The organism is Streptomyces sp. NPDC002643, from assembly GCF_053592555.1.
This window is the reverse complement of record NZ_JBSFVY010000011.1, coordinates 115,344-172,775: the sequence shown is the minus strand read 5'-3', so window position 1 is coordinate 172,775 and position 57,432 is coordinate 115,344. Positions and strand designations below refer to the sequence as shown.

Annotated in this window: 52 protein-coding genes and 2 pseudogenes (1 of these 54 cut by a window edge); 36 read left to right on the top strand and 18 right to left on the bottom strand. The window is 68.3% G+C overall.

Going from position 1 to position 57,432, the window contains the following annotated elements; all coding sequences use genetic code 11:
• The 3 genes from ACWD4G_RS18810 to ACWD4G_RS18800 form a co-directional block, all read left to right on the top strand.
• A protein-coding gene (locus tag ACWD4G_RS18810; RefSeq protein ID WP_451294691.1) for an SDR family oxidoreductase crosses the window boundary here: on the top strand, nt 1-501 show its 3' portion. Its footprint begins 264 nt before the window's first position; the window shows 501 of its 765 coding nt (coding positions 265-765); the start codon falls outside the window, past its left edge; the stop codon is at nt 499-501.
• A 489-nt stretch (nt 502-990) separates the two neighbouring features.
• Complete coding sequence (locus ACWD4G_RS18805; protein ID WP_451294689.1) at nt 991-2,493, top strand: ABC transporter permease; 1,503 nt, start codon at nt 991-993, stop codon at nt 2,491-2,493.
• Between the two features lie 36 nt (nt 2,494-2,529).
• Nucleotides 2,530-3,219 carry an ABC transporter ATP-binding protein gene (locus ACWD4G_RS18800; RefSeq protein WP_451294687.1) on the top strand — a complete coding sequence of 230 codons (690 nt, stop codon included), beginning with the start codon at nt 2,530-2,532 and terminating at the stop codon, nt 3,217-3,219.
• A 72-nt stretch (nt 3,220-3,291) separates the two neighbouring features.
• On the opposite strand, the gene ACWD4G_RS18795 is transcribed toward ACWD4G_RS18800, so the two are convergent.
• Together ACWD4G_RS18795 and ACWD4G_RS18790 are read right to left on the bottom strand one after the other, a co-directional pair.
• Nucleotides 3,292-4,287, bottom strand: a complete 996-nt coding sequence (locus tag ACWD4G_RS18795; RefSeq protein WP_451294685.1) for an aldo/keto reductase — start codon at nt 4,285-4,287, stop codon at nt 3,292-3,294.
• Between the two features lie 444 nt (nt 4,288-4,731).
• Nucleotides 4,732-5,058, bottom strand: coding sequence for a nuclear transport factor 2 family protein (locus tag ACWD4G_RS18790; RefSeq protein ID WP_451294683.1), 327 nt, complete (start codon nt 5,056-5,058; stop codon nt 4,732-4,734).
• Nucleotides 5,059-5,274: 216 nt separating this feature from the next.
• Between ACWD4G_RS18790 and ACWD4G_RS18785 the strand changes: the two genes are divergently transcribed.
• From ACWD4G_RS18785 to ACWD4G_RS18765, 5 genes are all read left to right on the top strand, one after another.
• Nucleotides 5,275-5,820, top strand: coding sequence for a DoxX family membrane protein (locus tag ACWD4G_RS18785; protein WP_451294681.1), 546 nt, complete (start codon nt 5,275-5,277; stop codon nt 5,818-5,820).
• A 263-nt stretch (nt 5,821-6,083) separates the two neighbouring features.
• On the top strand, nt 6,084-6,386 hold the full coding sequence (locus tag ACWD4G_RS18780) for a MazG-like family protein (RefSeq protein ID WP_451294872.1): 303 nt from the start codon (nt 6,084-6,086) through the stop codon (nt 6,384-6,386).
• The gene (locus ACWD4G_RS18775) at nt 6,379-6,915 is read left to right on the top strand and encodes a hypothetical protein (RefSeq protein WP_451294679.1); all 537 of its coding nucleotides are present in this window, start codon (nt 6,379-6,381) and stop codon (nt 6,913-6,915) included. The genes ACWD4G_RS18780 and ACWD4G_RS18775 overlap by 8 nt, the downstream gene beginning before the upstream one ends.
• 77 nt (nt 6,916-6,992) lie before the next feature.
• The gene (locus tag ACWD4G_RS18770; RefSeq protein WP_451294677.1) at nt 6,993-7,787 is read left to right on the top strand and encodes an MBL fold metallo-hydrolase; all 795 of its coding nucleotides are present in this window, start codon (nt 6,993-6,995) and stop codon (nt 7,785-7,787) included.
• A gap of 129 nt (nt 7,788-7,916) precedes the next feature.
• A complete protein-coding gene (locus ACWD4G_RS18765; protein WP_451294675.1) occupies nt 7,917-9,290 on the top strand; it encodes a polysaccharide deacetylase family protein in 1,374 nt (457 codons plus the stop codon).
• 99 nt (nt 9,291-9,389) lie between these two features.
• On the opposite strand, the gene ACWD4G_RS18760 is transcribed toward ACWD4G_RS18765, so the two are convergent.
• From ACWD4G_RS18760 to ACWD4G_RS18745, 4 genes are all read right to left on the bottom strand, one after another.
• Nucleotides 9,390-10,838, bottom strand: coding sequence for a family 43 glycosylhydrolase (locus tag ACWD4G_RS18760; RefSeq protein ID WP_451294673.1), 1,449 nt, complete (start codon nt 10,836-10,838; stop codon nt 9,390-9,392).
• Between the two features lie 40 nt (nt 10,839-10,878).
• Nucleotides 10,879-12,426, bottom strand: coding sequence for a family 43 glycosylhydrolase (locus ACWD4G_RS18755; RefSeq protein ID WP_451294671.1), 1,548 nt, complete (start codon nt 12,424-12,426; stop codon nt 10,879-10,881).
• Nucleotides 12,427-12,730: 304 nt separating this feature from the next.
• On the bottom strand, nt 12,731-14,530 hold the full coding sequence (locus ACWD4G_RS18750) for a serine/threonine-protein kinase (protein ID WP_451294669.1): 1,800 nt from the start codon (nt 14,528-14,530) through the stop codon (nt 12,731-12,733).
• Nucleotides 14,531-14,601: 71 nt separating this feature from the next.
• The gene (locus ACWD4G_RS18745) at nt 14,602-14,844 is read right to left on the bottom strand and encodes an aldehyde dehydrogenase family protein (RefSeq protein WP_451294667.1); all 243 of its coding nucleotides are present in this window, start codon (nt 14,842-14,844) and stop codon (nt 14,602-14,604) included.
• 364 nt (nt 14,845-15,208) lie between these two features.
• Between ACWD4G_RS18745 and ACWD4G_RS18740 the strand changes: the two genes are divergently transcribed.
• From ACWD4G_RS18740 to ACWD4G_RS18720, 5 genes are all read left to right on the top strand, one after another.
• Entirely contained in the window at nt 15,209-16,747 is a 1,539-nt protein-coding gene (locus ACWD4G_RS18740) for a helix-turn-helix domain-containing protein (protein WP_451294665.1), read from the top strand.
• Complete coding sequence (locus ACWD4G_RS18735) at nt 16,744-17,313, top strand: helix-turn-helix domain-containing protein (RefSeq protein ID WP_451294663.1); 570 nt, start codon at nt 16,744-16,746, stop codon at nt 17,311-17,313. Before ACWD4G_RS18740 ends, ACWD4G_RS18735 begins: the two co-directional genes overlap by 4 nt.
• A 179-nt stretch (nt 17,314-17,492) precedes the next feature.
• Nucleotides 17,493-18,206: a ParA family protein gene (locus ACWD4G_RS18730; protein WP_451294661.1), complete on the top strand. Its 714-nt coding sequence runs from the start codon at nt 17,493-17,495 to the stop codon at nt 18,204-18,206.
• The gene (locus tag ACWD4G_RS18725; RefSeq protein ID WP_451294659.1) at nt 18,203-18,976 is read left to right on the top strand and encodes a hypothetical protein; all 774 of its coding nucleotides are present in this window, start codon (nt 18,203-18,205) and stop codon (nt 18,974-18,976) included. The genes ACWD4G_RS18730 and ACWD4G_RS18725 overlap by 4 nt, the downstream gene beginning before the upstream one ends.
• Nucleotides 18,977-19,098: 122 nt before the next feature.
• Entirely contained in the window at nt 19,099-19,425 is a 327-nt protein-coding gene (locus ACWD4G_RS18720) for a hypothetical protein (RefSeq protein ID WP_384778495.1), read from the top strand.
• A gap of 65 nt (nt 19,426-19,490) precedes the next feature.
• Here ACWD4G_RS18720 and ACWD4G_RS18715 read toward each other — a convergent pair whose 3' ends face one another.
• Both ACWD4G_RS18715 and ACWD4G_RS18710 read right to left on the bottom strand, forming a co-directional pair.
• Nucleotides 19,491-20,684 (bottom strand): helix-turn-helix domain-containing protein, encoded by a 1,194-nt coding sequence (locus ACWD4G_RS18715; protein ID WP_451294657.1) that lies wholly within the window; start codon nt 20,682-20,684, stop codon nt 19,491-19,493.
• On the bottom strand, nt 20,681-21,514 hold the full coding sequence (locus ACWD4G_RS18710; RefSeq protein ID WP_451294655.1) for a hypothetical protein: 834 nt from the start codon (nt 21,512-21,514) through the stop codon (nt 20,681-20,683). Before ACWD4G_RS18710 ends, ACWD4G_RS18715 begins: the two co-directional genes overlap by 4 nt.
• Before the next feature lie 534 nt (nt 21,515-22,048).
• Here ACWD4G_RS18710 and ACWD4G_RS18705 point away from each other — a divergent pair.
• The 4 genes from ACWD4G_RS18705 to ACWD4G_RS18690 are packed head-to-tail and all read left to right on the top strand — an operon-like array spanning nt 22,049 to nt 25,852.
• Complete coding sequence (locus ACWD4G_RS18705) at nt 22,049-22,552, top strand: hypothetical protein (protein WP_451294654.1); 504 nt, start codon at nt 22,049-22,051, stop codon at nt 22,550-22,552.
• A gap of 50 nt (nt 22,553-22,602) precedes the next feature.
• A complete protein-coding gene (locus ACWD4G_RS18700; RefSeq protein WP_451294652.1) occupies nt 22,603-24,945 on the top strand; it encodes a hypothetical protein in 2,343 nt (780 codons plus the stop codon).
• Nucleotides 24,945-25,679 (top strand): hypothetical protein, encoded by a 735-nt coding sequence (locus tag ACWD4G_RS18695; RefSeq protein ID WP_451294650.1) that lies wholly within the window; start codon nt 24,945-24,947, stop codon nt 25,677-25,679. Before ACWD4G_RS18700 ends, ACWD4G_RS18695 begins: the two co-directional genes overlap by 1 nt.
• A complete protein-coding gene (locus tag ACWD4G_RS18690) occupies nt 25,676-25,852 on the top strand; it encodes a hypothetical protein (RefSeq protein WP_451294648.1) in 177 nt (58 codons plus the stop codon). Before ACWD4G_RS18695 ends, ACWD4G_RS18690 begins: the two co-directional genes overlap by 4 nt.
• Nucleotides 25,853-25,908: 56 nt before the next feature.
• On the opposite strand, the gene ACWD4G_RS18685 is transcribed toward ACWD4G_RS18690, so the two are convergent.
• The 3 genes from ACWD4G_RS18685 to ACWD4G_RS18675 form a co-directional block, all read right to left on the bottom strand.
• A complete protein-coding gene (locus ACWD4G_RS18685) occupies nt 25,909-27,816 on the bottom strand; it encodes a UvrD-helicase domain-containing protein (RefSeq protein ID WP_451294646.1) in 1,908 nt (635 codons plus the stop codon).
• Nucleotides 27,817-27,819: 3 nt separating this feature from the next.
• Nucleotides 27,820-29,697, bottom strand: a complete 1,878-nt coding sequence (locus ACWD4G_RS18680) for an ATP-dependent nuclease (protein ID WP_451294644.1) — start codon at nt 29,695-29,697, stop codon at nt 27,820-27,822.
• Between the two features lie 419 nt (nt 29,698-30,116).
• The gene (locus tag ACWD4G_RS18675; RefSeq protein WP_229703783.1) at nt 30,117-30,335 is read right to left on the bottom strand and encodes a helix-turn-helix domain-containing protein; all 219 of its coding nucleotides are present in this window, start codon (nt 30,333-30,335) and stop codon (nt 30,117-30,119) included.
• Nucleotides 30,336-30,584: 249 nt separating this feature from the next.
• Between ACWD4G_RS18675 and ACWD4G_RS18670 the strand changes: the two genes are divergently transcribed.
• Complete coding sequence (locus tag ACWD4G_RS18670; RefSeq protein WP_451294641.1) at nt 30,585-31,853, top strand: tyrosine-type recombinase/integrase; 1,269 nt, start codon at nt 30,585-30,587, stop codon at nt 31,851-31,853.
• 82 nt (nt 31,854-31,935) lie between these two features.
• On the opposite strand, the gene ACWD4G_RS18665 is transcribed toward ACWD4G_RS18670, so the two are convergent.
• Nucleotides 31,936-32,604: a TetR/AcrR family transcriptional regulator gene (locus ACWD4G_RS18665; protein WP_451294870.1), complete on the bottom strand. Its 669-nt coding sequence runs from the start codon at nt 32,602-32,604 to the stop codon at nt 31,936-31,938.
• Between the two features lie 782 nt (nt 32,605-33,386).
• Entirely contained in the window at nt 33,387-33,926 is a 540-nt protein-coding gene (locus ACWD4G_RS18660; RefSeq protein WP_451294639.1) for a MarR family winged helix-turn-helix transcriptional regulator, read from the bottom strand.
• A 93-nt stretch (nt 33,927-34,019) separates the two neighbouring features.
• Here ACWD4G_RS18660 and ACWD4G_RS18655 point away from each other — a divergent pair, with 93 nt between their 5' ends.
• The 4 genes and pseudogenes from ACWD4G_RS18655 to ACWD4G_RS18640 all read left to right on the top strand — a co-directional run bounded on the left by ACWD4G_RS18655 (nt 34,020) and on the right by ACWD4G_RS18640 (nt 37,328).
• Nucleotides 34,020-34,649 (top strand): GTP cyclohydrolase II, encoded by a 630-nt coding sequence (locus tag ACWD4G_RS18655; RefSeq protein ID WP_451294637.1) that lies wholly within the window; start codon nt 34,020-34,022, stop codon nt 34,647-34,649.
• 20 nt (nt 34,650-34,669) lie between these two features.
• Nucleotides 34,670-35,098, top strand: a pseudogene (locus tag ACWD4G_RS18650) (dihydrofolate reductase family protein); the annotation flags it as partial.
• A 286-nt stretch (nt 35,099-35,384) separates the two neighbouring features.
• Nucleotides 35,385-36,332, top strand: coding sequence for an NADP-dependent oxidoreductase (locus ACWD4G_RS18645; protein WP_451294635.1), 948 nt, complete (start codon nt 35,385-35,387; stop codon nt 36,330-36,332).
• Nucleotides 36,333-36,395: 63 nt separating this feature from the next.
• A complete protein-coding gene (locus ACWD4G_RS18640; protein WP_451294633.1) occupies nt 36,396-37,328 on the top strand; it encodes an NADP-dependent oxidoreductase in 933 nt (310 codons plus the stop codon).
• A 614-nt stretch (nt 37,329-37,942) separates the two neighbouring features.
• Here ACWD4G_RS18640 and ACWD4G_RS18635 read toward each other — a convergent pair.
• Complete coding sequence (locus tag ACWD4G_RS18635; RefSeq protein ID WP_451294631.1) at nt 37,943-38,440, bottom strand: MarR family winged helix-turn-helix transcriptional regulator; 498 nt, start codon at nt 38,438-38,440, stop codon at nt 37,943-37,945.
• A 99-nt stretch (nt 38,441-38,539) separates the two neighbouring features.
• Between ACWD4G_RS18635 and ACWD4G_RS18630 the strand changes: the two genes are divergently transcribed.
• From ACWD4G_RS18630 to ACWD4G_RS18565, 14 genes and pseudogenes are all read left to right on the top strand, one after another.
• A complete protein-coding gene (locus tag ACWD4G_RS18630; protein WP_451294629.1) occupies nt 38,540-39,115 on the top strand; it encodes an NADPH-dependent F420 reductase in 576 nt (191 codons plus the stop codon).
• Nucleotides 39,116-39,247: 132 nt separating this feature from the next.
• Nucleotides 39,248-39,745, top strand: a complete 498-nt coding sequence (locus ACWD4G_RS18625; protein WP_451294627.1) for a VOC family protein — start codon at nt 39,248-39,250, stop codon at nt 39,743-39,745.
• 149 nt (nt 39,746-39,894) lie between these two features.
• A complete protein-coding gene (locus ACWD4G_RS18620; protein WP_451294625.1) occupies nt 39,895-40,263 on the top strand; it encodes a nuclear transport factor 2 family protein in 369 nt (122 codons plus the stop codon).
• 283 nt (nt 40,264-40,546) lie between these two features.
• Entirely contained in the window at nt 40,547-41,494 is a 948-nt protein-coding gene (locus ACWD4G_RS18615; RefSeq protein WP_451294623.1) for a nuclear transport factor 2 family protein, read from the top strand.
• Between the two features lie 186 nt (nt 41,495-41,680).
• Entirely contained in the window at nt 41,681-44,041 is a 2,361-nt protein-coding gene (locus ACWD4G_RS18610; protein WP_451294621.1) for a SpoIIE family protein phosphatase, read from the top strand.
• A 615-nt stretch (nt 44,042-44,656) separates the two neighbouring features.
• Complete coding sequence (locus ACWD4G_RS18605; protein WP_451294619.1) at nt 44,657-44,848, top strand: ferredoxin; 192 nt, start codon at nt 44,657-44,659, stop codon at nt 44,846-44,848.
• Nucleotides 44,845-46,023 carry a cytochrome P450 gene (locus ACWD4G_RS18600; RefSeq protein WP_451294617.1) on the top strand — a complete coding sequence of 393 codons (1,179 nt, stop codon included), beginning with the start codon at nt 44,845-44,847 and terminating at the stop codon, nt 46,021-46,023. The genes ACWD4G_RS18605 and ACWD4G_RS18600 overlap by 4 nt, the downstream gene beginning before the upstream one ends.
• 11 nt (nt 46,024-46,034) lie before the next feature.
• Nucleotides 46,035-47,423 carry an MmgE/PrpD family protein gene (locus ACWD4G_RS18595; protein ID WP_451294615.1) on the top strand — a complete coding sequence of 463 codons (1,389 nt, stop codon included), beginning with the start codon at nt 46,035-46,037 and terminating at the stop codon, nt 47,421-47,423.
• Between the two features lie 4 nt (nt 47,424-47,427).
• Nucleotides 47,428-48,246 carry a mesaconyl-C4 CoA hydratase gene (locus ACWD4G_RS18590; RefSeq protein ID WP_451294613.1) on the top strand — a complete coding sequence of 273 codons (819 nt, stop codon included), beginning with the start codon at nt 47,428-47,430 and terminating at the stop codon, nt 48,244-48,246.
• A gap of 4 nt (nt 48,247-48,250) precedes the next feature.
• Nucleotides 48,251-49,450 carry an NAD(P)/FAD-dependent oxidoreductase gene (locus ACWD4G_RS18585; RefSeq protein ID WP_451294611.1) on the top strand — a complete coding sequence of 400 codons (1,200 nt, stop codon included), beginning with the start codon at nt 48,251-48,253 and terminating at the stop codon, nt 49,448-49,450.
• Nucleotides 49,451-49,517: 67 nt separating this feature from the next.
• The gene (locus ACWD4G_RS18580; RefSeq protein ID WP_451294609.1) at nt 49,518-50,312 is read left to right on the top strand and encodes an SDR family NAD(P)-dependent oxidoreductase; all 795 of its coding nucleotides are present in this window, start codon (nt 49,518-49,520) and stop codon (nt 50,310-50,312) included.
• An 83-nt stretch (nt 50,313-50,395) separates the two neighbouring features.
• Nucleotides 50,396-51,091, top strand: coding sequence for an alpha/beta fold hydrolase (locus ACWD4G_RS18575; RefSeq protein WP_451294607.1), 696 nt, complete (start codon nt 50,396-50,398; stop codon nt 51,089-51,091).
• Nucleotides 51,088-52,152 carry a maleylacetate reductase gene (locus ACWD4G_RS18570; RefSeq protein ID WP_451294605.1) on the top strand — a complete coding sequence of 355 codons (1,065 nt, stop codon included), beginning with the start codon at nt 51,088-51,090 and terminating at the stop codon, nt 52,150-52,152. Before ACWD4G_RS18575 ends, ACWD4G_RS18570 begins: the two co-directional genes overlap by 4 nt.
• Nucleotides 52,153-52,873: 721 nt before the next feature.
• Nucleotides 52,874-53,194: pseudogene (locus ACWD4G_RS18565) on the top strand (IS982 family transposase); the annotation flags it as partial.
• On the opposite strand, the gene ACWD4G_RS18560 reads toward ACWD4G_RS18565, so the two are convergent.
• The 4 genes from ACWD4G_RS18560 to ACWD4G_RS18545 form a co-directional block, all read right to left on the bottom strand.
• Nucleotides 53,191-54,057 carry a bifunctional 5,10-methylenetetrahydrofolate dehydrogenase/5,10-methenyltetrahydrofolate cyclohydrolase gene (locus ACWD4G_RS18560; protein WP_451294603.1) on the bottom strand — a complete coding sequence of 289 codons (867 nt, stop codon included), beginning with the start codon at nt 54,055-54,057 and terminating at the stop codon, nt 53,191-53,193. The pseudogene ACWD4G_RS18565 and the gene ACWD4G_RS18560 overlap by 4 nt on opposite strands.
• Nucleotides 54,058-54,104: 47 nt before the next feature.
• The gene (purU, locus tag ACWD4G_RS18555) at nt 54,105-54,977 is read right to left on the bottom strand and encodes a formyltetrahydrofolate deformylase (protein ID WP_451294601.1); all 873 of its coding nucleotides are present in this window, start codon (nt 54,975-54,977) and stop codon (nt 54,105-54,107) included.
• Nucleotides 54,978-55,004: 27 nt separating this feature from the next.
• The gene (locus ACWD4G_RS18550; protein WP_451294599.1) at nt 55,005-56,381 is read right to left on the bottom strand and encodes an aminomethyl transferase family protein; all 1,377 of its coding nucleotides are present in this window, start codon (nt 56,379-56,381) and stop codon (nt 55,005-55,007) included.
• An 84-nt stretch (nt 56,382-56,465) separates the two neighbouring features.
• The gene (locus tag ACWD4G_RS18545; RefSeq protein WP_451294598.1) at nt 56,466-57,407 is read right to left on the bottom strand and encodes an SDR family oxidoreductase; all 942 of its coding nucleotides are present in this window, start codon (nt 57,405-57,407) and stop codon (nt 56,466-56,468) included.
• Nucleotides 57,408-57,432: the final 25 nt, after the last annotated feature.

Genomic DNA, 57,432 nt, shown 5'->3' with positions numbered 1-57,432 from the left:
AACAACGCGGGGACGTTCGGGCCGGGCGGGGTGCCGGTCGAGGAGTTGCCGTACGAGGCCTGGCGTCATGTCGTGGACGTCAACCTCAACGGGGCGTTCCTGTGCGCGCAGGCGGCGTACCGGCAGATGAAGGAGCAGGACCCGAGGGGCGGCCGGATCATCAACAACGGCTCGATCTCGGCGCACACACCCCGCCCGCACTCCGTCGCCTACACCGCCACCAAGCACGCGATGACGGGCCTGACGAAGTCGCTGTCGCTGGACGGGCGGCCGTACGGGATCGCGGTCGGTCAGATCGACATCGGCAACGCGGCGACGGAGATGACCGAGCGGATGCGGAAGGGCGTTCTCCAGGCCAATGGGGAACTCATGCCCGAGCCCGTGATGGATGTGGCCGATGTGGCGCGCACGGTCCGGTACATGGCGGAGCTGCCCCTGGAGGCGAACATGCAGTTCGCGACGGTCATGGCGACGACGATGCCGTACGTGGGCCGGGGCTGAGCCACCCCGCGAGCGGCACGGGGAGCGGGGCCGACCCACCCGCCACCGGCGGCGGCGACGTTCGTCCACGACTCAACTTGCACAAACGGAGGCTGTTACTCCGGTCCATTCGGGCACGTGAACGGCATATGCTCAACACCTCCTCCACAAGAGCTTCACACTTGGGGGAGGCGGCTCCACCGACCACACCGAGGGGGGAGGTGGCGGCCGTTCCGTGTTCCGGATGGGGGCGGACCTCGCGTGGGACCGCGAGGTAAGCACCGGGACATGGAACGGCCGCCCGCCGTACCGCTCTTCTCCGGGTGGTATTCCAGCGGCTTTTCCTGGGAATGGGCCCGCAGCAGCCTAGGAATTCGCTGTCTTATCGAAATCTGATGTCGGGCCCCTCTTTCTCAGGCTTCACACATTTCTTATTCACGCCAGGCCAACAGTTCCTCCCTACTTTGTGGCCGCGCCCACAGCGGGCGCCAAGAACCTTCGAGGAACGGGATGTTTGGCATCTATCTCAAGCGTGAGCTGGGCCGGCGCAAGAAGGCGGCTCTGGTGATCGCCCTGGGTCTGGCGCTCGGAATCGCGCTCGTCATCACCGTCAACTCGGTCTCGGCGGGGATGCGGCAGGCGCAGGACAAGGTCCTCCAGTCGCTCTACGGTCTGGGCACCGACATGACGGTCACCAAGGCTAGAGAGGCCCCCTCCGAGGGCGAGGACGGTGAGCAGCAGGGCGGGCCCCGGTTCGAGTTCGACGCCACGGCCAACGGCGACGGCGAGGAGCAGAGTTCGGACCGGGTGATGACCCAGGGCGGACAGACCCTGAAGTCCTCGCTGGTCACCAAGGTCGCCAAGCAGGACGGGGTCGCCGAGGCCGTGGGCGCCCTCAGCCTCAACGTCATCAAGGTCGACGGCTCCTTCACCCAGGGTGAGGCCCGGACCGACGACACCTCCTCCACCCAGCAGCAGGGCCAGGGCGGTCCCGGTGGCGGCCAGGGCGGCACCACCGGCGGCCAGTCGCAGCCCCGTGTCGAGGGCGGCGGCGCCTCCTTCGGCGTCAACAACTACTCCGTCGCCGGTGTCGACGTCACCCACCAGGACCTCGGCCCCCTCGCCACCTCGAAGATCACCAAGGGCAGCACGTTCACCGCGTCCCAGACCAACGCCAAGGTCGCGGTGCTCAGCACGTCGTACGCCAAGGAGAACGAGTACACCGTCGGCGAGAAGATCAAGATCTCCGGCACCAAGTACACGATCATCGGGATCGCCACCCCCGACAGCGGCGAGTCGACCACCGACGTCTATCTGCCGCTGAAGCAGGCCCAGACCCTCGCCGACTCCGCGAACACCGTCACCACGATCTACGTCAAGGCCACCGACTCCCAGCAGATCGACGCCGTGAAGTCGACGATCCAGAAGAACATCTCGGGGACGACGGTCACCACGTCCGCCGATCTCGCCGAGACCGTCTCCGGCTCCCTGACCACCGCCTCGAACCTCGCCACCAGCGTCGGCAAGTGGCTGTCCATCGCCGTGCTCGCCGCCGCGTTCCTGGTGGCCGCGCTGCTCACCTCCTCCGCCGTGTCCCGCCGGGTGCGCGAGTTCGGCACGCTGAAGGCGCTGGGCTGGCCGAGCCGCCGGGTGACCCGGCAGGTCGTCGGCGAGTCCATCGTCAACGGGCTGCTCGGCGGCGTCCTCGGTATCGCCCTCGGCCTCGCCGCCGCCTACACGGTGACCGCGATCAGCCCGACCCTCCAGGCCGAGCTGGGCAGCACCGGCGGCGGCATGGGCGGCGGTCCCGGCGGGGGCGGCCCGGGCGGCGGTGGCGCCCCCGGCCAGCAGACCTCCAACGCCCTGGAGATCGCGCTCTCCGCGCCCGTCTCCCTGTCCACCATCGCGCTCGCGGCGGGCCTCGCCATCGCCGGCGGACTGATCGCCGGGGCCATGGGCGGCTGGCGGGCCTCCCGGATGCGCCCGGCGGACGCCCTGCGCAGCGTGTCGTAACCGGCCCAGCCCCTCAACTCACCCAAGGACCAACCCATGTACAAGCTCAGCGGCGTCACCAAGCGCTACTCGCGGGGCAAGGAGACGGTCGAGGCGCTGCGCGGCATCGACCTCGTCATCGAGGACGGCGACCAGCTCGTCATCCAGGGCCCCACCGGTGGCGGCAAGTCCACCCTGCTCCAGATGATCGGCGGGCTGGACCGCCCCTCCTCCGGCAGCGTCGAGCTGGACGGCGTCGACCTCGCCTCCATCAGCGAGGCCAAGCTGACCCGGCTGCGCGCCGAAAAAATCGGGATCATTTTCCAATCCTTCAACCTCATCCCGACGCTCACCGCCCAGGAGAACGTCGAGACCGCGCTCGTCCCGCTCGGCGTCAAGGCGAACGAACGGCGCGAGCGGGCCGCCGAGGCACTGCGCTCGGTGGGCCTCGGCGAACGTCTCGGGCATGCCCCGTCCGAGCTGTCCGGCGGCCAGCAGCAGCGGGTGGCGATCGCCCGCGCCCTGGTCAAGGAGCCGAAGGTACTCCTCGCCGACGAGCCCACCGGCAACCTCGACGAGGGCACCCGCGACGAGATCATGGCCCTGCTGGAGGGCCTGTGGCGGGACCAGGGCCTCACGTTCGTCCTGGTCACCCATGACTCGTCGATCGCCAGGCGCGCGCCCCGCCTCGCCACCATCAAGGCGGGGCAGCTCACACTGACGGAACAGGAGCAGTACGCCTCCTGACGCGCCGTCCGAAGAGCGCTGTTCCGGTGCTACGGGCCGCTCACCGCCTCCGGAATCAGGCGTACGGGCCGCTCACCGTCCCAGGATTCGGTCGATCTCGGCCAACTGGGGCTCGGTGAGCGGCCCCTTCGCGAGGGCGCCGGCGTTCTCCTCGGCCTGGGCGACCGTGCGGAAGCCGGGGATGGGGACCGTACGGGGGCTGCGGGCCCAGATCCAGGCGAGGGCGCCCTGGGCGAGGGTGCGGCCCTCGCTGGTGAGGATCTCGCGCAGCGCCTCGACGCGGGCCAGCCACTCGGGGTCGGGACCGCCTTGCGGGGTGAAGCCGGGCAGCCACTCGGGCGGGGTGTTGCGGACGTCCCCGGCCTCCAGGGCGCGTCCGGCGGAGTGCTTGCCGGTGAGCAGACCCATGGCGAGCGGGCTGCGGTTGATGCTGGCGAGGTCCGACTCCTCGCAGAGCGCGAGCAGTTCGGGCGCGTCCTGGAGGATGTTCAGCCGGTGCTGTACGGCCGTGCAATGCGGGCCCTTCGCGAACACGGCGGCACGCTCGGGGTCGTCGGTGCTCCACGCGTACGAGCGGATCAGGCCCTCCTGGACGAACTCCTCGCAGAGGTCCCGGAGTCGGTCCGCCTGCTCGGGGTCGCCCTCGGAGAGGTGGAACTGGTACAGGTCGATGTAGTCGGTGCCGAGGCGCTCCAGGGAGGCGGTGAGGGCGCGGCGGGCGTGGTCCACGGAGTCGTCCTGCCCCGTGGAGAGACGGGCGGTCTCGTCGAAGAGGTTGCCCCACTTGGTGGCCACGACAACGTCCGCGCGGCGCTTGCCGAGGGCGCGGCCGAGGACGCGTTCGCTGTGGCCGGTGCCGTAGGTGTCGGCGGTGTCGAAGAAGGTGACGCCGAGGTCGAGGGCCCGGTGGATCGCCCGTACCGACTCCTCGTCATCGACCTTGCCCCAGCCGAGCGGCTGCCCGTCGGGGGTCGCCCACTCACCGCCGATGGCCCAGCACCCGAAGCCGAGGGCACTGACCTGGATATCACTGCGGCCGAGCCGCCTGGTGTAGGTGTTCGTCTCCATGCCCGAGACGTTAGAAGTTGAAGCCCACTCCAAGGCAAGCCCTGCGGGGAGGGTGGGGGCGGGTGGGGGATGGGGTCCGAGTCGGGCGGAGGGCGGGGTCCGGTTCCGCCGGGTGCCGAGGTCGGGGTCGGCCGGGGGTCACAGTCCAGTACAGGCCGAGAGTCGCCGTCGCCCCCGACCGGGGGACGCGGTCCGGTTCGGCCAGGGGGCACGGTCATCCCCGACCGGGGGTCGGGGCCGTGCCCGGCCAGGGGCCGGGGGTCGGGTTCGGCCAGGGGCCGCGCTCATGCCCGGCAGGGCATCGCGATCACGCCCGGCGGGCGCCGCGATCACGCCCGCCAGGGCGCCATGGTCACGCCCGCCAGGGCGTCGTGATCCCGCCCGCCGGGGCGTCGTGGTCGCGCCCGCCGGGGCGTCGCAGTCCCGCCCGCCAACGCGCCGTAGTCACGCCTGGCCGGTCTCGAAGTGGGAGATCTTGCCGTCGTCCGTTACCTGGAAGCGCCAGGCGGTTCGCATCTCGCCCCAGGTGTCGTTGCGGTAGTCGGCGACGAGGGCGCGGCCGCCGTCGGACTCGTGCTGGACCTCGATATGGCCGTGGGAGGAGAAGATCTCCCGGTCGGCCCACTGGGCGAGGTTCCGGTCGGAGCCGTCGTCCGCCATCGTCGCGTCGTCGGTGAAGAGCGTCATGAAGGCGTCCTCGTCGTTCGCGTTCACCGCGTTGACGAAGGCCCGGACGGCCGGGTCACGGAGTTTCGCTGGTGCGATCGTCATGCCGGTCACACTCACACCGTTCGCGGGGGCCCGCCACCGGAGGCGTACCCCCGGACCGGCTCCCCGTCCGACGCCACCCGAACGGCGGCGCGGGCGGGTCGGACGGGTGTGAAGGTGCGACGGTGGATACGCGGGAGGGGAGGCGGGAGGGGAGTTCGTACGGCCTGTTCTCTCTCCGGACCTGATCCTCGTCCTCTGCCTGTACGGGAGTTCGCGATGACCGTTTTCGACCGACGTGATCTGGGGCTGCTGTTGCTCCGCCTGGGCGCGGGCGGGGTTTTGTTCGCGCACGGGACGCAGAAGCTGTTCGGCTGGTTCGGCGGGGGTGGGATCGAGGGGACCGGGAAGTTCATGGAGTCCGTCGGGTACACCCCCGGCAGGGCGAGCGCCGTCGCGTCCGGGCTGGCCGAGACCGGCGGCGGCACCCTGCTCGCCCTCGGCCTCGCGACCCCCGCGGCCGGTGCCACCGCCGCCGGTGGCATGGCGGGCGCGGCGGCGGTGCACGCGCCCAACGGCTTCTTCAACGCCGAGGGCGGCTACGAGTACGCGGCGACCCTGGGCCTCGCCGCCGCGGGCCTCGCGATCAGCGGCCCCGGCCGGCTCTCCCTCGACCACGCCCTGCGTCATGTCGTCGACCGGGGCTGGATGGTGCCGGTGGCGCTCGCCGGCACGGCCGCGGGGACGGCGCTGGTCGTGGGCGCGCGGAACCAGCGGGTGCGGCGGCAGAAGGAGGGGACGCAGGAACCGTTGTTCGAGGAGTGACCGTTCGACGTTCGGCCGTATGACCGGTACGGGCGTGACAGGCTGCGGGCATGAGTGATCAGCCCGCTGACCGCACGGCCTCCCCAGCGTCCCCAGCGTCCCCGGCCTCCCCAGTCGCATCCTCCGCTTCCCCGGCCGCCCCGGCCGCACCCTCCGCCTCCCCGGCCGCTTCGGCCGCCCCGGCCGCACCCTCCGCCTCCACGACCAGCGCCGCCCCCGAGCCCGCCGACGCCGTCGACTCCCCCGACGATCTGTGGCGTTCCATCTCCCTCCTGCACGCGTGGGTGGAGTCGAACCGCCTCCATGACGGCCGCGAACCGCTGCTCCTGGGGCTGCTGAAACTCCAGGAGGAGGTCGGCGAGGTCGCCCAGGCCGTGATCGGCGCGACCGGGTCCAACCCGCGCAAGGGCACGACCCACACCTGGGACGACGTACAGGCGGAGCTGTGCGATGTCGTGATCACCGCGCTGATCGCCCTGCGGATGCTCACCCCGGACGCCCAGGCGGTCTTCACGGCCCATCTGGCGAAGGTCGAACGCCGCTCACTGGAGTCGCGCCATGGCTGACAACGCGTTCTGGATCGCCTCCCTCACCGCCGGAACCGCCGTGCTGGCCAGCTGGGTGACAAGCCGGGGAACCGCGCGGGCGGCCCGTATCCAGTCGGGCACGACGGTGGACGCCCAGCGCGTGGAACGGCTGCGGGAGGCCCGCCGCCGTGCGTACGCGGACTTCATCGAGCAGGCGCAGCGGCTCAGCGATGTGCACTGGAAGGTGTCCGACGTGATCCGGGCCGCCGAGGGCGGCACACTCGGTCCCGAACAGATAGCGGAGCTACGGGAGTTGCGGGACCGGCAGCGCGACGAGTACGCCACGCTGCGGCACCGCACCTGGATCGTGTCGCTGGAGGGCCCGGACGAGGTCGCCGATCTCGCCAACACCGCACGGCGGTCGACGAGCCCCTTCCACAAGGCCATCGAGGCGATGATCGCCGGCGACACGGAGGCGATGGCCCGCTTCGACGCCTGCTACTCCCCGTTCTGGAAGGCCCTGAAGGACTTCATCAAGGGGGCCCGCGAGACGCTGCACGCCATGTGAGCGCGAACAAGACCGCCGCCCTCCCCGTGAGGGCCTACGCTGCGACCGACCAGTGGGGCCCCACGGAGGAGGCGGTCATGAAGGTGCATCACCTCAACTGCGGCACGATGCTCGCGCCCGGCGCCGGGCGGATCGTCTGCCATGTGCTGCTGATCGAGACCGACCGCGGGGAACTCGTCCTCGTGGACTCGGGGTTCGGGCTGGACGACATCGCGGAACCCGGACGGCGGCTCGGCCCGAGCCGGCGGCTGATCCGCCCGGTCCTCGACCGTGAGGAGACCGCCGCCCGGCAGATCGAGCGGCTGGGGTTCGCCCGCGACGACGTACGCCACATCGTGGTCACCCACTTCGACTTCGACCACATCGGCGGACTCTCCGACTTCCCCCGGGCCCAGGTGCACCTGACCTCCGCCGAGCTGCTGGGCGCGGTCACCTCCCCCTCCGCCCGGGAACGCTTCCGCTACCGCTCCGCCCAGTGGGCCCACGGCCCACAGCTTGTCGAGCACGGCCCCGGCGGGGAGTCGTGGCGCGGCTTCGCGGCGGCCAGGGAGCTGGACGCCGTCGCCCCCGGACTCGTCCTCGTACCGCTCCCCGGCCACACCCGGGGCCACGCCTGTGTCGCCGTCGACTCGGGCGACCGCTGGGTCCTCCACACCGGCGACGCCTTCTTCCACCGCAGCGCCCTGGGCGACCCCACCCCCGCCCCCACCGCCCTGCGCCTGATGGAACGGTTCGTGGCCTACGACCTGAAGCGGGTCCGGGCCAACCACGCCCGCCTCGCCGAACTCCACGACCGCGCCGACGCCGACCTGGTGATCGTCAACGCGCACGACCCGGTGCTGTACGAGCGCGTGCGGGCCGCCGCCGGGTAGGCCCCGGAACCCGCCGAGCAGGCCCCGGCACCCGGGCGGGCGGCCCGGATTACTCCGTACGAGGGTGATCGCGCGCCCGGTGCGGCGGCAGGGCACGTCGATCGCCGCCTCACTCAAGAAGATCGGGCGGTGACCCCACGCACCCTCACCTCCACCGCCTCCGCCCTCCTCCTGGCCGGAGCGCTGACGTTGACGACCGCCTGTTCCCTCGACCCCACGGTGCCGCGGTCGGCGCCGGCCCTCGGCGGTCCGCCCGCCAAGGCCGCCGCCGGTACGACCATCGACCCGGCGACGATCGAGGGCCTGGACATCGTCAACGACAGCGGCAACGGCCGCTTCTGCCCCTGGGCGACGAGCTACCCGGACGTACCCGGCGCCCCGGCCCTGACCGCGGCCATGGAGAAGGACGTCGACAAGCGCCTCGCTGACTTCCTCGGCGCGGCGACCGACGACACCACCCGCGCGACGAACTGCGACGACTCCGACCGTTCCGGCGCCCCGGCGACCCGGGAGCTGAACATCGGCTTCGCCGTCCTCGTGGCCTCCGGCGACGTGGTCGGCGTACGGCTGTCGAGCCGGGATCAGAAGGGGCCGTCGGCCAAGACGTACTGGTACGACGGCGCCGGCAAGGCGTACCGTGCGGCGCCGGAACTGATCGAGCGCCGCCACCGTGCCGCCCTCGTCTCGGCGCTGCCGAGGAGACTCCCGCTGGACGACATCGCGTTCACCCCCGACGGCGGTCTCCGGGTCGCCGGTGACGTGATCCTCGACAAGGCGAAAGTCACCCCGTGGCTGTCGGAGTTCGGCAGACGGGCCCGGTCGGAGGCCGTCGATCCGAGCCCCGCCCTCGACCTGGCCGCGACGGGCTCCCCCACCCCGACCGTGCCCGCCCTCGACGCCCCGGGCAAGGACACCACCGACTGTTCGCGGGTCAAGTGCGTGGCGCTGACCTTCGACGACGGGCCCGCCGTACCGGAGAGCACCGAGTTGCTCGACCATCTCGCCGAGTACGGGGCGCGGGCCACGTTCTTCGTCGTCGGGCAGAACGCCGCCGTGCATCGCGCGGTCGTCCGGGCGCAGTCCCGGGCCGGGCACGAGATCGGCAACCACTCCTGGAACCACCAGCGGCTGACGAGGCTGACGACGGAGGAGGCCCGCTCCCAACTGGTCCGGACCAGCGACGAGATCAGAGCGGCGACGGGTGCGGAGCCGACCCTGTTCCGTCCGCCGTACGGGTCGATCAACGAGCGGGTACGGAATGCCGCCCGGCCGCTGCCGTCCGTCCTGTGGGATGTGGACTCCCGGGACTGGGAGGACCGTGACGCCGACCGGGTGGCCCAGCGGGTGATCGCCGAGACCGACCCCGGCGAGATCATCCTGCTCCACGACATCCACCCGACGACGGTGGCCGCCGTCCCCCAGATCCTGCACACCCTGGAGGCCGGCGGCTACCACTTCGTGACGGTCGGCCATCTGCGCGCCACCCCGAACCTCCGGAGGTGATGCACCTCTTGGGGTGATCGGCCTCTCGGGGTGATCCGACTCTTGGGGTGACGCGCAGGCGGCCTATCCGTCCATGACGCTCTACTCCTTCTACTCCTCCTACTCCTTGTAGAAGGTGGCGTCCTGCCGGTCGAGGTCGGTGCTGACCGGCTGGGTGTACATCAGGTTGTTGTAGTGGCGGATATAGCGGCCGGGGAAGTTGTACGACTCGTACGACACTCCGGCCGCGGAGTCGGCGAGGCCGGACCGCTGGAAGAAGGAGGCGTCGTTGTCGAACAGCGCGGTGCCGTCGTCCTTCTCCACCCACACCTCGAAGTTCTTGTGGCGGAGGTAGTAGCCGGGGAAGTTCGCGGACTCCAGGGAGACCGTGCCGTTGCCGGCGAGCCCGGTGACGACGCGGAACTGGGAGTCGGCGAGGTTGGTGACGTCCGCCTCCAGCTTGGCCCGGTACTCCCAGTGGCGGATGAACTTGCCGGGGAAGTTGTACGAGGAGAGCCGGACCGGGGTCGCGCCGTCGGCGACGGGGATGCCGAAGTTGGGGGTGCCGTCGGCGTTCCAGTACAGCTTCTGGTAGCGGGTGCGGCGGTTGGGGTCGTTGAGCGGGTCGCCGCTGATGTCCTTGTAGTCGCGGTCGTGGTAGACGAGGATGTCGGACTTCCCGTCCTCGGAGACCGTGAAGGTGTTGTGGCCGGGGCCGTACTGGCCGGTGGCGTCGTTGCTCTTGAAGACCGGCGTCGACGTCTTCGCCCAGGAGGCCGGGTTCATCAGGTCGGCGGTGGAGTCGGCGGTCAGCAGGCCGAGGCAGTAGTTGGCGTCGGTGGCGCTGGCCGAGAAGGTCATGAAGACCTTGCCGTTCTTCTGGATGACGGCCGGGCCCTCGTTGACGCGGTGGCCGACGGTCTCCCAGGAGTACTCGGGCTTGGAGATCATCACCGGGCTGCCGCTGATGGTCCAGGGGTTGGACATCTTCGCCAGGTACAGATTGGTGCCGGTGCCGACCGCCGGGTCGTTCTGGGCCCAGCTGAGGTAGCGGGTGCCGTTGTGGGTGAAGGTGGTGGCGTCCAGCGAGAAGGTGTCCAGCGGCAGGGATATCCGGCCCTTCTCGGTCCAGGTGCCGGTGATCGGGTTGGCGGCGCTGGTCTCCAGGACGTACGGGCGGATCTTCCAGATGTCGTCGGCGTCACCGGCCGCGAAGTAGACGTACCACTTGCCGTCGATGAAGTGGATCTCCGGGGCCCAGATGTGGGCGCCCATCGTGCCGCTGGCGTGCTTGGTCCAGATGGTGGTCTCCGTGGCCGTGGACAGGCCCTGGAGGGTGGTGGCCCGCCGCATCACGATCTTGTCGTACGCGGGGACGGTGGCGGTGAAGTAGTAGTAGCCGTCGGTGTGTTTGAAGATGTGCGGGTCGGCGCGCTGCAGGGCGATCGGGTTGGTGAAGGTGACGGCCGGGGAGGCGGGGGCCGCGGCCTGGGCGGGGGTGGTCACGGTGGTGAGTACGGCGAACGCGGCCGCCGCGGCCACCAGGACGCGTCTGGCGAGACGTCTCATGGGTGTTCTCTCCTGGTCTCCTGGTTGAGGCGGTCGTGGTTCAGGCGGTGGTGGGGACGAGCCGCCACTGCTGGCAGTTGTTGTTGAGCCAGGACCACTGGCGTACGTCGGTGCCGTTGGCGGTGCCGCAGTCGGCGACGTCCATGACCTTGCCGGTGGAGGCGTTGACGATCCGGACGTAGTCGCCGCCGAGGTAGACCATGCGGAACTTCTGGCAGTTGTTGTTCAGCCAGGACCACTGCCGGATGTCGGTGCCGTCGGCGGCGCTGCAGTCGGCGACGTCGGCGACCTTGCCGGTGGCGACGTTGACGAGGCGGCTGGTGTCGTCGGCGCGGTCCTCGATGCGCCACTTCTGGTTGGCGCCGCCGTTGCAGGTCCACTGGAAGATGTTGGTGCCGTCGGCGGTGTTGCCACCGTTGACGTCGAGGCACTTGCCGCTGTTGCGGTTGACGATGGTGTACGCGGTCGGGGTCGTCGCGGTCTCACCGGAGGGGCCGGCGAGGGTGGTGCCGAGGGCGACCGGGGTGCCGAAGTTCGGAGTGCCGTCCGCGTTCCAGGTGAACTTCTGCGCCCGGGTCGTACGGCCGTTGTCGCAGCCGTCGCTCGCGGAGTCGTTGGCGTGGTAGACGATCCAGTTCTCGGTGCCGTCGGGCGAGGTGAAGAACCCGTTGTGGCCGGGCGCGTACACGCTGTTGGCGTCGCTGCGCTGGAAGACGGGGGTCTGCTTCTTCGTCCAGGAGGAGGCGAGCAGCGGGTCGGAGCCGGTCAGCTCCAGCTGGCCGAGCTTGTAGTCGGGGCCCCAGCAGGCGCTCGCCGAGTAGATCAGGAACGTACGCCCGTCCTTGTAGAGCGGCTCGGGCCCCTCGTTGACCTGCCCGCTCTGCGTCTCCCAGCTGAGCGTCGGGCTGGAGATGACGGTGAAGGTGGTGGAGGCGAGGGTGTACGGGTTGCTGAGCGGCGCGATGACGAGGCTCTGCGGGCTGCCGCCGGCCGAACCGCTGCCCACCAGGTACAGCTTGTCGTTGTGCTTGAGCACGCTGGCGTCGATGAGCCAGCCGTTGGGGTTGAGGTTGGAGCCGCTGAGGGTGTTCTTGTAGGTGTACGGCCCCATCGGGTCCGACCCGGCGCTCTCCAGTACATGGGTGCGCTGGTCGTCGCAGCAGGCGGAGGAACGCGGCCCGGCGGAGTAGTACAGGTACCACTTGCCGTCGAAGAAGTGGATCTCCGGCGCCCACATGTTCCAGTTGCGGGTGGAGGTGCTGTCCGACCACACCTGCACGCTGGGCGCGGTGCTCAGCCCGGCCAGCGTGGGCGACTTCCGCATGGTCAGCTCACCGGTGAACGAGGTGGTCACCAGGTAGTAGTTGCCGTTGTAGTACTCCAGCCAGGGGTCGGCGCCCTTCTCGGACTTGACCGGGTTGGTGTACGGCTTGCCGTCGGCGGCGACGGCGGACGGCGAGCTGGTGACGGTCTGCACGGAGAGCAGTGACGCGACCAGGGCCAGCAGCGCGGCCCCGAGCGTCAGCCAGTGACGGGGAGTCGACCGGCGTCTGGTCGTCCACCGGCGTGGGGCGGGGGTGGGGATCACGGCAAGTCCCTTCCGGGAGCGGCTCGGACGGACAGAAATGTTCGAAATTGCGAACGCTGTACGGAACTTCGGCCAGAAGGTAAGGGTGGGGTGGGAGTGACGTCAATGGATGCGACACGTTTTGTGCGGCGGATTGCCGTCGGGTTTCAGATACGTGACCCGACATTTGGGGCGGACGTCGGCCATGGGACCCGGCGCCGGGGGGCGGATTCCGGCCAGGCGGCCTGGCGTTCGGGGTGTTCGCGGACCCGAAGAATCCGCTCGGGTTCCGTATCGGAGCCGGTGCCAGGACCCCGTCTCAGGGTCAGGGGCCCGTGCAACGGCCGGTGGTGCCGCCTTCCCCGTCCGGTTCGCACATCAGCGGCTGATGCGCGGAGTCATGGCTGAGGTAGCGGCCCATGCAGGACCCCTTGGTGGTGCGCCCGAGCGTCGCGCAGTACTCGATCGCGGCGGTACCGCTGTCGAACGACCGGGGCACATAGATCACCCAGTAACCCGAGCCCATGGACTGGAAGTTGCTGCTGAGCAGCACCTGCGCGTCGGGCACCTGCGCCCGCGCGGCCTCAAGGTGCTGATCCCGCTGCGCGGTCCCCGAGTCGGCCCAGGTCTGGTCGAGTTTGACGATCCAACTGCCGGAGAAGCTCTCCGGGCTGATCGCGGCGGGCGAGGCGGCGGCATCGTCGTCGTCCTCCGTGCCACCGGCGGAGGTCTCCTCCGAGGCGGCACCGCCGTCGGCAGCCGTGCCCTGCCCCCGGGAGTCCTTGCCGCTCCCCTTCGAACCCTGGGAATCCCCTGAGTCCTCGGAGTCGGCACCGGTTGCCTCGTCCGCCCCGTCCTCGGCCTCGTCCTCGGCGCCGGGGCTCTGCTGGGCGCCGGTGCCGCTCGCCGACGGCCCCGTGGCGGTCGCGGTGACCGTCGCGGTGGCCACGGCCCCGTCGGGCGACGAGGCGGCGGTGTCGGTGGAGGACATCAGCCCCCGGTACGAGGCCGCCGCGACCACGGCCACGGCGACGACGGAGGCGGCGGCCATGACCGGTACGCGCGAGCGCCGGGAGTCACGTCGGGGGGACGTGTCGGAGGGGTCGGGGAGCGGCCGGGTGGAGGGACGGGAGGAGGGCGGAACGCCCGCTTCAGTCGCGTCGCGGTTACCGCACATGTCACGGGTGTCACGGGTGTCACGGGTATCGCGCCCCACACCTGAGACGAGCGACGACGACGCCCCCGCTCTCCTCGTACCACCACTCGCATCACCCCTCGTGCCACCGCCGGAGGCCACGTCGGCGAGCAGGGAATCCAACTCGGCGGGGTCCGGGCGGGCGTCCGGGTCCGTGACGAGGAGGCGGGACAGGACCGGGGCGAGGGGGCCCGCCTGGGCCGGGGGCGGTACCGGCTGGTCGAGTACGGCGGCGAGGGTGGCGAGACTGGTGCCGCGCCGCATGGGGCTGGTGCCCTCGACCGAGACGTACAGGGTCATGCCGAGGGACCAGAGATCGGCGGCCGGGGCGTCGTCGGCCCCCCGGATGCGCTCCGGGGCCATGTACTCGGGCGAGCCGATCAACTCCCCGGTACCGGTGAGCGGGGACGCGTCGGAGAGCCCGGCGATCCCGAAGTCGGTGAGCACGGCGACAGGGCTGTCCGCCGGGCCCTCCCGCAGCAGGATGTTCGCCGGTTTGACGTCGCGGTGGTGGATGCCGGCGGCGTGGGCGGCCCGTAGCGCGGCGAGCACATCACGGCCGACCCGGGCGGCCTGGCGGGGCTCCAGCGGCCCGTCCTTCTCCAGCCGGGCCTGGAGCGAGCCCCCGGGCACGAACTCCATGACGAGCCAGGGGCAGGGCTCCTCTTCCACAATGTGGTGGATGGTCACCACCTGGGGATGCCGGAGCCGCGCGAGGGCACGGGCCTCGCGCAGCACCCGCGCACGCTGGACGCGTACGCCCCCGGGGTCCGCCTCGGCCATACGCGGGTCGACGGGCCGGACCTCCTTCAGGGCGACATCGCGCCGCAGAGCGACATCCCGAGCCCGCCACACCGTCCCCATACCCCCGGCCCCGAGCCGCTCCACCAACTCGAACCGCCCATCGATCAACCGCCCCGCGCCGTCCAACAGTTCCGTCCCTCACTCATCGACCCGCTAGCGGAGGCTACGGACCACCGGGCTGGCCGACGTCGGCAGAACTACGTAATCGGGTACCTAATCGAACACGGGGCGGGGCTGCCCGGGGCACGGCTGTGGCGCTCCGCGGATGAGCGGTCGCGGATGGAGTCGCCGACGAGCAGCGCCGGGATGGACTTCTCGGCCGCCAGGAGGGCCGGGAAGTTCCACGGCACGATGCCGCCGAGACCGCCGAGGGGGACGCGGCGCACCGGATCGGACAGCGGCAGACGAGTCGGGCTGTACGCCGGGTATTCCTGACACACCTTCCTGACCTGCACCTTTTCGGGCCGGATCGGCTGTGACCTGCTAGGTCGGGTTGCAGAGGCGACCGGAGGCAGTCAGAGGAAACCGCTCTGATTCGACCCCGATTCGAACCGAGCTGCTCGGAGCCGATCAGAGGCATTCGCCCTCTGTTTGGTCCGAGTCGGCCCAGGTCAGACGGCGTTGATCAGGCTGTGTAGCCGCTGACGGCACCCGGAATCGATCTCGGTCGAGCCGCGATGGGGACGCCTGCCTCCAGCACCGGAGCCAGGCATACGAATGCCTCCAGGATGGCCATCCTGGAGGCTTCGCTGGCACCGATTGGAGGTCGGTACCGGACACCACCCGTGGTTTTAGCGGGCCTGGGTGGCGTCTCTGTCCTTGCGGGACGGCTCCACAGTGCCACACAGCACCTACCAGACAGGTTCTCTCCGACGGCCATTTCACCCAGGCGAGCGACTGGGTCTTCACCAGCTGCCTACGGCTGCAGCCGATCTCATCCTGCTCGGGGATCTCACCGGCCGCTACGCGGCGGGCAGTTACAGCAAGCTCGCCTCCGACGGCCAGAGCGTATCCCTGCGCGGGAACCGTCAGGGAGCGGCCGAACACGGGCACCGCATCACGGCGGCCATCGCCTGCCACGTCGCTCGCGCCAGCGGCACCGTCGACCAGCTGACCCAGCTCTTGCTGCACCCCGATCACTCAGGCGGGCGGCACGCCCGAAGCATCGCGCTGCGCTCCGGGCAATCACGTGCCCTGGCGTACATCGGCCGGGTATGGGCCAGCGCCTTGGCCGCGGTCAGCAGCACGACGGTGCTGGAATCGCGGCACCACGCGTACGAGGTTCTCGCCGCGCTGCGCGACCGCATCGAGACGACGCCCTGGCGTGGGGAACGTGGGCGGACCGCGCTGCGGGTCCTGCGGGCGCATCTGAACTTCGCCGAGATCGCGGGCGGTCCCCTGCACCACGCCAGCGAGCGGCAGACCGCGGAGGAAGCGGGGATATCCCGCACCACCCTCCGGGTCGTCTACGAGACCGTCCTCAAACCGCGGGGCTGGCTGCGGCGTCTGCGCGTCGGCCACGGCCGCGAAGGCTCGACCTGGTATCTCGCCGAGGGCAGCCCCGACCGCCACAGCATCCCCGTAGCGCAATCTCGTTTCCGGACCACTCAGTACCCCCCCGACCTGGCACTTGAGGAGTGGCCCACCCCTGAGACGGGCACAACGGCCGACTTCGACTCCACCGTCATCGGCCAGCTGATGGGCCACGACGCCTTCGCCCACCGCGGTCTCGGCAGCGCCGCACTGGTGATCATCGGTGCACTGCACGTCCGTGCGGCGCAGACGGTCGCCGAGCTTGTCAGTTCGTCCTCCGTCTCCCGCGCCACCCTCTACCGCACCTTGCGGCGCCTGGCCGACCACGGCCTTGTCCACCACAGCGGTGAGACCTGGACCCTGGCACCTCATGCTCTGGAGGGCTTCGGTGACCGCCCTCCGGGGGCTGCGGCCGAAGAGATCTCCGAGCCGGCCCGCGGCTGGGACGCAGTCGCGACGCGGCACGGGACCGCGGGCGTCGCGTCCCGGCGCAAGGCGGTGCACGCCGCCGAGCGCGCGGCGTACCAACGGGCGCTGGAGCGGCTGTCGGAGCACCGCAGCAAGGCCGTGGTGATCGTCCGTGACGGGCGCCAGGTCGTGGTTCCCGCGCCACGCCCCGACGAGGTTCCCACCGCGTGGCACGCCCCGGACGGCTGTGTCCTCGATCCGGTCACCGGCAGCGCCGCTCCCGACTGGCGGATCGCCACCGATGGACGGCTGATCCTCATCACCCCCGCCGACCAGCGCAGTTACGACGAGCTGGCCGCCGCCCATGCCGAAGCCCGCAGCGAATGGGAGTCCGCAGCGTGAACCCACCCCCTCGACCCAGGGCCGATCACGACGATCAGGTCACCGCGCAAGCACTGCGGGAGCAGTACGAGTCCGGTTCCACCGTGGACCAACTCGCGGCGAGCAGTGGCCTGTCGTACGGCACGGTCCTCAACCGGCTGCACGAGGCCGGGACCGTGATGCGCTCCTCGTGGCAGACGCGACGGCTGCGCGACGGGCAAGCCCGCCGCAACCTCGCGGCCCGTCTGCGCCGCCTCTACGAGCAACAGGGCGCCACGCTCGCGGAGTTGGCTGCGGCCGGGTCTGTGACGCGACGTGTGGCTCGGCGGCTGCTGATCGAGGCCGGCGGCACGCCCCGCACCACCCAGCAGACGCTCCGTATCCGCTCCGCAGCCAGTACCACACGGCGGATGAAGCTCGCGAAGTCCCTGCGGACTCGGTACGAGGCCGGCGCCACCGTGCCGGACCTCGCCGCGGAGTGCAACTACTCCATCGGCACCGTCTACCGGCTCCTTCACCAAGCGGGCACCCCCATGCGGCCCAAGCACCACCACGGCCCGGCCCGCACCCCAAGGAAACGGCCATGAGCGCCCCCGCACGGGTCCCCGGCCGGGCCCGACAGACCGCGGGACCGATGGCAAGCCATCCCGGATACAGCGTTGCTCGGGGTCCTCCTTCGCCCGCGCTCAGCCGCCACCGAACGTCGGCCTTCTCGCCGACGCACGCAAGTCAACGCACCTTTCCCGATTCAGGAGATCAAGCACACGTGAGTGAGAACACCCGTACCAAGACCCTGGCCGCGGCCACGGCCAGCGCCTGGGACGCCTTCGTGATCGTGGTCGGCATGCTCAAGGGCGGCACCGGCAAGACCACCTCCGCCTGGTTCATCGCCCTCTACTACGCCGTCGTCCTCGACCTGCCCACCCTGCTCCTGGACGCGGACGCCACCAGCCAGTCCGCCTACGACTGGTTCAAAGTCGCCCAGGCCGCCGACTTCGAGATCCCCGCCAACCTGGTGGTCGAGCGCTACCCGTTCGACGACATCGCCGAGTACATCCGCACCAAGCGTGCCGAGTTCGGCGCGATCGTGGTCGACGCCGGCGGCGGCAGCGCCCGCATCTTCCACGAGGCTGTTACCGAGGCGAACCTGCTGCTCGTGCCGGTCGCCCCCACCAAGATCGAGCGCCGCAAGCTCGTGGCCACCTTCGACGAGGCCGAGCGCGCCGCCGCCCGGAACGAGCACGACGTCACCGCCCATGTGGTGATGGTCAAGGCCGACGACCGCACCAGCCTGCCCGGCCGGGCGAAGGAGCAGCTGCTGGAGCCCGCCGAGGGCGAGGGCATCGGCCCGGACCGCGACGAGCCGTTCCCGCTCGCCGAGACCACCATCCACTCCTGGGTGCACTACATGGAGGCCTTCGGCGAGATCCCCACCGAACTGAGCGAATACGCCAACCTGATGAAGGAACTCACCGCATGAGCGAGAAGAACGAGAGGCCGAAGCCGCCGGCCCGCCGCACCGGCGGTCGCACTCTGGGCGGGGCCAAGAAGACGACCCCGCCACCCCCTCCCCCAACCGCCGAGCTCACCCCCGAGCAGTTCGCCGCCGAACAGGCCACCGCGCAGGGCGAAGCGGCTGGCGCTGGTACACCGCGGGTTCAGCACGCTCCTGCGGCCGCTGCCTTCGAGGCACCGGCTCAGGATCTGACAGAAACCGTCGAGGCTGCCGAGGCGGGGACGGAATCCGCCGACGGGCTGGCCGAGCGGCAGCCGCCACCAGTGGTTTCGGCTCCCCAGTCTGGAGTGCTTGGGAGGCAGCCCAATCAAGCAGCCGAACCCGGTGGGCAGCACAGCCCGTCCCACGCCGCGTCCGCAGTTTCTGGCACGGCACCGACCGCCGAGGTGGCCATCCGCCCGGCGGTCCCTCCGGCGGCGGCCGGTACGGCGTTCCCGTTCAGGCCCGACGGTCCTGCGCCCCATCAGGCGCAGGACGCTCGGGCGCAGGAGGCGCCCAGTGAGGGGGCACCCTACGCCCACGGTCCCGGTCGTCCCGAGAACATCCCCGAGGCCGCCGTCGTCCTCAACCAGCGCATCATCACACGCGAGAGTCTCGACTCGTCGGTCCCCGCCGCGTTGAAGCTAAAGAAGCGGATCAAACGCTTCGCCCTGGACAACGAACTCGACCACCTGCCCATCGGCGACATCGTTTCCGTCGCGCTGGACGAGTGGCTCACCGCCCGCGGGTTTTGAACCCGCCCGCAGTACACGAGGCGGCCGCCCCCATGTCGGGGTGCGGCCGCCCCTGCCGACTATTCCAATAGCCCAGTAGGCGGATAGCTATCCGCCTAGCCAGACCGACCGGAGCAGCTCTCGTGCCTGATCGCTCCCCCTATGCCACCCGACTACGTGAAATCGCCGACGCCCTCGACGCCGAGTTCCAGCCGTCCGACGACGTCCTCACGCCGCACGCCGACACCATGGACGTCATCAGTAACCGGCAGACAAAACGCGGGCAGCTCAACTACGCCGTCCCCGAGGTCCTCCAGTTCCAGCGCCGCATCCGGCGCTGCAACGCCGACACCGACATCCCTCACGGCGACATCGTCGCGCTCGCCCTCGACAGCTGGCTGCGCGCCAAGGGCTATCCGCCCGATTCGAAGGACGAGAGACGAAAGGGGCTGGACGTCAGTGGACAGTGACGATCAGGTTGCTCCAGCTGCGTTCCCCATGAGAGCCGGTGTTACTTTTGCGCAGTTTTGGGGAGCTAGGGCCGCCGTCTGTGTTCCAGCAGGGAGACCACTCGTCCGCTCGCCTGCTGGCGGCTGTCTGGCGACGGCGCCGGGGTAGGCGATTCGCTGTCCGGCGTCCGGGACGTCACCGTGCGGAACAGCTCCGTCGGCATGCGGCACTGGGTCACCAGTTGAGACTCGTCGATGCCTTCTTGCGTCAGCAACTCCACAGCTCTTGGCAAGAGGGACGGCTGCTCGATAGCGCTGATCAAGCCCGGCTCGTTCCGGCGCCAACCACGGGCTGAAATGGTCGTCATGGCGTTGCGGTAGGACGTGTCGCTGAGTCTGCCGAGCCATCGCGCACGGTACAGAAGTGCCTGGATGCTGACGCCCCACTGCTCTTTGAGCCGGGCCAGTGTCTGCCACGCGGTGCCGCCCATGGTGGCGGGAAGCAGGTGTCGGATCTGGTCGGCCGGCATGAGCAACTCGGCAGCAAAGCGATGGGCTTGGGCCTCAACAATGCGCCCGCCGGGCTCTGCGTCGCTGTGCATCATCAGGTGTCCCAGCTCATGCGCGACGTCGAAGCGCTGCCGATAGTAGTCCCGCTTGATTGGGTTGAGGACGACCACGGGGCGCAGTTTGCTGTCGAACGAGTAGGCGTCCACTGACGCTGTCTGCGGGGGGCTGAAGACCACGAGCACGCCGTGGTTCTCCAGCATCCTGACGATGTGTCCGGCAGGTCCGTCCCCCATCGCCCACTCCTGGCGGAGGAGTTGAGCGGCACGTTCCGGGCCGTCGCCGTCTGGGTCGTCCACTGGCACGGGGTAGCTGGGAACGGCAGGATCCGGGAACTCAACGTGCCGTTCAAGGCTGTTCGTGATGTCCACGGCGAGCTGACCGTAGGCGTAGGCCTGGTCTCGGGCCAGCTGACTGGTGGAGCGGAGCGAGCGGAAGTGCGGTGCCGTGCAGAGGGCGGCGACGTCCTCTGCACGGATCGCGAAGAACCCAGGGTCGACTGACAGACTCAGTGCCAGTTGCGCCACTGCGGCGGGGGTAGGCCGTTTGGCTCCGGACTCCCAGGCCGCCACCGCGGTTGGGCTTTTGTCGACCAGAGCGGCTAGATCGCTTTTGCGCAAGCCCGCCAGGTGCCTCGCCATCTTGAGACGGGCACTGTCGAAGAGCGCGGCGACCTCCGCCGCCCGGTCGAGCGTAGACGTACGAGAACTCACCCTTCACCACTAGCACGGTTGCCTGGGCGTTCTTCCATGGGCCGGCGCAGGCGAACGGGTGCATCCGGCACCGTGCTCGGCCCGGTCGGCAGCGGCGTGTCATCCGTGCGGCGTCCACCGTCTGACGGCGGTGTGCTGAGGATGTCGTGCCGCCAGTGCCATGCCTGTCCCCCGCCGGTATTGAGGCGAGGGCGCCCGAGAACCAGTTCAATCCGTCCGCTGAGGGGGTCGAGACTGTGGGCCACGACGTACGTTTCGAGGTCCAGTTCCGGCTCTGTCGCCAGCATCTCCAGGCCGCCGAACTCCTCTGCCTCCAAAACTTCAAACAGTGAGGGCTGCGGTGGCTCGGGGGTGCGCTGCCTGGCTACCTGCTGCTTGGTCGGGCTCTTGCGGGGCCATGGCAGACGGTCAAGTTCTCCGAAGTCACATGAGGCGAGCAGGAATCGACGCTCACCGTGCGCCCAGCCGGGGCTGCCATTGAGGTCGGCTCGTCGCACCAGCCCCGCATCCAGCTGCGGCATGGAGTCGACGTCCCGTTCCGACAGCTGGTCGTACAACAGGTCGAGGTCGGCGTCGTCGTTGCCGGAACGCACCGCGTAACGCTCACAAGCGAACACGCGGTCGAGGCGATCACGGAACAACGTGTACCTGAGGCTGCCCAGCAAGGCCGCGTCGTGACCGTCGGCCTCGGAGTACGTCTCCAGAGCCCGAGCGGTAGCCGCCAGATACGCCCAGCGCGCGCCAGCCAGGAGACCGGCGTCGCCGAACTCCGCGATGACATCCTGGTGTTCACTCACGATGAGGAAGTTACACCACGACCAGTATTTCATGCGCCAGAGTGAACCACTCCGGCGTGTCGAGGAGCATGAAACACACCTAACCACCCCGCCAGCCAGCAACTCGGCGGCTCCCACGTCCAAGCGGCAGGGGAAGGGCCAGCGGCTCACCGACGCGCACAGCCAGGTACGCGGCGAACAACCTGCCCCTACGAGCCCCCTGCGGGCGACTTCAGCGCACTCTTTGCGCCATTCACTCGGGCCACTTACCCCGTCGTCACCCAGTCCCCCTTCCCTCCGTCACGCCGAAGGATCGTCACCGCCGACGCACTTCAACCTCAGACAGCACAGCAATTGACCCACACCACAAATCAAGAACGCTCGTGCGAATCTAGAGCCGGGACCGGGAACACAAATTCCCTTGACTGAATATGACGGCTACATGTTTGGCGGGAATACACCTTTGTCTCCGGCTCATGGACACTCGTAGCCTTGATGAGATCTTGCGGCCTTGCCGTGACCTAAGTTCACTGTTCGGGGGATGCAATGGGAGATCAGCTGTCGCTAGCGACAGTGGCCACTTCAGCCATGCCGCAGATATTCGCGTTCCTCTTCGGACGTCTCGGCGCCGTTCTCGACCGTCGCGGTGGAAATAACCCCGATGCCTCAGTCGATTCGACAGCAAGTCCAGTCCTAGCTGAACCTTCGGTTCCGCTGTCCATCCGCGACGAGGAACTGACTGAGGCGCGGATTCACCGGCTTGAAGCAGTCGCCCGGGAATTGGCTGTCTACCACCGCAATCCCACTTTGATTCGGGTCGATGACGAGCACCTGCTACACACCATGAGCGAGCTACGAGACGACCTGGAAACGATCTACGGACAGTCTCTGTCTTTCGTCGGTGAACGACGTTCTGCGCCAGGTGTGCGGGTGAGGCAGAGCGTTGAAGAGGTCGAGGCAGACGGAGTGGTCCGCGCGGTCAGGGTTGGGCGGGTAACCGCCGAGGCGTCGGCCGACATCGAGCAGCGGACCAAGGTTGTGCGCCAGGGCGGCGAGCTCACTGCACTCGAAATCGACGGCACTCTCGGATAGCGCTCGCAGGATAAGTCGGATTCCGGGAGCGGCACACCACGGGGGTACGGGTGACTGATCAGCAGGACTATGGGCTGGGGCTCCCTCACGAGAACGGTCAGCAATCCGAAGGCCCACGCTGGGACGATGCCGGTGCATTAGAGCCCACGGACGCGCCACATACACCGGCCACGCTACCGCCGGACGCGAGCTTGCACCTGGATGACGAGCTGCAGGAGCGTCTCAAGTCCCTATTGGACACAGAGGCGGTCAAGCGTCTTCGGCAGATGGCTCTGCTCAACCTGGGCGAAATGAACGTCCTCAAGGTCAACGCGAGTTTCGAGAACCCGCTTGACCACAACGAGTTTTCGGACACCTACCTTGATGCACTCCGCACCGTTTACGTGCGCCCAGAGGGAGGCGACTCGTTCGACGATGTCTATCAGCGGTGGAGGAATCCCGGCTCTGTTGTGGTACTAGCTCAGAAGCCGGGCACAGGTCGCACGGCCACCGCGTGCGCGCTCCTCGCGGAGCTGCGTCATGAGTTTCCGGCCGTGCGTGTGGGTCCGCTCGGCTTCGGCGGTGGTCTGGAGTTTCCCTTGCGCCGCCTACCACAGGTGGAGAACCGCGGTTACCTACTCGAACTGCCGCCCGATGAGGACGGTTTCAAGGTGGCCAGCACGTTCGGTGCGACGATCGAGCGTTTGCAGTACACGCTGAAACGTCGCGGTGCCCGGCTCGTGGTGCTGACCACACCCGAGCAGTGGCGCCGGGTAGGTGACAGTGCACCCGACGGGATCAAACCCTCCTTGGGGGCGCCGTCGCCGTTGGAGATCGCCCACAAATGGCTGAGCGCGGAGGGGCCGCCTGACCTACCGGTCGATCGCTGGCTGACCGATGACGACATCGTCGCCTTGCTGAACGGCCAGCCCCCGGTGGAGGCCCTGGAGATCGTCAGTCTCATTCTGGACGCGCACCATGCACGCGACAGCAGCCTGCCCAACCTGGAGGCCCTGGCGCGTAAACGGAAGAACGGCGCCGACACGCCTTTCGACCGACAGGTCCTCAGCGTCATCGCGGCCCGTAACAACTGGCGTCCCCAACTCCTGTCTTGGCACAAGGAGTCCGGCCGTACGAGCTTCCAGCGCAACTTCCTGCTGGCCTGCGCCACCCTGCGTGGAGCGTCCGTTGCGCACGTCTACGCCAGCACGGCCACCTTGGCATCCGTCTTCGGAGACGGTGACCCATCCCTGAAGGGGCAGCAGGATCCTGGCGTGATTGAGATGGTCGACTCGATCGGGGCCGAACTGCAGGCCGACGACACCGTCACCTTCAACCGCCCTGAATGGGACGACGCGGCACTGGAGTACTTCTGGGTGGACCGACCCCTGTCACGGGTGAAATTCCTGGAGTGGCTGGCCGATGCCCCTTTGAAGAAGCCCAAAGCAGCGCTCGAAACGCTCACTGACGCAGAACGGCAAGCGATGGCCGAGCGCATCGGGAGCTTCGCCTTGCGATGGGCTGTACGTCATCGCCGGCAAGAACCCCTGCGCCAGTTGGTCTGGCGCTGGCACAACACACCGCTCTGGACAACGGTTGTAGAACTCCTCACATCAGCCTGCCTGCAGCCCGCCAGCAGCTCCTATATCCACGAAATGCTGCTGCAGTGGGCTAGGACCGACAACGCCGCGCAGCAGTTGGCCACCGTGGAGGTGTGTGCCGGGGAGTTCGGCGTCCTCTACACCGGCAAGGCGCTGCGGCGGTTGCGCTATGCGGCTGGCTCGGAAGACGTGGAAGTGCGTCAAGCGCTCCAAAAGGCCGTGCACGGCCTGTGGAGTGATCCAAGCGCGCGCAGGACTCTCTTCGGCTACGTCATCGACTGGTGCAGAGACGGCGGGACCAAACTGGAGGCTGGGCAGGAAGCGTTCAGGGCTCTGGCCGAGTCGACACACCCCGATGCTCCTACGCTCCCGGCCCTCCTCCCCCATAGCGACGAGGCGGAATTCACAGCTCCCGTAGCCGATCTCATCGTCGGCTGGCGAGCCCTCCTCCAAGGCACGCAAGGATTCGAAAGGGATGGTCAGGCATCGGCGGTCGTGCGTCTGTGGCTGGATGCGGCGCTCAGCCATCCGCACGTCCATGCTGACGTGCTGAAGATCTTCAGCACAGCGGTGAAGCTCTCTGACCCGACGGGAACATCAGGCGAGAACGCCCGCGACCGGCTGCGGGCGATCGCACGGGAATGGGCCAAGGCCGCAGCGCTCGAACAATCGGCAGGCCGTATCGAGCTCCCATCCGCCGGGCTGGCCCACCGCGCCGTGTACACCGAGCTCGCGCAACTCCTCGATGACGGCATCATCGAGACTTTCCAGCAGACTCTGGCTCAAGCCGACAACGAAATAGAATCCGCATGATGCGACGCCGCACGCGCCGCAACCACACTTCCGAGTCCAGCAGCCAGACGTGGACATCCGTCTTTCATGACCGGCCGGGAAGCCGTGATGCAGGCCTGTCATTCGATGCGGCCATCCGCGTCGAATGGCGTCACTCAGCGCAGGGTCCGACCAACCCGGACGCCCGGCATGCAGCAAGCCGCACTGCCCGCCTCCTGGTGGAAAAGCAGCTGGCCAGCGAATCGGTGCTCCGCGTCGGTGCGGCGGAGCAGGAACTCGCAGCGGCGCTACGTGACCAACTGCCCTTCGACCGTGACGGTGTTGAACTACTCAACATCAGCGCGACCCTGCGTGTCGACGACGACGCAGCGGAAGGCGCCCGCCTGATGGAACGAGCCCGTCATGAGTTCGAGCTCGACGAAATGGACCGCCGTCAGGCTCGCGCCCGCATGGAGTTCCTCCGCAACGAACTTCTCGCGAACCCATCCGCTGCACGCCTGTACACGCTCATCCAGCGCTCCCCCCGATTAGGCGGCCCACCCGAGGGAAGCGACCCCGAAGAGCTTGTACAACAGATCCATGAGTGGCACCCAGATTCCCGCTGGGTACTCGTCGCCCGCACGCTGCACACTTTCATCAACAAACTCACTGAAGACAACGCACGCGACTTCCTGAAAATCCTGGGCAGCGCGATGACCACTCTCGGCCACCGGCAACTCTCCGAGGAAGTCACCGCCGCCGAGGAAGCAGAGTGAGCCTGAATCTGCTGCGCTGGCTCCTCGCCCCGCGCACCAGCCTGCTCGCCCACCGCATCCGCAAGACCCGACACCACGAGATCTCTGCAGACGCCGCGTGGCGACTGGCGAGGCTACGGCTGCATCCGGACGAGGTGCCCTACCGCAACCACGGCCATAGCCCTCCTTCGTAACTACCGGCGGGCTGCTGCGAGGCCCGGTCCACTGCAGGAGCACGGCCCGGAGCCGCTCAGAGGGCATTGATGTCGTGAACGGACCAACCGCGAGCTGTCATCGCCTCGACGTACGGTTCGGCTCTCGTGCGGTGCGCGGCGAAGGCGAGCAGATGGGTGGGGCGAGTGGCTCCCACGAAGAGGAGCTGCGCCGCACGCTGGACCGTGACCAGTGCCTTGGAGGCGTCCTGTTGTCGGCTCAAGAGTCCGAGGACCTCGTGCACGTCGTACTTCTTGCCGCCGCGTTCCAGGCATTCGAGGATGAGCGTGGCCGTGTGAGTCTCGCCTTTAGCGCTCTGGATCGATCCCGCAACTGACGGCACCACCCCGTGATCCGCATCCGCCGACGCTTCAGCCACTGGGGCTGGCTGGTCAGTGCAGGGGACGTGTGCGAGGGGATCTGTCAGGCGTGCGACGCCTTTCAGGGGGCTCTGGGTCAGGTCGGTCAGCACCCGCTGCAGCCGGGCGGTGATGACTGCCCACTCGGCGTGGCTGTCGAGGGGGCTCGTCAGCATGTCGTGCAGGAGGAGGCGTGTCCTGCCTCCGGCGGTTTCCGGGTCTCGGTCCAGGCGTCTCAACGGGGGCAGGCTGCCTGAGGTGGCGAGTCGGGCGACGTCACGGATTGCGTTCCACAGGAGTGTGACGGCTGCGTGATTGTCGCCGGCTTTCCGGTGTGCCTGGGCGACGCGTGCCGATGTGATGAGACTGCCGATTGCCTGGCTGGGCACGGCGGTGAAGCCGGGCACGTAGCAGGAGACGGACTGTGGAAAGGCCTTCGCGCCGCCCCGGGTGAGGCGGGATCCCAGAACGCGCGGCGGGCTGTCGAGCAGCAGAGGACGGGGGACCGTGGCTGCTGCCATGCATTCGAAGGCCGGCACGACCTCGCCAACGGTGTTGTCGTCAAAGAGCAGGAGGGCGATCGTCCCGTCGTGGCCGGCGCCGTCGATGCGCTGGCGGCGGTGGATGGTGAGGTCGCTGGCGAGGGCGGCGACCTTGCTGCCGAACCGGCGGCTGACGGGGAGTTGGGCGGCGTGGGGCAGTGGGAACGACGACGGCTGCGCCTCGCTGGGTCCGTCGGTGAAGATGCGCTGATTGACGTCGCCCACGCGCTGGACGACCGTGCTCGGGGAGCCGAAGACCTTGTCGAGCAGGCGCTGCTGAAGGTCACTGGTGTCCTGCATCTCGTCCAGGAGGACGAAGGGGAAACGGTGGGCAACGGCTTCGGCGAGCTGTGGGTGGTGGAACAGGTGGTGCTCCGTGAGGGTGAACATGTCGTGGTAGCGGAAGATGCCCTGCGCGGTGAGCTTCTCCTTCAGTGCCACGAACTGCCGGCCGCTGGGGGTGTCGGGCTTGAACGGCTGGGTGCCGTCCGGTCCCGTCGTGGTGAGCTTTCCGGCGTCGCACACGTAGCGGGCTTCCGACACGAGTGCGGGGCCGTTGCGGCGCTTTCCGAGGAAGGTGTTCAGCGTGCGGAAGGCGGGGTGGTGTTCCAGCAGGCGCAGGGCCGTGGCCGCGTAGGTGTCGTCGTCGACGGCCTGGACTTCGATGCCGCGGGCTCGGAGGGCGGGCAGGGCGAAGAAGGTGTTGGTGAAGGACTGGATCGTGCCGATGAAGTGCGGGTACTGCAGCAGTCGGCGTCCGGCTGGTGTGATGGCGAGGCGGCTGCTGATCTCGTCTTTGGCCGTGTTGGTGTGGGACAGGACGCAGATGCCGCGGGTCGGTGAGTTCCATCCCTGGCCCAGCAGGGCGAGTTTGAGCCCGACCAGGCTGGTCTTGCCCGAGCCGGGGGCTGCTTGCAGGTCCAGGCGCTCAGCGCTTTGGATGAAGTCCCACTGTTCCTGGTGCGGCAGTTCGAGGCCGAGTTGCTGGGCGAGTGCCTCGACTTTGTCCTTGATGAAGACGTCGGGTGCGTAGAGATCCGTCATCGCTCAGACCTCGCTGCACAGGTAGGTGAAGGCGGCCACGAGGTAGGGCGGCAGATCGTCCTCGGTCACGGGTGTGGTCTGCAGGAGCCGGGCCGCGTGGTGGGCGGCGATCGGCTTGCTGCCCCGGTTCATGCGCAGCGGCTCATAGATGTCCAAGGCCGCCTTTTCCAGGGGCACGTTGCTCTCTCGCCACTTCTTGACCTCCTCATGCGCGGCACGGTCCAGGTCGGCGAGCTTCTCTGCGGTGGGCCAGGTGGTTTTGGAGGCGACGGCGGCGCGGACGGCCTGGTGCATGAGGGTCGCCATGGTCCAGGAGGCGGCGGCCAGGTCGTACTCCAGCGTCCAGTGGTCGGAGACGAAGGTGCGCACGTGGCCGCTGTCCTCTGCCTTGAGTGCGGCAACGTGATCGGTGATCTGCTGCGCGGTCATCTCCGCCGAGCACTTCAGCTTCTTGCGCATCTCCTCCGAGGTACCGGCGGGAACCAGGTCCCGGTCCCGGATGCAGGCCACGGCGACCGGGATCTGCTCGGCGTCGCGCTGAAAGATCCGGCTGTAGCGGAAGAGACCGACGCCGCCGACGTTGACGACGCTCACGCCGCATTCGTTGAACGATCGGCCGACCGCCTGGGCGAGGGCGGGCAGGACGATGGCTTCGGCGTCGCCTTCGACGATGGCGACGCTGCGGGCGAAGAACAGGTTGGCCTTGGTCACGTCGAGGAAGCGGGTGAGGAAGGCGTAGTCACCCTCGTCGAGGCGGGTCAGTCCCGGTGCCAGGCGGAAGGTGGATCCACGGGCGACGAGGGTGAGGTGTTCGACCGGGATGGCCGAGGCCAGGTTGGGGCTGTGGGTAGTGAGGATGACCTGGACGGGCGGTTTCCCAGCCGTTTTGGCGTCGGCGCGTTCCCGCAGAAGGTCCATGATGCGGGTCTGCAGTTGCGGGTGGAGGTGGGCTTCGGGTTCCTCGATCAGCAACAGGGGTGCGAACGCGCTGTTGCCGAGAAGGAGCAGTTCGGCCGCCATGAACAGGGCGTTGTTGTAGCCCAGCCCGTGTCTGGTCCACTCCCCCTTGCCCGCGAACAGGGTGAGCTCCAGCCGCTCCAGCGCTCGTGCGAGCGTGGCGTCGCCGGCGACGCCGATCTCGCCGCGCAGGACGTCGGAGCCGATGGAGAACTTCTGTAGGTAGCCGGCATTGATGTCGTCGCGGGCCTGGGCCACCGCCTCGTTGTCGCTGATGTGCCGTTCCGCGCGGCGCATGATGCCGACCAGGGTGCTGGCGCTGTCGGACTCCTCGTCGAAGTCGTCGTCACCTTGGGCGCGCATGGCCGGGTAGCCGGCGAGGATCTGTGACAGGCGCGATCCCCGGCCGGAGCGCAACTCGGCCTCGGCGTCCCTCAAGGGGCGCAGGTAGGTAGCCTTCAACAGCTCGCGGGCGGCACCGTCCAGAGCCGGCCCCTGCCCGTCGCGGCCGGTGCGCGTGGTCACCGAGACGCGGTGGGGGCGCAGCGGGTCCATCAGTTCCGCCTTGACGGTGACGTAGAGCGCGATGTTGCTGTCGTCGTCGGTGGTGAGCAGTTCCAGGAAGACCGCTTGTTCTTCGGTCGTCAGGTCCTTGAAACCACAGGTGATCTTGAAGGCGTCCGCGCGGCCGCCTGGTCCGACGTGGAAGTCGTCGCGCGTGATCCGGTAATAGTCAGCCGCTGTGGTCAGCAGGCACAGGCGGATCGCGTCAATGACGGCTGTCTTGCCGCTGTCGTTCTCGCCGACGAGGACGTTCGTGGCGGGACCGAAGTCCAGGCTCAGACTGGCGTCCGTGTCGCCGTTCTTGTGTGGTGTCGAACCGAAGATCCGGAAGTTCTCCGCGTACAGACAGGCAAGGTACAACGACGTCCCCCGAGCAATGCGGCCCTGGCCCCGGATGGCCCAGGCGGTTGCAACCGCCTCAAGTACCCCACCCTACGCGGTTCTGACGCATCATACGATTCGTCACACCACTTGTGTCTCGTTAGGAGAATCCACTCCCAGGGCTGGAAATGAACACGTCAGATACCCAACTCCAGCAGCAGGGCTGGACCGTCATCGCGGCGCGCGGCAGGAAGAGGATGGTGGACCCTCGCGACCGACGCGACTGACAGCAGGAAGGCACCTGCGCGCACGGTCACTTGATGGGGGCGCGGATTGGGCGCCTCGGCGGGTTCACGCGCACCGCCTGCGTGGATCTCAGGAAGAAACGCGACGCCCAACAGCCCCTACGAACTCACCACACCCCATGAAGAATTCGCGGACGTTCGATTACCCCCGGACTACTGAGACCCGGGCTTGCCGGATTCCTCCCGGGTGATGTGGTTGACGAGTTCCCCCGGCTCTACATCGAGCCCAGCAGCGATATCCAGAAGCGTCAGCACACTCGGGCTGCGCTGCCCATGCTCGATATAGATGAGTCCACGGAAACTCAACCCGCTGCGCTCTGCGAGCTGTTCCAAGCTGTATCCCCGGCCTTCCCTGAGGCGTCGAATCTGCATACCGAGGGACAGGAGTCGGGGATCTGGTGAGGGTTCGCGTACTGGCACACAGCGACACCACTCGCGCAACTTCTCCAGAACCATGAACAGCTGTGCATAATCGAGCCTCGGGCTGGAAATCCTGCACGTGAGCACACACGAGCAGCCCCCGCGGCTACGGCGCCACTCACCCGTGCACCTCGCTCGGCACAAACGGGCAGCCCCTGCGCGGCGGTAGGGCCCTAACGCGGCAGCAGTGAACGAGAACATATGGCCAAGCCGACGCTGCCATTCGACCGATGGCACAAGTCGTACCCGAAACCCCACCGAGGCGATGCACCCTGCAAGTGCGGGACCAGGAACCGCCCCCTTTACCCGTCAGCGGACCACGGACGGGGACTCCGCTGGCAGGCCCGATATGTCGATCACCTCAGGAAAGAACGCAGAGAATCGTTCGACACCTGGCAGGAAGCCCTCGACCGGCTCGGGGAACTGATGGCCCAAGACGCGACCGCGACGGGCGAGAGCCAGCCGGTGCGCGGTGCACGGGTCTCATTCTTCGGCGCGCAGATGATCGAGCGCAAACGGAAGAAGAATAAGAGACCCAGCACGATCAACACCTACGAGAGCCACCTCCGCAATCACATTATCCCGTTCGTGGGAAATCACCTGCCCGCATCGCTGCGGCGTCGCGATTCGATGGCCTTCGTCGATCATCTGCTGGAAAAACCCAGCCTCAGATCAGCCCGCACAATTGTCCAGATTTTCAAGACGTGGCGCATCCTCATCCACTACATGATGGACGAGGACATTCCGCTGCCCGCAAACATCGTGTCCCGCATCGAGCTTCCCGAGATCGAAGAGAGCCATGAAGTCGCCCTGGCCCCCGAGCAGGTGGCTGCAGCCGCCGCTGCCATGCGGGAGATCGAACCACGCTACGAAGTCCTGGTGTGGCTCGGCGCGTGCGCAGGACTGCGCGTAGGCGAAGCCTTGGGTCTGACACGAACACGTGTCGGCTGGCGGGAGGATCTCCTTTACGTCCAGGAGCAGCGGCAGCGCGGCAAAGCCGCGCCACTCAAAACAAAGTCCAGTTACGCAACGCTGCCCGTGGATCATTTCCTGATCGAGCGACTGGCAGCACACGTGACCCGCTTCTCGGAGTCGGAGCTGGCCTTCCGGGACGCCGCCCGCAAGCCTCGGGCTCGCGATCGCGCCGAATCGGCCGAAGAGGATCTTCTCGTGACGAACCGTCACGGAAGGCCGGTTCAGGGCAGCGACTTCAATCTGAAGTGGGGGCGGGTCGTCGCCCTGGCCGCCCTCCCCGAAGGCACCCGTTTCCACCACCTCAAGCGCTTCTACACCTCCACTCTCGGCGGGCCGGGCCACCACGACCCGAAGACGGTCCAGGTCCTCTCGCGGCATGCCAGGTTCTCCGAAACCTGGGACACCTACGCGCGCCCGCCGATGGCGGCAGAGGGTCTAAAGGTGACCGTGTTCGGCAATACATTCCGCTCAGTACCGCACCGGCACACCGGATAATTGGATCGACGACGGTCACCCGTGCGCATCTTGCCGGTCCGAAAACCAACCAGGGCACTCCAGAGTTGCTATTTGAGGGGCTTCACGTTTCCCGGCAGGCTGGGGTGGTCGGCCCGGCGGCTTGAGTGATTGCGTCACGGCTGGCCAGGGAGTCGGTGGAGGGAACGCCGAGAGCGGGCAGGACCACGGCATCGATGTACGAGGTGAGGACAGCCTGGGTCGACGACTGCTCACTGAGCATGGCATGGGCGATGAGTGCGCCGAGCGTCATGTGTACCGCATAGGGCAAGGCGGCAACGTCGAGACGGATCTCTCCCCGTTCCGCGGCACGCTCCAGCAGGCGGTGGAATGTCGCCGCCTCTGTGGCGACTCGTTGCTCTCGGAACGCATCGCGCAGATTCGAGTTACGGGGGATCGCCGTGGCCAAACCTCGCATCAGCGCGGAGTTCTGCTGCTGAGCGTGGCCCCCTTGCGCGGCCACCAGAGCATGCAGGTCGCCCCGGAGTGTGCTTGTATCGCAATCGTCGATGCGGATCGGCCTGCCATGCTGGAGGGCCTTCACCACCAGTTCGGCTTTGCCGCCCCACTGGCGGTAGAGCGTGGCCTTGCTGAACCGGGTGCGCGCGGCTACGGCTTCCACGGTGAGGGCGTCGTAGCCGACTTCCCGGAGCAGACTGAGCACGACCTGGTACAACGCGGCCTCACGTTCGGGCGTAATCCGGCTGCGCCGCTTCATAGCAACCTCAGCCATGCGGGATCCTCCTTCCGTGCCCCACGACACACTGCACACGCCGAAGACAAGGCCATCATAGTTCAAATTGGAATGATGTCGCGCGGTGGTGATGTTCTCAGGCACCTTCCGCACTCGTTGACGTCGCTCGCCAACAGGTCAACCTGCCCAATCCGCCGACGGGGCACCGCCCCCACGACCCAGCTGAGGCCCAGTGCCATCAGCCGTGGCCAAGAGCAGCCCCACCCGGGGCGTCCCTTTCCCGACCGCCGACGGATGCGAACCGGCTTCCACCTCGCCGCCTGCAGCACATCCTCACCCCCGGAACCCGGCGACCCGGGGGCGCCGTTCGGGCTGACCTCGCCCAGCTCCTCGAATCCATGAGCGCATAAATCCACGGCCGGGACCCGTGTCACTCACGGACCTTTCGCACGCCCGCGTGCGTCGCAGGTGCCGTATGTCGGTCCTACGACGACTCTCGTCCGGAAAGCCCACCCACCGCCTGCAGCCTGTGCGACGTCCGCGCCGAGGTCATCGAGACTGTTGTCGGGGCCGAGGACCATGCGCCGCAGCCTGGGCATGGCGATGGTGAAGAACACGCGCGCGTGCGTGTCGCCGCCATTGCTGCCGGATACTGCGGCATTGATCTTGCCCTGAAGGTGGACGGTCACTCTCGCCGTCTTTCAGGCCCGGCTCACCGACCAGCGAGCCGACCGCTTCATTCGACAGCGCACTCCATAGCGGCAGGCAGGGGGCCGGCGCGGACGGGCACTGGCCGCTCGGATGCGCGATGAGCGAGGCCTTCACACGCCGAGGTCGGCAACAACTTCAGCGCCAGAGATCGAGCATGCGGCCCCATCGGCCACGGGAGGGCTCGCTTCGCCGGATCCGTCCGTCATGCGGCGGCTGACCTCGTCGAGCCCGTCGGCGAGCGCCCGCACCTGGTCAGATGTAAGCACATCGATGAACAATTCCCTGACCAGCTCCACATGGCCGGGCGCCGCCCGCTCCAGCAGAGCCATGCCCGCGTCGGTAAGCACGGCGTAGACCGCGCGTTCATCACTTGGACAGGAGCGCCGGCACACCAACCCGGACTTCTCCAGCTGCCCGATCTGATAGGTCAGGCCACTCTTGGAGTTGACCAGCGCGGAGGCCAGTTCAGCCATCCGCAATTCCCGGTTCGGGGTCCCGCTGAGTCGGGCGAGGATCTCGTACTGCAGGCCGGACAGGCCGACGTCGCTCTTGAGCCTCTGCTCCAGCCGTCGGTACAGCAGCGCGTGCGCGGTGTTGAAGGCGTTCCAGGCACGCTTCTCTTCGTCGTTCAGCCATCGCGCATGGCCCACGTCACACCTCTCCCTATTGTTCAAATTGAAACTCCATCCTATCGTCATGAGTGAGAGTTCAAATTTGAACAACATGTCGCCACGGGAGACGCCATGACCACCAGCACCGCCGCCACCGTGCGCACCCGGGTCCGTATTCCGCTGCGCTTCTCGGACGGCTACCACGTGACCGCCGAGGTGATCACGTTCAACGGCCTGGCTGACGGCGCCGAGCACGTCGCCCTGGTTCTGGGAAAGCCGGCAGCCGCTGCCACCCCACTGGTGCGTCTGCACTCCGAATGCCTCACCGGTGACATCTTCGGCTCCGTCCGCTGCGACTGCGGACCCCAACTACGCGAGGCCACCGAGCGCATATCCACCGCAGGGGGTGTGCTGCTCTACCTCCGTCAGGAAGGCCGCGGCATCGGCCTCTACAACAAGCTCGACGCCTACGCCCTACAGGATCGGGGCTTGGACACCTACGAGGCCAACCTGGCCCTTGGCCTGCCCGAGGACGCCCGCGACTACACGGCCGCCGCCCAGATGCTCGCCGCCCTCGGCATCACCGAGCTGAGGCTGCTCACCAATAACCCCGACAAGGCGCAGCAGCTGAACGACCTCGGCCTTTCGGTCGCCCGGACCGTCCCCACGGGCGTGCACACCACGCCCAGCAACCTGCGTTACCTGCATGCCAAGGTCCAGCACACCCGACACACCATCGCCCTCGCGCCGGTGCTCGACTGACCCTCGCAACGGCCACTCCCATGACCGCACATCCGTATGTGGTGCTCTCCTGTGCCATGTCCCTCGACGACACCGAAGACCAGCACCTCGTACTGTTCAACGCCGAGGACCGGGAGCGGGCGTACATCCTCCGTGCCTGGGCCGATGCCGTCCTCATCGGGGCAGGCACACTGCGCTCGAACAGCCCTCGCCTACGGGTGCACTCCAACTGCTGGCGCGCTGAGCGCCCCGCACTGGGACGGTCGGCATGCCCCGCTCGAGTCGTACTGCCCCGTTCCGCAGGCCTAGACCCGCAGGAGGCTGCTTCCTTCGCCACGGAAGGCACCGACCGGCTCGTCTACTGCGACCACCGGGGAACCGTCGAGGCCCGTCGCCGCCCCGGTGTAGCCGCCACGACCGTCGACGCCGGAAGCACGCCCGAACTCTCCTACGTGCTGACGGACCTCAAGGCCCGCGGCGTTCGTCGGCTGCTGGTCAAGGGTGACGGACATGGCCACGACCGGCTCCTCACCCAGCCCCGCCGACGGACTCCACCTCGTTGCCGCCCCATGTTCATCGGCAACGGCGAGGCGCCTTTCTTCGTCGGCACCGAACACTCCCCCAGCGACCCTGGCCGACCCCTGCACCTGACGGAAACCCGGGCCACCGGAGACCTAGGCCACAGCCACCACCCCACCGGCTCCCTTTCCCAGGCGCTGACAACGCGACACCCCACCGGCCGAGAGAGGCACCAGCATGAAAGCCGTCGTCGTCACCGATTTCGGAGCCCAGCCCGAGCTCGTCGACCTGCCCACTCCCGAGCCTGGCCCAGGCGAGATCCTTGTACGCGTCCATGCCGCAGGAGTGAACCCCTTCGACTGGAAGGTCACGGACGGCGCCCTCAAGGACTCCGTAGCGCATACCTTCCCCCTGGTCATGGGCTCGGACGCGGCGGGCGTCGTCGAGAAGACGGGTCCCGGCGTCACCCGCTTCCGCCCAGGGGACCGCGTCTACGGCCAGTTCATGCGCCTGCTCCAGGGCCAGGGCTCCTACGCCGAGTACACCCTCGCCGAGCAGGAGGGCAGCATCGCCCCCATCCCCGAAGGCCTCTCCTTCACGCTTGCCGCCGCGCTTCCCACCGCGAGCGTGACCGCCCACCAGGCCGTCCAGGCCGCACGTCTCTCCGACGGACACACGCTTCTGATCAACGGCGCCAGCGGCGGAGTAGGCCAGTCGGCCATCCAGTTCGCCGCTCGGACCGGAGCCCGCGTTCTGGCCACCGGCAGCCTCGGCCTGGCCGACCACCTGCGCGGTCTCGGCGCCCACACCGTCATCGACCACACCCTGGCCCCCACTCATGAGCAGGTGGCCGCCGCGCACCCCGAGGGCATCGACGCCGTCATCGATCTCGTCACCCCGGCCGGCGGCGACATCAGCCCGATGGCCGATCTGCTCCGCAGCGGCTCCACCTTGGTCAGCACCAACTACGCCACCGACCCCGACGCCCTGGCCGCCCGCGGCATCCTCGGCATCAACCTCGGCAACCAGCCCACCGCCGAGACGCTGACAACACTCGCCGAACCTACCGCCACTGGTGGGCTGCGCGTCCGTATCGACGCCGAAGTCCCGCTCGCCGACGCCCCGGCCATCATCGCCAAGGCCCGTGCCGGCCACGCCACGGGAAAGACCGTCATCATCCCCTGACGTGCAAAAGACGTCAGCCACACCCGGCCTTCCCGGGCCGACCCGACACTCAACGGAGAAGACATGAACCGAACCGCGCAGGCTGTGCGCTTCGACCAGTACGGCGAGCGTGACGTGCTGTACATAGCCGACGTTCCGATGCCCGAACCAACGCCTGGGGAAGTCGTCATCGAGGTCCGTGCCGCCGGCATCAACCCCTTCGACACGATGATCCGCTCCGGGGTGATCCGGGATCTGTTCCCCGTGACCTTCCCGTCGGCTCAAGGCAATGACCTGGCCGGGGTCGTCACCGCCATCGGCGCCAGGGTGGACGGGGTGGCCGTCGGCGACGAGGTGCTGGGCTGGACGCCAGGTGGAGCCACGCAGGCGACGCATGTGGCCGTCCCGGCGGCCCAGTTGGTGGCCAAACCGCCTCAGGTGAGCTGGGAGGTGGCAGGCTCCCTGCACATGGCCGGCGCCACTGCCTACGCGGCCCTGCGCGCTGTCGCTCCCCAGCCCGGGGAGACGGTCGCGGTGTCCGCCGCCGCAGGCGGGGTCGGTTCGTTCCTCGTGCAGCTGCTCACCGCTCGGGGCGTGCGCGTGCTCGGCATCGCCTCGTCGGCCAACGCCGAGTGGCTGGACAAGCACGGCGTGATCCCGGTGCCGTACGGAGACGGCCTTCGCGAGCGGCTTGAGCACGCGGCAGGGGCCCATGGAATCGACGCGTTCATCGACCTCTACGGCCCGGAGTACCTCGACCTCGCGGTCGAGCTCGGCGTCAAGCCGGACCGCATCCAGACGACGGTGGCCATGCAACGTGCGGCGGAGATCGGTGCCCGGACGGACGGCCGCCACAACGCGACCGCACGCGAGATCCTGGTGGAGCTGGTCGGTCTGGTCTCCTCGGGTGCCGTCGAACCTCCGATCGCCGCCACATACCCGCTCCACCGCGTGACCGACGCCTTCGCGGAGCTGGAGCAGCGGCACACCCGGGGCAAGATCGTCCTGATTCCCTGACCACGGCCGCGGGCGCTCCCGCGCGTGAGGACTGTTGTCCGCTCGGTAGAAGCGGTCGAGGCCATGGGGGACGGCGTCGGAGGAGATCCCCGGGCCCTCCAGGTCGGCCGTGCCCTCTTCGGTCTCCTCGTCGATTGAAAACCGGCTCCACTTCGTGCGGGACAACGCCTTCCGCCCGGACGCCTCCAGGATCCGCGCCGGACACTGGCCGGAGAACACGGCACCCCCGCGGTTTCCCGATCAGCCAGCTCCGCACCGCCGACCACACCAACATCGCCGCCGGGCTCCGCCAGACGCCTCTCCGCCCCTTCGAGCAGCCACTGCCCCTCCTCGGGCTCAGCCGACCAGCACCGACGTAGGATCTTCAGGCTTGGCAGGGCGCTGGCGGCATGCACAGTCACGACGATGACCAGGCCCAGGACGTCCACTCCCAGCCCCGCTTGTCGATCATGACCCGGCTCGGGCCCTCCGATCGCAGCGGCCCTGGTTCCCACCGAAGACGGATGATGCGCATTCCGTGCCGAGACCACCGGCTCGATCAGCGCACACCGAACATCGGACAAGTCGCTTGTGCAGGGCCTGCGGCCACCTCTCACACTTGGAAAAGCGCGAGGCTAGTCGAGTGAGTCGTACGACCCGTAAATGTCGGCCCGACTGGCGTCGGGGTCGAGCCTTTGCAGGATGGCTTGGGTGATGTCGGCGAGTTGGGTGACCTGGTCAGGTGTGAGCGCATCGATCACGTGGTCTCGCACGAAGGTCACGTGACCCGGGGCGGCCTCTTGCACCTTTCGCAAGCCGGCTTCGGTGAGGCGGGCGTCGGTGGCGCGGCGGTCTCCCGGGCAGGGAACGCGTTCCAGCAAGCCTCGGCCTTCCAGACGCTGCACAACATGGGAGAGCCGGGCGAGGGTGGCCGTGGTGCTGTGGGCGAGCTTGGCCATCCGCATCGTGCGCTCGGGCGCCTCTGAAAGCAGGGCGAGCACGTAGTAGTCGAAGTGCGTCAGCTGAGCGTCGCGCCGCATCTGGCCGTCCAGGGCCGTCGGCAGCAACTCCAGCACGGCAGCCAGCCGCACCCATGCCACCAGTTGCTCCCGGGTGAGCCATCGCGTGTCCATGCGCTCAGTATGCCACCAAAATAGTTGTTGCTACAACTGATTCGGCGTGGCATGGTTGTAGCAACAACCTGTTGTAGCTACAACCAACTGGGAGTCGTCATGGCGCACATCAGCATCATTGGCAGCGGAAACATGGGCCAGACCCTTGCCGGGCTGGCCGGCAAGGGCGGCAACACCGTGGAGCTGATCGGTAGCTCCGACGTGGACAGGGAAGTCGGCGGCGACATCGTGGTACTCGCCGTGCCGTACCCGGCAGTCGAGCAGGTCATCGCCCAGCGCGGTGCGCAGTTGGCCGGCAAGGTCGTCGTCGACATCACGAACCCTCTGGACTTCGCGACCTTCGACTCGCTGACCGTCCCGGCCGACAGTTCGGCTGCCGCCGAGATCGCCGCCGCGCTGCCCGACTCACGCGTCATCAAGGCGTTCAACACCAACTTCGCCGCCACGCTGGCCTCCGGCACGGTGGGCGGGCGGCCGACCACCGTGCTGCTCGCCGGCGACGACGCGGATGCCAAGGCGGTGCTCGTCGGTGTGATCAGTGCCGCCGGGCTGCGAGCCGTGGACGCGGGTGGCCTCAAGCGGGCCCGGGAGCTGGAGGCACTCGGCTTCCTGCAACTCACCCTCGCCGCCGGCGAGAAGACCTCCTGGACCGGCGGATTCTCCCTCTCGGAGTGACACCACCACTCGATATGCGGCGCCGGTGACGCCGCCGCATCCCTTGAACAGCCTCACGACCGGGTCAGCGACGGCGCCCCGGAGCCGCACCCGCCAGCAATACCGCTGGGCAGTCAAGACAAGGAAAAGCTCATGAGTATCAGTCCAGTGCGGCTCAACCACGCCGTCCTGTTCGTCGCCGACGTGACGCGATCCGAGAGGTTCTACACCTCCGTCTTCGGCATGGACGTCACCGAGCGCTTCCAGGACCAGGCCGTGTTTCTGCGGTTGCCCGACTCAGTTAATGATCACGATCTTGGCCTCATGAGCGTCGGCCCGTCCGCGCCGCCCAAGCGACGCGGCGGGATCGGGCTGTACCACCTGGCCTGGCAGGTCGACACCATCGAGAAGCTCCAGCACGCCCGCGAAGTGTTGGCCGAAGCCGGCGCGTACACCGGAGAGTCCAGTCACAACGGCATAGCCAAGAGTCTCTACGGCGCCGACCCCGACGGCAACGAATTCGAGATCCTGTGGATGCTCCCCCGCGACCAGTGGGACGCGTACGCGACCACCACGCCCGTCGAGCCCCTGGACCTGGCAGCCGAGGCCAGCCGCTGGAGCGGCATACAAACCGCCGGCGAAATCCGCTGATCAACGCCATTGGCCCACCCGACCGGCACGGCCACCAGGCACGACCGCACGGCTTCCCCGGCATGCCGAACGACGGAGGCTGACGGCCGCCCGGCCTTCGAGCAGTGCCTTGAGCCATCACGACAGGCAGACGAACACAAGGAGGAATCATGACGGACACGGAAAGCAACAAGCAGGCGGTGGCGAGGGTTTTCGCCGCACTCCGAACGGGAAACGTGAACGCCTTCGACGACCTGATGGTCGAAGACTACGTGCAGCACAACTCCCAGACCCCCGACGGACGTCAGGCGCTGAGGGCCCTCTTCAGTGAGCTCGGCCCGATAGAGGTCGAGGTTCACCGGGTCATCGCGGAGGGCGACTTCGTCGTCGCCCACTCGTACTACAAGCCGCTGAACTCGGCGGTCGTCGACATCTGGCGCTTCAACAGCGAAGGCAAGATCGTCGAACACTGGGACGTGCTCCAGGAGGTCCCCGAGACGACCGCCAGCGGCCACGACATGTTCTCGCAGCTGACGTAGCCCCGGCTCGGCGCCGGACAGCGCCGCTCGGTCGACGCACAGGCGAGTCCCAGCCCCGCACCGGGCTTTGGGCCCGTGATCCGCCGGCACCCCAGCAGGAGTCTGTGCACGGGCCCGCCGCCCGAACGTTCACCACCTCCTCGCCCCGGAACGATCCGGGCTGAAACATCACCCCCAAAGAACTTGAACCTTCAACCACCTAGTGCTTACATAGAGACCGAAGGTTCAAATTTGAACTTCCAGCGACTCTGTCTTTCTATCCAGGTTCGGAGACTTGAGCATCATGACCACCACCGCAGCCACCCGCAGGACCCTCGCCGCCACCCTCATGGCCGCAGCCCTCACCGCCGCCGTCGCCGTGCCCGCCGCGGCCGCCCCGTCGGCCGCCACCGTCCGGCACACCGGCCACCACGCCACCGCCGGCCACGGCGAGAGCGCCCGCCTCGCCTACCAGAAGTCCGTCGCCGTCGGCGTCCTCAAGGGCCTGTTCGAGCGGGGGGACACCAAGATCGTCGACCGATACGTGCTCCCGAACTACATCCAGCACAACCCGACGCTCCCCGACGGCACCGCGGCGTTCAAGAAGCTCGGCACCGCTCTCCACCAGCAGTTCCCGAACACCAAGATCAACGTGACGCATGTCATCTCCGAGGGCGACCTGGTGGTCATCCACTCCAACGTCATCGCGGTGCCCGGCACCCTCGGCAGCGCCCAGTTCGACATCTACCGCTTCCAGGGCGGGAAGATCGCCGAGCACTGGGACTCCATCCAGGACGTGCCCGCGACCACGGCCAACGGCCACGACATGTTCTCCACGCTCAGCCAGCCGACGACCCACCAGCTCGGCCCGCGGTCGCTCACCGCCTACAACAAGAAGCTGGTGACCGACTTCTTCGACCAGCTCATGGTGCGCGAGGACCTGTCCGCCATCGACAAGTACGACTCCCCCAACTACATCCAGCACAACCCGATCACCCCCGACGGCCCCGAAGGGCTGAAGGCCACGCTGGGCCCCTACTTCGACGCGTACCCGCAGTCGACGGCCATCCCCAAGCGGATCATCGCCCAGGGAGACCTCGTCGCCGTCCACAGCAACTTCGTCACCGGCCCCGACGACCGCGGCCAGTCGGTCATCGACCTCTTCCGCGTGCAGAACGGGAAGATCGTCGAGCACTGGGACGTCATGCAGGCCGTGCCCGCGACCTCGGCGAACGACAACACGATGTTCTGAGCCACACCGCACCACACCCCGGCCCGGCCCGGCCCGGACGGACACGCCATGTGTCCGCCCGGGCCGGGCCTCGTCGGTGGCTGCGGACATCGCCACACCCCTGCGACGTCCGCCTTGCCATTCCTCACCTGCAAGACGATCGTGGAGGGTGCCTGTTCATGAGGCAGAAGGGCCAGGAACGCCACCATGGAGCACTTCGGCGAGCTGCCCGACCGTCGCACTCGCCAACCGGACGGGACAAGCCTCGACGTCACCGTCGCCGTAACGGACAGCCGCGGGCTTGTGGCGTATTGGACCTGCGAAGCACAGGACCTTCTGGGATACGCCCCAGCAGAGATCATCGGCCGTCCCCTGGCCCATCTCCTCTCCGCCGACGGCTTCACGTTCCGCCACCGCGACGGGCGCCTGCTGGACACCCGGGCCCACCTGTCCCCCCTGCTGGACGCGCGGAAGGAGCAGGCCACCCTGGTGACAGCCCTTCCGGTGCCGGAAGCACTGACGCCGGAAGACAACACCCTCAAGCAGTGGATGTTCGAACAACAGCCCCGAGTCCTCACGATCTTCGATCCCGACGGGCGGACGCTCTCCGCGAATGCCGCCGCCGAGCAGGTGGCAGGCTTCCCCGATCACGAGGTCCGTGGCCAACGCGTCACCGAATTCTTCCTCGGGCCCCCCTTCGAGGAAATCGAGCGGCGGATCCTGCGGGTGGGCAAGACCGGCAAACCCGAATCCACCGAACTGTCCGTACGGCTTCCGGAGGAGACCAGAGCACATGCCTGGGGCCTCGACATCTTCCCGCTCAAGGACGTGGACGGCCGGGTGTGCGCGGTCGGCATGGCCGCAGAGGACTACTCCACGCAGTACAGCACCCGCAGGCGACTCGCCCTGCTGAGCGAAGCCCGGACCCGCATCGGCATGACCCTAGACGTGGCGAGCACCGCCCAGGAGCTCGCAGACGTCGTGGTACCGCGGTTCGCCGACTTCGTCGGCGTCGACCTGCTGGACGTCGTCCTCCGCGGTGTGCTGCCCGCGCCCGGCCTCGCGGTACTGCGCCGGGCGGCACAGAGCTGCTCCCGCCCCCTTCCGCGCAGCGCCGTACTCGACTCCGGCGACGTCCACTCACCACCGCCTTCGTCCCCCCTCGCCCGCTGCCTGGCCGGCGGCCCCGCGGAAGTGCGTGACCTCAAGGCTCCCGACATCGTCCGCTGGCTGGCCGAGGACCCCCTCCACGCGGCCCACGCCGACGCCTTCGGGGCGCACTCCCTGATCGCGCTGCCCATCCGGGCCCACGGCGTGGTCCTCGGAACGGTCCTTCTCCTCAGGTACGCGACCTCACCGGACCCTTTCCACTCCGACGACCTGACCATCACCGAGGACCTGGTCTCCCGAGCCGCGGTCTGTCTGGACAACGCACGCCGCTTCACCCACGAGCGTGGCATCGCACTGGCGCTCCAGCGCTCCCTGCTTCCGCGGGGACCGACGGTCCACCCGGCCGTGGAAACGGCCTCCCGCTACGTGCCCGCAGGCGGCAGCGCCGGCACGGGCGGCGACTGGTTCGACGTGATTCCCCTGCCTGGAGCACGGGTCGGCCTCGTCGTCGGCGATGTCGTGGGCCACGGAATCGACGCCTCGGCCACTATGGGCCGCCTCCGTATGGCAGTGCGCACCCTCGCCGACATCGACCTGCCGCCCGACGAACTCCTCACCCACCTCGACGACATCGTGACCCATTCAGCGCCCCCACCCGATGCCGACGACGCCATCCCTGGTGACATTGGCGCCACCTGTCTCTACGCCGTCTACAACCCCGTCTCGGGTTCCTGCGCCCTGGCCCGGGCCGGCCATCCAGCCCCGATCCTCGTCAACCCGGACGGCACCACCGAAGTCGTCGACCTGCCCGCCGGCCCTCCCCTCGGACTGGGCAGCCTGCCCTTCGAGACGGCCGAGCTGCAGATACCCGAAGGCAGCCTGCTCGCCCTGTTCACCGACGGCCTGTACGAGAGCCGCGACCATGACATCGACGAAGGCACCCGCGCCCTGCGCCAGGCACTCTCGAGGCCTGCTCCCTCGCTCGAAGCCCTCTGCGACACCGTCCTGAACACACTGCTCCCGCATCCGGAAGCCGACGACGTGGCTCTTCTCCTGATCCGCGCCCGGGGCCTCGGCCAGGACAGTCTGGCCTCCTGGGACCTGCCCAGCGATCCCGCTGTCGTGTCCGAGGCCCGTCGGCGCGTCTGTGACCGCCTCGCCGGATGGGGGCTGAACGACGAGACTGCATTCATCACCGAACTCGTCGTCAGCGAGCTGGTCACCAACGCCATCCGCTATGCCACCGGGCCGATCCGGCTGCGTCTGATCAAGGAGCAGACACTCACCTGCGAAGTGTCCGACGGCAGCACCATCAGCCCACATCTGCGCCGGGCACGGCTGAGCGACGAGGGCGGCCGCGGCCTGCTGCTCGTCGCCCAGCTCACCGAACGGTGGGGCACTCGCTACACCCGCACGGGCAAGACCATCTGGGCCGAGCAGCTCATCCACTCGGCCTGACCGAATGTGCAGCCGACGGGTCCGTCCCGCTGCAATTGTCCGGGGGCAGGCGAGCCGCGGCGTCTCCGATAGGCCTGGAGTCACGCCTCCGTTGACATTGCCATGACCCAGCTTGCCGGACCTGGCACCGACAGGTGGCGCACAACAGGTGCCCACCGCTCTCCGCGAGGATCTCGTCCACGCCGTGGAGAGCCCCGGCCTTCAAGACATGCGCCGTCCTGGGCATCGGCCTCACTTCTGTCGCGGGCGAGCGGCACCCGGCGTCTCTGGCGCATCCGCGGTTGCCGAACGTCGGCCCCGGCGGATCGGACCTGAAGTGCCGGTCGCGTCGGCTGCAGGCCTGCGGCCGGCACGCAGGGCTCTATGTGGGAACCAAGTGCTTGATCGATCCGTCCGCCACCGGCCCCATCGCCCACGCCCGCCGCCAGTGCTGCACTGCCGTCGCCACGGCGCTCTCGCCCCCATCCAGCCATCTACTTCTCATATCGAAGACGCACAAATTTTATATTTGTGAGATGGCACCGCCTGGCTCAGTGTTGAGGGACAGCAGGAGCCCCCGACCGCTTGGCCCGACGCGCATCCACCGGGAGGGCTCCGCAAGGAAGGAGTTTCGAGATGGTCGAGGTCAAAGTGGATTTCGCCCGGTGCGATGCCAACGGCACCTGTGCGGCACTGATGCCTGATGTGTTCCAGATCGGCGGGGACGGGCTGCTGGAGCAGTTGAAGACCAACGTCGAGGACGACCGAGCGGACGAGCTCGAGGAAGCGATCCTCTGCTGTCCTCTGGGGGCGATCTCCCGGTCATGACCACTACACTGCCGCGTTTCGAAACGTTTTCGCCCGATGCCCTCACGCACCCGGGCGGCGCCCTCCCCGAGGGCCCTCTCGCACTCGGCTCCGAGGGCTATACGGTCCTGAGCTACGAGCTCGCGACGGCCGTACTGCGTGACGGCCGGTTCAAGAACGCCGCCCTCACGCTGATGGAGGAATTCGGCATCACAGACGGCCAGGTGCACGAGTTCCGCGCGAACAGCATGATCATGGCCGAGGGCCCGCGCCATCTCAAGCTGCGTCTGCCGCTGGCACGGTTCATGGGTCCGGCGACCGTCGAGAACATCCGCGACGTCCTGCGCGAGATCATCCAGGACCTCGCCGCCGACCTCGACCCGTCGGCGCCGGTCGACTTCCACGGTGCCATCGACCAGCGCCTCCCCGCGCGGGTGTACTGCCACCTCGCCGGCGCGCCGGCCGAGGACGCGCCCAAGGTCGCGAGCCTCTCCGAGCGGACGCTGTCGCTGCTGAACCGCGACCGGAGCCAGACGTCGACCATCATCAGCGCGTACGCCGAACTGTTCGACTACCTGAAGGACCTCGTCGCGAGCAAGCGCGCGCAGGGGCTGGGCGAGGACCTGTTGTCGTTCCTCATCGCCCAGCACGACGCGGGCAAGCTCACCGAGGACGAGCTCTTCAACGAAGCCGCCGCCATGCTGGAGGCCAGCTCGGTCAACACCACCCACCAGACGGGTCTGGTGGTGTGGACGCTGCTGAGCAATCGCAAGGTCTGGCAGCAGCTCGTCAAGGATCCCTCGCTCATCCCGGACGCCGTCGTCGAGGTGCTTCGCCTCTACCCCCGGCCCGGGATCGTGAGCAAGATCGCGGGCGAGGACATCGAGCTGAACGGAACCGTCATCCCGGCCGGCTCGGACGTGCACGTGGCGGTCTGGTCGGCCAACCGCGACCCGGCACGCTTCGAGAACCCCTCGGAGTTCGTGTTCGGGCGTGAACAGAACCAGCCGCTGACCTTCAGCACGGGCGGTCACAACTGCCTCGGGCAGGGTCTCGCGAAGGTCGAGATGCAAGAGGTCGTCACGTACCTGGTCAATCACTATCCGAACGCCGTCATCCACGAGGACGGCACCGAGATCGGGCAGCTCGGCGGCCGGTGGCTCGTGAAGTCGCTCGCCGTGGACCTCAGGCCGTAAGGGCGGGCGTGATGACCGACACGAACAGTTCGCTGACGGAGCGCCTGGCCTCGCACTGGGCCGGCCTGTCGTTCGACGAGATCCCGGCCGAGGAGGTCGAGCGGGTCAAGGACAACATCCTGGACACGCTCGCGGTGGCCCTCGCCGGGGTGAACACCGACGAGGCGCAGCGGGTCAGGACCGCACTGACCAGCGTGCAGCAGACCACTTCGGGGAGCACCGTCTGGGGGACGCCGTTCCTGCTCCCGCCGTCGCACGCAGCGCTCGCGAACGGGACGTCGGCCCACGCGCGCGACTTCGACGACGGAGGCGGGCCGGGGCACGCGGGGTCCACTGTGCTGCCGACGGCCATCGCCGTCGCCGAGGCGACCGGGGCCGACGGACGGGCACTGATCGCGGCGACGATCGCCGGGTACGACATCGGCTACCGCGTCCTGCAGTCACTCGGCGGCTTCGCCGCGCACACCGACCGGGGCTGGCACTCCAGCGGCACCATGGGCAGCCTCGCCGCTGCCGCCGCCGGCGCGAAGGCCCTGGGTCTGGACGCCGAACGCTTCGCCGACGCCCTGGGCATCGCCGGTTCCTTCACCGGCGGCGTCTGGGCGTTCATCGAGGACGGTGCGTGGACCAAGCGGATCCATCCCGGAAAGGCCGGGGAGACCGGCGTCGACGCCGCGCTGCTCGCGCGCGCCGGGATCACCGGCCCACGGCAGATCTTCGAGGCCGAGTGGGGCGGCCTGTTCTCCCTCTACAACGGCGGACAGGGATTCCCGGAGAAGGCGCTGCACGAACTCGGCGTCGACTTCAACGTCGCGACCGCGTACCTCAAGCCCTACGCCTGCTGCCGGGGAAGCCACTCCACGATCGACGCGGTCCTCGCGCTCATCCACACACGGGATCTCAAGCCCGAGGACGTACGCCGTATATCGATCACAGCCGGAGAGACGGCGGTGAACATGCTGTCGGTCGACCCCATCGAGACGGTGTTCGACGCGCAGTTCAGCCTCCCGTACGCCGTGGCGGTCGCCCTGAACAACAGAAGCGTCGGCCTGGACCAGTTCGACCCGCCCCGCGTCGACGAGCCCGGCATCCGGGCGACGCTCCAGAAGATCTCGATGCACGTCGACAGCGACATCCAGCTGGAGGACGGGCCGCGACTGGACGTGGAGCTCGCGGACGGCGCGTCGGTGACGCTCTTCGCCGGCAACCCCACCTACGCCAAGGGATCGGCGCAGAACCCGCTGTCGCACGCGGAGGTCGTGGACAAGGCGCAGGCACTGCTCGCGCCCTACGGGCCGGGGGCCGCACGCGACCTGGTGCGGGCGGTCGAGAACCTGGACACCGCTCCGGATCTGTCGGAGCTGCTGCGCGCTCTTCGCGCAGAAAGACGAGAGGAGTGACGTGGTGACGAGCGAGATGACGCAGACCGTCGAGCGGACCGAGGTCATCGCGTCCGAGCCTACGGAGTCCCTGGCGGCGGCGCTGGACATCGAGATCCCGCACGCCGCGGGAGATCCCGTGCCCCCGCTGTGGCACTGGACGTATCTGCTGGAGCGCAGCCCGGGGCGGGATCTCGGCGAGGACGGGCACCCCGTGACGGGAATCCCCGCGCCTCCCGGCCCGGGACGCCGGCGGATGTTCGGCGGCGGACGGGTGACGACGCTGGGCGACCTGGTGATCGGGGAACCCGCGACGAAGGTGACCTCGATCAGGAGTTCCGTCGACAAGGTGGGCCGGACCGGTCCGCTGACGCTGACGACCGTGCTGCAGGAGATCTTCCAGGGCGGCGAACTGGTGATCCGGGAGGAGCAGGACATCGTCTACCGCGCGCCCGGCTCCGGCGCGCTGCCGACCCCGTCGGCGCCGCCGCCGGCGCCCGCCGGGCCGACGTTGGACCTCGCGGTCGACGAGCGGCTGCTCTTCCGGTTCTCGGCGTTGACCTACAACGGGCACCGCATCCACTACGACCTGGACTGGTGCAAGCAGGAGGGGTACGACGGTCTCGTCATCCACGGGCCCCTGCTGGCGCTCATGTCGGGCGAGCACCTCCGCCGCCAGGGCATCGGCCTGCGGGGCCGGACCTTCGCCTACCGCTTCGTCTCACCGCTGACCAAGCCGCAGACCATCAACATCGTCCCCGGCGCGGACGGGCTGGGGCGCGGCGCCGAGGCACGCGGCGCGGACGGCACCATCGCCGCCGTGTGCACTCTCACGGAGGCCTGAGACCGTGACCACATCCACCACCGACGTCGCCATCGTCGGCGGGTCGACCGCCGGTCTTCGGGCCGCGGAGGCCGTCGCCCGACACGCCCCGGAGCTGAGCGTCACCGTCATCAGTGACGAGCCTCATCTGCCGTACGAGCTCCCGCCGCTGTCCAAGGTCTCGCTGGACGACCGGCTCGACGTGGACGCGCTGGTCTATCCGTTCGCGGCGGACCTGCGCGACCGCGGTGTGGACTTCAGGCTCAACACACGTGCCCTGTCGCTCGACACGGAGTCGAACACCGTCGTCCTGCCCGACGGGACACTGACCTATCGCGCGCTCGTCATCGCGACCGGGTGCGAGGCGATCGTCCCGCCGTTGTTCGCCGGTCGTCCCCGTGTGCACGCGCTGCGCCGTTTCGAGGACGCGACCGCCCTGCGCGCGGCGGTCGCCGACCCTGAGGCCTCCGTCGCCGTCGTCGGAGCCGGCTTCATCGGCGGCGAGTTCGCCTCGACGCTCGTGAAGGCGAAGCGCACCGTCTCGCTCATCGACCTGGCGGCGAAGCCCCTGGACCGGTTCGGCGGACAGGTCGCCGACGCCTACGCGGCGCTGCACCGGGACGCGGGCGTCAACCTGTTCCTGGGCAACGGCGTCGTCGACATCACCGAGGAGGACGGGCGCCGCAAGCTGGTGCTCGGCGACGGGACACTGGTTCCCGCCGACGTGATCGTGGTCGGCGTCGGTGTCCGCCCATCGATCGACTGGCTCCGGGGCTCCGGGCTGACGTTCGACAACGGGATCCTGGCCGACGCCACCCTCCGGGCGGCTGACAACGTGTTCGTCGCCGGCGACGTCGTCCGCTGGCCCAACACACGGTTCGACACCGCGATGCGGATCGAGCACTGGACGAGCGCCGCCGAACAGGGGCGCGCCGCGGGAGTGAACGCCGCGAAACTCCTCTCGGGGGCCAAGGGCGACGACTTCTCGAACGTGCCCTACTTCTGGTCGGACCAGCACGGCGTCCGCATCCAGTTCGCCGGCCATCTGACCGGTGACGAGGAGATCGTGGAGAGCAGCACCGACGACGGCCTGCTCGTCCTCTATCGCAGGGGCGAGGTGGTGGCCGGCGTGCTGGCCTTCGAGCGGCGCGCCCAGTTCGTCAAGCTGCGGGCGCTGCTGCGCCGGGAACTGCGCTGGCAGGCCGCCGACGAGTTCATGCGCTGAAGAACCCCGCCGTGATTCCGAGGCGAGGGACGAGTCGTGGTTGTGCGATCAACGAGGAGTGTCAGTGATGGGTGACGTGGCGAACCGGCGGACTGCCGTCATTACGGGTGGGGCTCAGGGGCTGGGGGCGGAGATCGCGTTCCGCCTGGCCGGTGAGGGATTCGCGATCGCGCTTCTCGACCTGCAGAAGGAGGGCCTGGACCGCACCAAAGAGAAGATCGAGAGCCACTTCGCCGGGATCCCGGTCAAAGCGATCCCGGTGGATCTCTCCGGTGAGGAACTGGTCGCGGGCGCGTTCGCGGAGATCGACGCGGAGTTCGGGCGCGTCGACGTTCTCGTGAACACCGCGGGGGGCAGCGGGACCGTACAGGTCCGGGACATCGAGGACCTGTCGTCGCAGACATGGCAGACCGTGCTGGGCAACAACGTCACGAGCATGTTCCTGTGCTGCAAGTACGCCGTTCCGATCATGCGCCGCAACAGCCACGGACGGATCGTCAACTTCTCGTCCGCAGTGTCGGGCGGTCTCTCCGGCCCGTCCGGGACGGTCGGCGCACTGCTGCCCTACGCGACGTCCAAGGCGGCGATCAACGGCTTCACCAAGCAGCTCGCCAAGGACCTCACCCGCAGCGGCATCACCGTGAACGCGGTCTCCCCCGGACTCATCCTGCCCGAGGAGGGCCGGGTGAGGACGGTGTTCGAGTCTCTCCCCGATTCCGACCAGGCCGCCATCCGGGCGGCCATTCCGGCCGGGCGGACCGGTACGGCGCACGAGATCGCGGCGTCCGTCGCGTACCTGGTCTCCGAGGACGCGGGCTTCACCTCGGGCACCATCCTGAGCGTCGACGGCGCCGCCTCCTAGCCCAGGCCCCGCACCCGCCGTGTCCGGTGCCACCGAGTGACAAGAAGGGGAGCCGACCGTTGCTCCAGTATCCGTTGGTCCTTGTGCCCGCGTTGGGTTCCGACGCCCGGCTATGGCAGCCGGTCGTCGACCACATCCTTGAGCACATCGCAGTTGAGTGTCTGATCGTTCAGGCCACCGGGGACTCGATCGAGTCCATGGCGGACGACGTGTTCGCCCAGGCGCCGGACCGGTTCTACCTGGCCGGGATCTCGATGGGTGGCTACGTCTCCCTGGACGTCGTGCTCCGGGCGACCGGGCGAGTCGCAGGACTGGCGCTGCTGAACACATCGGCGATCGCCGCACCGCCCGACCGCAGGAAGAGCTCCACCAGTCTCATCGCGCTGGCCGAGTCCGGCCGGTTCGACGAGGCGGTGGACCGGATCAGCGGCGCCGTCGCGCCGAACCGACCCGATGTGACGGCCCTCGCGGCCTCCATGGCCCGTGACCTGGGGCCTGAGGTCTTCAAGGCCCAGCAACTCGCGGTGCTCAACCGTCGTGACCGCACATCGGAGACGTCGAAGATGGCGGTGCCGACGTTGATCGTCGTCGGCGACGCGGACGCGATCACACCTCTCAAGCTGAGCGAGGAGATGGCGGGCTCGATCCCGGACTCGGAGCTGCGCGTCCTGGAGGGGATCGGCCACCTCTCGCCCCTCGAAGCTCCCGCCGTGGTCGCGTCGCACCTGGTGGACTGGCTGCTGCGCATCGACGGCCACGACTCAAGGACAACCTCATGACGATCACCTTCGACCACACGACACAGGGCCAGCGGGTGCTCTTCGGCACCGGCGCCGCGGTCGCCAACACGGTCGAGGCGGTCGAGGGCCTCGGCGCGAAGCGGGTCCTCCTCATCGCGGACGTGTTCGCGTCAGAGCTGTCCGACGCGATCGCCGAACGGATCCCCGTCGTGGAGCGGGTCCACGAGATCGTCCAGCACGTGCCGGTCGAGAACGCGGCGCGGACCGTCACACTCGCGCGGGCGCAGGAGGCCGACGCGGTCATCACCATCGGAGGCGGGTCCTCCATCGGCCTGGCGAAGATCGTCGCCCGTGACGCCGGCCTGCCGATCGTCGCCGTGCCGACCACCTTCGCCGGCTCCGAGGCCACGAACGTGTGGGGCCTCACCGAGGCCGGGCGCAAGACCACCGCCGTCGACGACAGGGTGCTGCCGAAGGTCGTCGTCTACGACGCGTCCCTGATGGCGAGCCTGCCAGGCCAACTGGCCGTCTCCAGCGGGCTCAACGCGGTGGCGCACGCCGTCGACGGGTTCTGGGCCCCCCGTAAGAACCCGATCAACCAGGCGATGGGCACAGAGGGGCTGCGAGCCCTCTTCCCCGGTCTGCGCGCCCTGCACACCAACCCAGATGACATCGGGGCCCGCGAGCAGACGCTGTACGGCGCCTACCTCGCCGCCGTCGCGTTCGCCTCGGCGGGCTCCGGAATGCACCACAAGATCTGCCACGCGCTCGGCGGCACCTACAACATGCCGCACGCCGAGACGCACTCCGTCGTGATCGGCTACGTCACGGCGTTCAACGCCCCGTACGCCGCTGACGCCGCCGCACGCGTCGCCGCGGCCGTGGGCGACGGCCGCACCGCCGCTGCGGGGATCTACGCCCTGCGTCAGCAGGTCGAGGCCCCGATGTCGCTGAAGGAACTCGGCTTCCAGGAGGAGGCCATCTCCGAAGCGGCCGGCATCATCCTCCCGGCGATCCCGCCGTCGAACCCCCGCCCGGTGACCCAGGCCGCCCTCGAGGCACTACTGCGCGCCGCATGGGCAGGCGACCCGATCGAGTGAGGAGCGGTCCACGACCGTGCACGCTGTCCCCGCAAGGCAGATTGACCGCGAGCGGTCGCCGGGCGGGGACAGCGGTGTTTCTTGCTACGGCCACCACTGACATCGGATATCCGCCCGCCTTGAGGGGTGAGGAGTGAGGGCATGCTCAGGCGTGCCCCGCACGCCCTCACTGAAGTCGGCCTCACCACGGTCGGTCCCGGTCTTCGCCGACACGCACATCCGCGAAGGTCGACGCCGGCGGGCAGGCCCTCATCGGTACCGGGTCGGGACACGCCGGGTCACTCGGCCGAACTCACTAGTCTCCGCGAGCGATCGCCTCACCAGCACACCCGTGCGCTGATCGAACTCCGCTTCACGCCGACGGCCATGGCGAGCTCCTCGGCCCGGGCGCCATCACGGCTGACGACGCCGGCCAGCCTCCCACCGAGGTTCGCTGCGTGGCCTCCCGACGAGATCACCGCACTGCCCTCGTACCGCACTCACGCGGATGTGGCCGCGGGCAACGTGACATGCCCGGCCCCTCGAACCCTGGACTCACGAACAGGCCCTAGCGAGACGAGTAGTTCCGATTTCAGGGTTCACAGACGCAAGAAGGGTGTCCAACATCGGGTCGTAACGACCGATTTGGACACCCTCTTGGCGGCACTGTACGTGCCTGCCGATGACCGCTTGAAGACCCCGCGATGGTGTGCGGACTACGATCTGCGCCTGGTGCGCACCCCCGGCCGGGCCGCCCGTCACCTGGACCTTGTTGGACCCGAAGATCGATGAACGGCAGATCCTGGCCGACAAAGGCTAGATCGCCGCCGAACTCCCGCTCAAAACGGTCCGCCAGCTGATCGAATCGGTTACCGACACCCTCGAAGGCCAGCTCGACCTCGAACAGCGCGGCGGCCGCGCCATCGAAGGGGTCGGCGTCCGCGTGGCCCAGCGGATCCTGGCAATGACCTGCGCCGTCTGGCACAACCGCGCCATCGGCGCACCTATCACCCGATCGCTGACCGCATCCGACCACCGAGCCACATCGGAACTGCTCGTCTAGGCGTACTGGCGGGCCGGTACGGCAGCGGCTGTCCGCCGCTGGGCTCCACGAACGGTCTGTACGAGAAGGGTCGCGATCGTCATCGGACCCACGCCGCCAGGGACCGGGGTGATGAAGGAAGCACGCTCCGCGGCCGTGTCGAACTCGACGTCGCCCCGGTTGTCGGCATACCCCGCGTCGACCACCACCGCGCCCGGCTTGATCCACTCGCCCTTGATGAGTTCCGGTACCCCGACCGCCGCCACGACGATGTCGGCGCGCTCGACGTGCTCGCGCAGGTCCGCCGTCCGCGAATGGCAGTACGTCACTGTCGCGTCACGCCCCAGCAGGAGCATCCCCATGGGCTTGCCCAGGATGGCGCTACGGCCGACCACCACCGCGTGGCTGCCTGCGAGCGGCACCTTGTAGGCGTCCAGCAATGCCAGGATCCCGCCCGGCGTCGCGGACGCGAACCCCTCCTCGGAGAAGGCCATGGCCGCGAACGACGCCCGGGTCACCCCATCGACGTCCTTGCCGGGGTCGATCGCCTCGAACGCGGCGCGCTCGTCGATGTGGTCGGGCACCGGATGCTGCAACAGGATGCCGTCGACCTGGGGATCGGCCGACAGGTCACCGATGACACGGCACAGTTCCTCGGTGTCGATGCCGGCGTCGAGATCGACCCGGCGCGACTGGATCCCGACCTGACCACAGCGGTTGACCTTCATCCGTACATATGTGTGCGAGGCCGGGTCATCGCCCACGAGCACCGTAACCAGAGTCGGCGTTCGGCCGTGCACGCGGCCGAACTCCACCACTTCCGCCCTCAGTTCGGCCAGCATCGCCGACGACACCGCACGGCCGTCCAGTAGTTGTGCCGCCACTTCAGCATCCTCGTTTCTCTTGAGCCTGGGGACCGCGCACGGCCCGGTCAGAACACCACCGTCTGGTTGCCGTCGCGGATCACCCGGTCCTCGCAGTGCCAGGCCACGGCCCGGGACAGCACCTGACGCTCGACGTCGGCGCCTCGCCGCTGGAGTTGCGCCGTCGTCTCCACATGGGAGACGCGCACGACGTCCTGCTCGATGATCGGGCCCTCGTCCAGGTCCTCGGTCACGTAGTGAGCGGTCGCTCCGATCAGCTTCACCCCGCGGTCCTTGGCCTTCTGGTACGGCCCGGCGCCGATGAAGGCCGGCAGGAAGGAGTGATGGATGTTGATGATCGGCACATCCAGCTCCTCGATGAACTCCCCCGAGATGATCTGCATGTACCGGGCCAGCACCACCAGGTCGACGTTGCCCTTGAGCAGTTTCAGGTGCTCCTGCTCCGCGACCGCCTTACCGTCCTTGGCGACAGGCACGTGGAAGAACGGGATGCCGAAGCCGCGCACATCGTCGCCCAGGTCCGGGTGGTTGGAGATCACCATGGATATGTTCATGGGGATCTCGCCGTGGCGTTGCCGCCACAGCAGGTCGAGCAGACAGTGGTCCGTCTTCGACACCATGATCGCGACACGCTTGAGTTTGCGCGCCTCCACCAGCCGGTAGCTCAGCCCCAGCGCGGACAGGTCTTTGTCCAGCTCCTCCTCCAACTCGGCCAGCCGACCGGGCAGACCGTCCAGGTGGAACATGGTGCGCTGGAAGAAGCGGCCGCCGGCCGGATCGGTCGAGTGCTGATCGAGCGAGATGATGTTCGCGCCGACCCGCGCCAGCACAGACGAAACCGACGACACGATCCCGGGTCCGTCGGCGCCCTGGACGATCAGTCGTCCACGGTCAGCGGCGTCTTGAGCAGGCAGATTCATGAGAGTGGTTCCTTTGCTGAGCTGCGCCTACTGGGGGACGACTCCGGAGGGGATGGAGTTCAGGTCGGTGTCCTTGTTGCTGGGCAGGTCCAGGTACGGGAACCGCTCGACCGTGGCGCGGATCGGCTTGATCCGGGAACCGTGGTCTCCCCAGTGAATGACCACCTCGGTGCCGATCTCGGCCAGGTCCACGTCGATCGCGCAGTGCGAGATCATCTCCCGGTAGTAGTAGGAGTAGGCCACCACCGAGGAGATCCCGACCTGCTTGCCGTCCTTGGTGACCAGATCGGCGTGACCCGCGGCCGGGGCCGACGGCGTGAGGGGGAACTCGAAGTTCCTGTACTCCTCGCCCGGCTCGAACTGCGAGGCGAACACGTCGAGTACGTCCTCCTTGTTCCAGCGCAGCACGACCGTCTTGCGGAGCGGGTTCGCGGCCTCGGCCTCCAGTGCCTCGCGGCCGATGAAGTCGTGGTCGAACTTCGCCATCCAGCCCCAGTTCACCTCGAACGGAGTCCGCAGCCGGGCGCGCACGTCGCCCGGTTCGGCGCTGCCCGTCAGTGGACTGCTCACGTGCGACGGCGGAAGGTTGGCCCCGAACACCGGGTGGTTGACGAACTCGGGGTCGGTGAACGCGGCCGGCAGGAAGGAGTTTCCCTGCTGCGGGAATCCTCCCTCGGTGTGGTTGACCACGTAGGTGCGCCATCCGAGCCGCTTGATGTCGTACTCCTTGCCGGCCTGGAACACCATGTCGAACACGGCGGGTCCGTACTCCAGGGGCCCGCGCAGCTCGTAGGCCAGAGTGTTGGACATACCGATCCGGGAGAGCTCGATGTCCGCCGCCGGGTCGATCCCCGGAACCTTGACCTTCTGGATGCCCAGGAACTTCAGATCGCGCAGCGGCTCACCGAGGAGCTTTTCCAGGACCTGCAGCGAGCTCGGACCCGCGACCTGGAACAGGAAGATGTCCCGCATCGTGATCTCCACGTCCAGGCCCAGCGCCGGGGCCTTGAAGATCGGCCACGGCATCGCGGCGAGATGGCGGAAGGAGTCCTCGCTGTCACGCACCGCCAGACCGTGGTTGGCGATGAACCCGCGCTCGTCGAGCATCACCAGATGCTTCGAGCTGCCCACCGGCCACTTGTGGACGTTGTTGATGCTCACCCGCGACAGGAGCTCCTGCGCGTTCGGACCGCGGAACGTCATCTCGGGCAGCCCGCTCAGGTTCGACGCCAGGTAGACACCTGTCTTCCAGGCCATCGACTCCTGCTTCCAGCCGTCGCCCTCCCAGATGTGCAGACTGCCCAGGATGTTCCCGTAGGTCATGATCTCCGGGTACACGGGGACGTCCTGAATGGTCGGCACGCCCGGACCGACGGGTGCGGCAACTCTGTCGTTAGCGTTCATGGTTGAAGCTCCTTCTCTGACACTCAAAACTCTTCGGAACACCAAGTCCGCGCGGCACTGGAGGCAGGACGGACGGATCTGTTGTCACGCCACGTCGTCGATCTGGTCGTAGCGCAGGGACTTGACGCGCTCCATCACCGTGCGCAGCGGCTCGGCCTCACGACCCGTGATCAGCTTCACGTGCTGGGACTGGAGCGCCTGATAGCCCTCGGCGACCGCGAGATCAGCCGACACCAGCTCGTCGCTGGCCCACATGTGGCCTTCGGGGCTGGGCGGCATGTCGGGGTCGTAGGTGCGGGGCAGGCCGACGGAGTCGAAGAAGGCCAGCCGCTCCTCCTCGGTCACCGGCGCGTAGGTGATCGGCACCCCGTGCACCTCGGAGCCGATGCGCACGATGTCGTGCATGCTCAGCAGTTCGGGGCCGGAGATCTCGTAGACGGCACGCGCGTGCCGCTCGGGGTCGCGCAGCACCGCGGCGGCGCTCCGGGCCACGTCGGCCTTGGCCACCGGGGACAGGGAGCCCTGCCCCGTCGCCATCTCCAGCCGGCCGCTCTCCGCGGCGGGGGCGATCCAGATGTTGCTGACGATCTCGGCGTAGAGGTGATTGCGCAGGAACGTGAACGGGATCTCGGAGGCCCGCAGGTCCTGCTCGCTCTGGTAGTGGTCCTTGGCCGACGTGGCGGGGTTCGTCGGGTGCTCGCCACCGCCGACCGAGGTGTAGACGATGTGGCGGATGCCCGCTCGCTGAGCTGCGGCGATGGCGTTGCGGTGCTCCGCCACCCGTCGGCCGAGGTTGAGCCCGCTGATCAGGAAGAGCGTCTCGGCCCCGCGGTACGCCGCGTCCAGCGACTCCGGCTCCGTGTAGTCGCCCTTCAGAACGGAGACGGCCGCGGACGCGCGGTCGGCGAGCTTCTCCGGTGTGCGGGTCACCAGGGTCAGTTCCGAGCCCGGGTCCTGGTTGAGCAGCAACTTCGTGACCCGGCGCCCGAGGTCACCTGAGGCTCCGCTGATGACTATTCGGCTCATGGTGCTTCTTCGCTTCCTCGTGGAT

Bases quoted from the DNA above. Each gene is read 5' to 3' on its own strand.
- ACWD4G_RS18805 (WP_451294689.1), top strand. From the start codon at position 991: ATGTTTGGCATCTATCTCAAGCGTGAGCTGGGCCGGCGCAAGAAGGCG.
- ACWD4G_RS18800 (WP_451294687.1), top strand. From the start codon at position 2,530: ATGTACAAGCTCAGCGGCGTCACCAAGCGCTACTCGCGGGGCAAGGAG.
- ACWD4G_RS18795 (WP_451294685.1), bottom strand. From the start codon at position 4,287: ATGGAGACGAACACCTACACCAGGCGGCTCGGCCGCAGTGATATCCAG.
- ACWD4G_RS18790 (WP_451294683.1), bottom strand. From the start codon at position 5,058: ATGACGATCGCACCAGCGAAACTCCGTGACCCGGCCGTCCGGGCCTTC.
- ACWD4G_RS18785 (WP_451294681.1), top strand. From the start codon at position 5,275: ATGACCGTTTTCGACCGACGTGATCTGGGGCTGCTGTTGCTCCGCCTG.
- ACWD4G_RS18775 (WP_451294679.1), top strand. From the start codon at position 6,379: ATGGCTGACAACGCGTTCTGGATCGCCTCCCTCACCGCCGGAACCGCC.
- ACWD4G_RS18770 (WP_451294677.1), top strand. From the start codon at position 6,993: ATGAAGGTGCATCACCTCAACTGCGGCACGATGCTCGCGCCCGGCGCC.
- ACWD4G_RS18760 (WP_451294673.1), bottom strand. From the start codon at position 10,838: ATGAGACGTCTCGCCAGACGCGTCCTGGTGGCCGCGGCGGCCGCGTTC.
- ACWD4G_RS18725 (WP_451294659.1), top strand. From the start codon at position 18,203: ATGAGCGAGAAGAACGAGAGGCCGAAGCCGCCGGCCCGCCGCACCGGC.
- ACWD4G_RS18710 (WP_451294655.1), bottom strand. From the start codon at position 21,514: ATGAAATACTGGTCGTGGTGTAACTTCCTCATCGTGAGTGAACACCAG.
- ACWD4G_RS18705 (WP_451294654.1), top strand. From the start codon at position 22,049: ATGCCGCAGATATTCGCGTTCCTCTTCGGACGTCTCGGCGCCGTTCTC.
- ACWD4G_RS18695 (WP_451294650.1), top strand. From the start codon at position 24,945: ATGCGACGCCGCACGCGCCGCAACCACACTTCCGAGTCCAGCAGCCAG.
- ACWD4G_RS18685 (WP_451294646.1), bottom strand. From the start codon at position 27,816: ATGACGGATCTCTACGCACCCGACGTCTTCATCAAGGACAAAGTCGAG.
- ACWD4G_RS18675 (WP_229703783.1), bottom strand. From the start codon at position 30,335: ATGCAGATTCGACGCCTCAGGGAAGGCCGGGGATACAGCTTGGAACAG.
- ACWD4G_RS18670 (WP_451294641.1), top strand. From the start codon at position 30,585: ATGGCCAAGCCGACGCTGCCATTCGACCGATGGCACAAGTCGTACCCG.
- ACWD4G_RS18665 (WP_451294870.1), bottom strand. From the start codon at position 32,604: ATGGCTGAGGTTGCTATGAAGCGGCGCAGCCGGATTACGCCCGAACGT.
- ACWD4G_RS18655 (WP_451294637.1), top strand. From the start codon at position 34,020: ATGACCACCAGCACCGCCGCCACCGTGCGCACCCGGGTCCGTATTCCG.
- ACWD4G_RS18645 (WP_451294635.1), top strand. From the start codon at position 35,385: ATGAAAGCCGTCGTCGTCACCGATTTCGGAGCCCAGCCCGAGCTCGTC.
- ACWD4G_RS18640 (WP_451294633.1), top strand. From the start codon at position 36,396: ATGAACCGAACCGCGCAGGCTGTGCGCTTCGACCAGTACGGCGAGCGT.
- ACWD4G_RS18635 (WP_451294631.1), bottom strand. From the start codon at position 38,440: ATGGACACGCGATGGCTCACCCGGGAGCAACTGGTGGCATGGGTGCGG.
- ACWD4G_RS18630 (WP_451294629.1), top strand. From the start codon at position 38,540: ATGGCGCACATCAGCATCATTGGCAGCGGAAACATGGGCCAGACCCTT.
- ACWD4G_RS18625 (WP_451294627.1), top strand. From the start codon at position 39,248: ATGAGTATCAGTCCAGTGCGGCTCAACCACGCCGTCCTGTTCGTCGCC.
- ACWD4G_RS18620 (WP_451294625.1), top strand. From the start codon at position 39,895: ATGACGGACACGGAAAGCAACAAGCAGGCGGTGGCGAGGGTTTTCGCC.
- ACWD4G_RS18615 (WP_451294623.1), top strand. From the start codon at position 40,547: ATGACCACCACCGCAGCCACCCGCAGGACCCTCGCCGCCACCCTCATG.
- ACWD4G_RS18610 (WP_451294621.1), top strand. From the start codon at position 41,681: ATGGAGCACTTCGGCGAGCTGCCCGACCGTCGCACTCGCCAACCGGAC.
- ACWD4G_RS18605 (WP_451294619.1), top strand. From the start codon at position 44,657: ATGGTCGAGGTCAAAGTGGATTTCGCCCGGTGCGATGCCAACGGCACC.
- ACWD4G_RS18600 (WP_451294617.1), top strand. From the start codon at position 44,845: ATGACCACTACACTGCCGCGTTTCGAAACGTTTTCGCCCGATGCCCTC.
- ACWD4G_RS18595 (WP_451294615.1), top strand. From the start codon at position 46,035: ATGACCGACACGAACAGTTCGCTGACGGAGCGCCTGGCCTCGCACTGG.
- ACWD4G_RS18580 (WP_451294609.1), top strand. From the start codon at position 49,518: ATGGGTGACGTGGCGAACCGGCGGACTGCCGTCATTACGGGTGGGGCT.
- ACWD4G_RS18570 (WP_451294605.1), top strand. From the start codon at position 51,088: ATGACGATCACCTTCGACCACACGACACAGGGCCAGCGGGTGCTCTTC.
- purU (WP_451294601.1), bottom strand. From the start codon at position 54,977: ATGAATCTGCCTGCTCAAGACGCCGCTGACCGTGGACGACTGATCGTC.
- ACWD4G_RS18550 (WP_451294599.1), bottom strand. From the start codon at position 56,381: ATGAACGCTAACGACAGAGTTGCCGCACCCGTCGGTCCGGGCGTGCCG.
- ACWD4G_RS18545 (WP_451294598.1), bottom strand. From the start codon at position 57,407: ATGAGCCGAATAGTCATCAGCGGAGCCTCAGGTGACCTCGGGCGCCGG.